Source organism: Kitasatospora sp. NPDC005751, assembly GCF_040630835.1.
Taxonomy (GTDB): domain Bacteria; phylum Actinomycetota; class Actinomycetes; order Streptomycetales; family Streptomycetaceae; genus Kitasatospora.
In genome coordinates this window covers 1-47220 of the sequence record NZ_JBEXYC010000056.1, presented here as the reverse complement: position 1 = coordinate 47220, position 47220 = coordinate 1, and the positions used below count along the sequence as shown (strand labels likewise).

General features: G+C 74.4%; 47 protein-coding genes and 2 pseudogenes. 28 read left to right on the top strand and 21 right to left on the bottom strand.

The features are described from left to right. The 4 genes from ABZ497_RS30775 to ABZ497_RS30760 form a co-directional block, all read right to left on the bottom strand. A partial coding sequence (locus tag ABZ497_RS30775; protein ID WP_359809902.1) for a hypothetical protein occupies positions 1-888 on the bottom strand: 888 nt, incomplete at its 3' end. Positions 889-924: 36 nt separating this feature from the next. Further along, positions 925-1209, bottom strand: a complete 285-nt coding sequence (locus ABZ497_RS30770) for a DUF427 domain-containing protein (protein WP_359809900.1) — start codon at positions 1207-1209, stop codon at positions 925-927. A 103-nt stretch (positions 1210-1312) separates the two neighbouring features. Further along, complete coding sequence (locus tag ABZ497_RS30765; protein ID WP_329485972.1) at positions 1313-1549, bottom strand: DUF6296 family protein; 237 nt, start codon at positions 1547-1549, stop codon at positions 1313-1315. A gap of 98 nt (positions 1550-1647) precedes the next feature. Beyond that, positions 1648-1884, bottom strand: a complete 237-nt coding sequence (locus ABZ497_RS30760) for a DUF2277 domain-containing protein (RefSeq protein ID WP_329485973.1) — start codon at positions 1882-1884, stop codon at positions 1648-1650. Between the two features lie 263 nt (positions 1885-2147). On the opposite strand from ABZ497_RS30760, the gene ABZ497_RS30755 reads away from it, so the two are divergent. Further along, positions 2148-3368, top strand: a complete 1221-nt coding sequence (locus tag ABZ497_RS30755; protein ID WP_359809898.1) for an MFS transporter — start codon at positions 2148-2150, stop codon at positions 3366-3368. Positions 3369-3432: 64 nt separating this feature from the next. Here the strand turns inward: ABZ497_RS30755 and ABZ497_RS30750 are convergent, their stop codons facing one another. Continuing rightward, positions 3433-3975 (bottom strand): gamma carbonic anhydrase family protein, encoded by a 543-nt coding sequence (locus ABZ497_RS30750; RefSeq protein ID WP_359809896.1) that lies wholly within the window; start codon positions 3973-3975, stop codon positions 3433-3435. 98 nt (positions 3976-4073) lie between these two features. Continuing rightward, positions 4074-5408 (bottom strand): serine hydrolase domain-containing protein, encoded by a 1335-nt coding sequence (locus tag ABZ497_RS30745; RefSeq protein ID WP_359809894.1) that lies wholly within the window; start codon positions 5406-5408, stop codon positions 4074-4076. 519 nt (positions 5409-5927) lie between these two features. Here ABZ497_RS30745 and ABZ497_RS30740 point away from each other — a divergent pair. The 5 genes from ABZ497_RS30740 to ABZ497_RS30720 all read left to right on the top strand — a co-directional run bounded on the left by ABZ497_RS30740 (position 5928) and on the right by ABZ497_RS30720 (position 9994). Continuing rightward, on the top strand, positions 5928-7187 hold the full coding sequence (locus tag ABZ497_RS30740) for a helix-turn-helix transcriptional regulator (RefSeq protein WP_359809893.1): 1260 nt from the start codon (positions 5928-5930) through the stop codon (positions 7185-7187). Positions 7188-7384: 197 nt separating this feature from the next. Then, positions 7385-7639, top strand: a complete 255-nt coding sequence (tgmA, locus tag ABZ497_RS30735; protein ID WP_359809891.1) for a putative ATP-grasp-modified RiPP — start codon at positions 7385-7387, stop codon at positions 7637-7639. A 3-nt stretch (positions 7640-7642) separates the two neighbouring features. Continuing rightward, positions 7643-8620, top strand: a complete 978-nt coding sequence (gene tgmB, locus ABZ497_RS30730) for an ATP-grasp ribosomal peptide maturase (protein WP_359809890.1) — start codon at positions 7643-7645, stop codon at positions 8618-8620. Continuing rightward, positions 8617-9708 (top strand): methyltransferase domain-containing protein, encoded by a 1092-nt coding sequence (locus ABZ497_RS30725; RefSeq protein WP_359809888.1) that lies wholly within the window; start codon positions 8617-8619, stop codon positions 9706-9708. Before tgmB ends, ABZ497_RS30725 begins: the two co-directional genes overlap by 4 nt. 49 nt (positions 9709-9757) lie before the next feature. Then, complete coding sequence (locus ABZ497_RS30720; RefSeq protein WP_359809887.1) at positions 9758-9994, top strand: DUF6087 family protein; 237 nt, start codon at positions 9758-9760, stop codon at positions 9992-9994. A gap of 86 nt (positions 9995-10080) precedes the next feature. Here the strand turns inward: ABZ497_RS30720 and ABZ497_RS30715 are convergent, their stop codons facing one another. Then, complete coding sequence (locus tag ABZ497_RS30715; protein ID WP_359809885.1) at positions 10081-10647, bottom strand: DJ-1/PfpI family protein; 567 nt, start codon at positions 10645-10647, stop codon at positions 10081-10083. Positions 10648-10904: 257 nt separating this feature from the next. Here ABZ497_RS30715 and ABZ497_RS30710 point away from each other — a divergent pair, with 257 nt between their 5' ends. From ABZ497_RS30710 to ABZ497_RS30700, 3 genes are all read left to right on the top strand, one after another. Beyond that, a complete protein-coding gene (locus ABZ497_RS30710; protein WP_359809883.1) occupies positions 10905-11453 on the top strand; it encodes an alpha/beta hydrolase in 549 nt (182 codons plus the stop codon). Between the two features lie 127 nt (positions 11454-11580). Then, the gene (locus ABZ497_RS30705; RefSeq protein ID WP_352295360.1) at positions 11581-11856 is read left to right on the top strand and encodes a hypothetical protein; all 276 of its coding nucleotides are present in this window, start codon (positions 11581-11583) and stop codon (positions 11854-11856) included. A gap of 185 nt (positions 11857-12041) precedes the next feature. Beyond that, a complete protein-coding gene (locus ABZ497_RS30700; protein WP_359809881.1) occupies positions 12042-13313 on the top strand; it encodes a glycerophosphodiester phosphodiesterase in 1272 nt (423 codons plus the stop codon). Between the two features lie 71 nt (positions 13314-13384). Here ABZ497_RS30700 and ABZ497_RS30695 read toward each other — a convergent pair whose 3' ends face one another. Further along, positions 13385-15769, bottom strand: a complete 2385-nt coding sequence (locus tag ABZ497_RS30695) for a transglycosylase domain-containing protein (protein ID WP_359809879.1) — start codon at positions 15767-15769, stop codon at positions 13385-13387. Between the two features lie 216 nt (positions 15770-15985). Next, positions 15986-16981: a hypothetical protein gene (locus tag ABZ497_RS30690; RefSeq protein WP_359809907.1), complete on the bottom strand. Its 996-nt coding sequence runs from the start codon at positions 16979-16981 to the stop codon at positions 15986-15988. A gap of 226 nt (positions 16982-17207) precedes the next feature. Here ABZ497_RS30690 and ABZ497_RS30685 point away from each other — a divergent pair, with 226 nt between their 5' ends. Further along, on the top strand, positions 17208-18215 hold the full coding sequence (locus ABZ497_RS30685) for an SPFH domain-containing protein (RefSeq protein ID WP_329485983.1): 1008 nt from the start codon (positions 17208-17210) through the stop codon (positions 18213-18215). Further along, positions 18212-19228, top strand: a complete 1017-nt coding sequence (locus ABZ497_RS30680) for a hypothetical protein (RefSeq protein WP_359809877.1) — start codon at positions 18212-18214, stop codon at positions 19226-19228. The genes ABZ497_RS30685 and ABZ497_RS30680 overlap by 4 nt, the downstream gene beginning before the upstream one ends. Positions 19229-19261: 33 nt before the next feature. On the opposite strand, the gene map is transcribed toward ABZ497_RS30680, so the two are convergent. Continuing rightward, positions 19262-20029 carry a type I methionyl aminopeptidase gene (map, locus tag ABZ497_RS30675; protein WP_359809906.1) on the bottom strand — a complete coding sequence of 256 codons (768 nt, stop codon included), beginning with the start codon at positions 20027-20029 and terminating at the stop codon, positions 19262-19264. A 78-nt stretch (positions 20030-20107) separates the two neighbouring features. Here map and ABZ497_RS30670 point away from each other — a divergent pair, with 78 nt between their 5' ends. Beyond that, complete coding sequence (locus ABZ497_RS30670) at positions 20108-20377, top strand: helix-turn-helix transcriptional regulator (protein ID WP_352295350.1); 270 nt, start codon at positions 20108-20110, stop codon at positions 20375-20377. A gap of 93 nt (positions 20378-20470) precedes the next feature. Here the strand turns inward: ABZ497_RS30670 and ABZ497_RS30665 are convergent, their stop codons facing one another. Next, on the bottom strand, positions 20471-21232 hold the full coding sequence (locus ABZ497_RS30665; protein WP_352295348.1) for a glucose 1-dehydrogenase: 762 nt from the start codon (positions 21230-21232) through the stop codon (positions 20471-20473). Continuing rightward, positions 21229-22554 (bottom strand): MFS transporter, encoded by a 1326-nt coding sequence (locus ABZ497_RS30660; protein WP_359809875.1) that lies wholly within the window; start codon positions 22552-22554, stop codon positions 21229-21231. The genes ABZ497_RS30665 and ABZ497_RS30660 overlap by 4 nt, the downstream gene beginning before the upstream one ends. Here ABZ497_RS30660 and ABZ497_RS30655 point away from each other — a divergent pair. After that, positions 22553-22744, top strand: a complete 192-nt coding sequence (locus tag ABZ497_RS30655; RefSeq protein WP_359809873.1) for a hypothetical protein — start codon at positions 22553-22555, stop codon at positions 22742-22744. The two genes, ABZ497_RS30660 and ABZ497_RS30655, sit on opposite strands and share 2 nt — an antisense overlap. Before the next feature lie 104 nt (positions 22745-22848). Here the strand turns inward: ABZ497_RS30655 and ABZ497_RS30650 are convergent, their stop codons facing one another. Then, positions 22849-23439, bottom strand: coding sequence for a helix-turn-helix domain-containing protein (locus ABZ497_RS30650; RefSeq protein ID WP_359809871.1), 591 nt, complete (start codon positions 23437-23439; stop codon positions 22849-22851). 242 nt (positions 23440-23681) lie between these two features. Between ABZ497_RS30650 and ABZ497_RS30645 the strand changes: the two genes are divergently transcribed. After that, a complete protein-coding gene (locus tag ABZ497_RS30645; protein WP_359809869.1) occupies positions 23682-24158 on the top strand; it encodes a DoxX family protein in 477 nt (158 codons plus the stop codon). Between the two features lie 66 nt (positions 24159-24224). Here ABZ497_RS30645 and ABZ497_RS30640 read toward each other — a convergent pair whose 3' ends face one another. Continuing rightward, positions 24225-24521: an MTH1187 family thiamine-binding protein gene (locus ABZ497_RS30640; protein WP_329485991.1), complete on the bottom strand. Its 297-nt coding sequence runs from the start codon at positions 24519-24521 to the stop codon at positions 24225-24227. A gap of 168 nt (positions 24522-24689) precedes the next feature. Then, positions 24690-26312: a SulP family inorganic anion transporter gene (locus ABZ497_RS30635; protein ID WP_359809867.1), complete on the bottom strand. Its 1623-nt coding sequence runs from the start codon at positions 26310-26312 to the stop codon at positions 24690-24692. Between the two features lie 1020 nt (positions 26313-27332). On the opposite strand from ABZ497_RS30635, the gene gcl reads away from it, so the two are divergent. The 3 genes from gcl (at position 27333) to ABZ497_RS30620 (ending at position 30460) form a co-directional block, all read left to right on the top strand. Then, positions 27333-29111 (top strand): glyoxylate carboligase, encoded by a 1779-nt coding sequence (gene gcl / locus ABZ497_RS30630; protein ID WP_359809904.1) that lies wholly within the window; start codon positions 27333-27335, stop codon positions 29109-29111. Between the two features lie 221 nt (positions 29112-29332). Beyond that, the gene (locus ABZ497_RS30625) at positions 29333-29902 is read left to right on the top strand and encodes a pyridoxamine 5'-phosphate oxidase family protein (protein ID WP_359809865.1); all 570 of its coding nucleotides are present in this window, start codon (positions 29333-29335) and stop codon (positions 29900-29902) included. 69 nt (positions 29903-29971) lie between these two features. Next, positions 29972-30460 (top strand): glutathione peroxidase, encoded by a 489-nt coding sequence (locus ABZ497_RS30620; protein ID WP_329485994.1) that lies wholly within the window; start codon positions 29972-29974, stop codon positions 30458-30460. Positions 30461-30525: 65 nt separating this feature from the next. Here ABZ497_RS30620 and sigJ read toward each other — a convergent pair whose 3' ends face one another. Continuing rightward, on the bottom strand, positions 30526-31461 hold the full coding sequence (gene sigJ, locus ABZ497_RS30615; protein ID WP_359809863.1) for an RNA polymerase sigma factor SigJ: 936 nt from the start codon (positions 31459-31461) through the stop codon (positions 30526-30528). Between the two features lie 187 nt (positions 31462-31648). Here sigJ and ABZ497_RS30610 point away from each other — a divergent pair. Beyond that, positions 31649-32005 (top strand): annotated as a pseudogene (locus ABZ497_RS30610) (hypothetical protein); the annotation flags it as partial. On the opposite strand, the gene ABZ497_RS30605 reads toward ABZ497_RS30610, so the two are convergent. Then, positions 32005-32811 (bottom strand): DUF4386 domain-containing protein, encoded by an 807-nt coding sequence (locus ABZ497_RS30605; RefSeq protein WP_359809862.1) that lies wholly within the window; start codon positions 32809-32811, stop codon positions 32005-32007. The pseudogene ABZ497_RS30610 and the gene ABZ497_RS30605 overlap by 1 nt on opposite strands. A gap of 81 nt (positions 32812-32892) precedes the next feature. Between ABZ497_RS30605 and ABZ497_RS30600 the strand changes: the two genes are divergently transcribed. Then, the gene (locus ABZ497_RS30600) at positions 32893-33570 is read left to right on the top strand and encodes a TetR/AcrR family transcriptional regulator C-terminal domain-containing protein (RefSeq protein WP_359809860.1); all 678 of its coding nucleotides are present in this window, start codon (positions 32893-32895) and stop codon (positions 33568-33570) included. 21 nt (positions 33571-33591) lie between these two features. Here ABZ497_RS30600 and ABZ497_RS30595 read toward each other — a convergent pair whose 3' ends face one another. From ABZ497_RS30595 to ABZ497_RS30585, 3 genes are all read right to left on the bottom strand, one after another. Then, a complete protein-coding gene (locus tag ABZ497_RS30595) occupies positions 33592-34605 on the bottom strand; it encodes a hypothetical protein (protein WP_359809858.1) in 1014 nt (337 codons plus the stop codon). Positions 34606-34700: 95 nt separating this feature from the next. Beyond that, positions 34701-36530 carry a protein kinase gene (locus tag ABZ497_RS30590; RefSeq protein WP_359809857.1) on the bottom strand — a complete coding sequence of 610 codons (1830 nt, stop codon included), beginning with the start codon at positions 36528-36530 and terminating at the stop codon, positions 34701-34703. 306 nt (positions 36531-36836) lie between these two features. Then, entirely contained in the window at positions 36837-37769 is a 933-nt protein-coding gene (locus ABZ497_RS30585) for a LysR substrate-binding domain-containing protein (RefSeq protein ID WP_359809855.1), read from the bottom strand. 107 nt (positions 37770-37876) lie between these two features. On the opposite strand from ABZ497_RS30585, the gene ABZ497_RS30580 reads away from it, so the two are divergent. The 5 genes from ABZ497_RS30580 (at position 37877) to ABZ497_RS30560 (ending at position 41884) form a co-directional block, all read left to right on the top strand. Beyond that, positions 37877-38581: a succinate dehydrogenase cytochrome b subunit gene (locus ABZ497_RS30580; protein ID WP_359809853.1), complete on the top strand. Its 705-nt coding sequence runs from the start codon at positions 37877-37879 to the stop codon at positions 38579-38581. Continuing rightward, a complete protein-coding gene (locus ABZ497_RS30575) occupies positions 38578-40524 on the top strand; it encodes a fumarate reductase/succinate dehydrogenase flavoprotein subunit (protein WP_359809851.1) in 1947 nt (648 codons plus the stop codon). The genes ABZ497_RS30580 and ABZ497_RS30575 overlap by 4 nt, the downstream gene beginning before the upstream one ends. Beyond that, positions 40521-41258, top strand: a complete 738-nt coding sequence (locus tag ABZ497_RS30570) for a succinate dehydrogenase/fumarate reductase iron-sulfur subunit (RefSeq protein WP_329486004.1) — start codon at positions 40521-40523, stop codon at positions 41256-41258. Before ABZ497_RS30575 ends, ABZ497_RS30570 begins: the two co-directional genes overlap by 4 nt. A 162-nt stretch (positions 41259-41420) precedes the next feature. Next, positions 41421-41585: a hypothetical protein gene (locus ABZ497_RS30565; protein WP_359809849.1), complete on the top strand. Its 165-nt coding sequence runs from the start codon at positions 41421-41423 to the stop codon at positions 41583-41585. After that, positions 41582-41884, top strand: a complete 303-nt coding sequence (locus ABZ497_RS30560; RefSeq protein WP_352295314.1) for a hypothetical protein — start codon at positions 41582-41584, stop codon at positions 41882-41884. Before ABZ497_RS30565 ends, ABZ497_RS30560 begins: the two co-directional genes overlap by 4 nt. Positions 41885-41977: 93 nt before the next feature. On the opposite strand, the gene ABZ497_RS30555 is transcribed toward ABZ497_RS30560, so the two are convergent. Then, entirely contained in the window at positions 41978-42904 is a 927-nt protein-coding gene (locus ABZ497_RS30555; RefSeq protein ID WP_359809847.1) for a DUF2797 domain-containing protein, read from the bottom strand. A gap of 225 nt (positions 42905-43129) precedes the next feature. On the opposite strand from ABZ497_RS30555, the gene ABZ497_RS30550 reads away from it, so the two are divergent. From ABZ497_RS30550 to ABZ497_RS30535, 4 genes and pseudogenes are all read left to right on the top strand, one after another. Then, a complete protein-coding gene (locus ABZ497_RS30550) occupies positions 43130-43381 on the top strand; it encodes a hypothetical protein (RefSeq protein WP_359809845.1) in 252 nt (83 codons plus the stop codon). A gap of 65 nt (positions 43382-43446) precedes the next feature. Next, positions 43447-44133 (top strand): maleylpyruvate isomerase N-terminal domain-containing protein, encoded by a 687-nt coding sequence (locus tag ABZ497_RS30545; RefSeq protein WP_359809843.1) that lies wholly within the window; start codon positions 43447-43449, stop codon positions 44131-44133. Between the two features lie 569 nt (positions 44134-44702). Further along, the gene (locus ABZ497_RS30540; protein ID WP_359809841.1) at positions 44703-46928 is read left to right on the top strand and encodes a restriction endonuclease; all 2226 of its coding nucleotides are present in this window, start codon (positions 44703-44705) and stop codon (positions 46926-46928) included. A gap of 187 nt (positions 46929-47115) precedes the next feature. Next, a pseudogene (locus tag ABZ497_RS30535) lies at positions 47116-47220 on the top strand (ABC transporter ATP-binding protein); the annotation flags it as partial.

Below are 47220 nucleotides of genomic sequence, written 5' to 3'. Positions count from 1 at the left end.
GAAGGTGGTGGCCTGGACGCCGGGCTGGAGGCTGCACGCGCTCGTGTAGGTGATCCGGTCGTAGGTGAACGCCGGGGTGCCCATACAGGCGGTGACCTCCTTGGCGAGCTTGCGGGTGTCACGCCGGTTGACGGTGGCGCCGATGCCTGCCCCCACCAGCAGGGGGATCAGCGAGGGCAGGCGGCGCAGCGTACTGCGGGTGAGCCGTTTGCGGACCTGCTGACGGACCTCGGACCCGAGCGCCATCGCGGCGAACCCGGCCGGCTTCACCAGCAGCGTCGCGTCGATGCCCCGGCGGTTGGCCCAGGCCGCCACGTAGGCGGAGGCCCGCTGGGTGGCCGTGCCCTGGGCCGCGAGGCCGTACACCTCGTGCAGTTCGGCGATCAGCTTGATCTCGACAGCCGCCACGGCGAGCGTCTCGGCGGCGATCTCCAGCGCCATCGCCGGTGGCACGGGCAGCATCGCCGCGGCCCCGACGCCCGCGCCGAGCGCGCCGGAGGCGCGGCTGGCGCCGCTGACCAGCAGGTCGGCCAGCCGCTCGGGGTCGGCCGCGTCCGGGTGCTGGGCGCGCAGGGTGGTCAGGCTCCGGACCGGGATGCGCGGCGCGGCCTGCATCAGCTGGTCGGCGAGGGCCCGGCCGCCGTAGGCGGCACCCTTCGCGGCGGCCAGGCCGCCGCTGCCGAGCCGCCGGGAGACGGACCCGAGCAGGGCCGTGGCCCGGCGCTTGTCGCGCTCCGCGCGGTACTCGGCGAGTTGCCCGGCGGGCCCGCCCTCGACGCCGGGGGCGGGCCGTTCCAGCTGTTCGACGAGGTCCGCCAGTTCCTCGGCGACCTGTTCGGGGGCGGGCTCCGGCTGCCGGGAGCGTCCCGGTCTCCTGAAGATTGCCATGCTCTGCGGTTACCCGGTGAACCGCGGAGGTACGCGCTATTCGGTGATCTCCACCCCGCGCCAGAAGGCCACCCGGCCGCGGACGTGCTCGGCGTCCGGCAGCGGGTCGCGGTAGTACCAGGCCGCGTCGGGATTGAGCTGGCCGCCGATGTCCAGCGTGTAGTACTCGGCGGTGCCCTTCCAGCCGCAGACGGTGGTGGTGTCGGACGGGCGCAGGTACTCCGCGCGCACGGATTCGGCCGGGAAGTAGTGGTTGCCCTCGACCACGGTGGTGTCGTCGCTCTCGGCGACGACCGTGCCCTGCCAACTCGCTGTAGTCATGAGCCGATTCTGCCCGAGGCCGCGAGGGGACAACCGGCCGGGCGTGACCCGGCCCGCCGCCGGCGCGGTCCGGTGGGCCGCGCCGGCGGCGGAGGGCTGCCCGCTACGGCAGTGGTTCGGCGTGCACCGGGAAGTGCGGGGACTGGTGCCCCCCGCTGGCGAGCATCCGGACCTCGCCCGAGTCGCTGATCTCGGCCCGGACGATGCCGGTGGCGTCCTCGTAGACGGGGTGGCCGCCGGGACCGGTCGTACTGGTGCGGGAGACCACGACGACGTCCTGCGGGGCCTGGGTGCCGGGCGTGCCCGGGAAGGTCAGTACGTAACGGTTCGCGGGGTTCATCGCCGATCTCCTCGGTCCACCTGGTCCCAGCTGTCCCTGGTGCCCATGCTGCCCCTACAGGTCTGCGCCGGGCCGGCCGGCGGCTTTCCGCCGTCGGATCAGGCGGCGGCCCCCGTGGTCCGGGCGGGAGCGCCGCGGACCTCCAACTCGTCGAGCAATCGGGCGGTGGCCTCGGCGACGGCTTCCACGGCGCGGTCGAAGGCCTCCTGGTTGTGCGCCGCCGGGGCGCGGAACCCCGACACCTTCCGCACGTACTGGAGGGCGGCCGCGTGGAAGTCCTCATCGGAGGCGTCCGGCGTCACGGGCGGTCTCAACGTCTTGATACTGCGGCACATGACCCCAGTCTCGCGCGCGGGGGCGCCGCTGGCGACCCCCATGTGTCACCGTCCGGCCATGGGCGGCACCTGGTGGGGTCATCCGATCGGATTAGGATTTCGCCCAGACGAATTGCCCGTCATCCCCGCGCCGCCCCGCTCCCCCACCCCGCTCCCCCGCTCCCCCACCGGGTCGCCCCGCCCGGTCACCTGTCTGCACCGGCCCGACGACCGTGCCGGACCCCCTGCCCGGCTCCCGCCCGGGCGTCACCCCGGAGTCCCCCTTGCCACTCGCGCTGGTCGCCCTGGCCGTCACCGCGTTCGCCATCGGCACCACCGAATTCGCCGCCATGGGGTTGCTGCCCCAGGTCGCCGAGAACCTCCACGTCTCCATCCCCCAGGCGGGGTGGCTGATCTCCGCCTACGCCATCGGCGTGGTGATCGGCGCACCGCTGCTCACCGCGCTCGCCGCCGGACGGCCTCGCAAGCCCGTGCTGGTCGCGCTGGCCGGCCTCTTCGCGACCGGCAACCTGCTCTGCGCGATCGCGCCGGACTTCTGGTCGCTGGCGGCGGCCCGGTTGATCACCGGGCTGCCGCACGGGGCGTTCTTCGGCGCCGGGGCGGTCGCGGCCGCCGAACTGGTCGCCCCGCACCGGCGGGCCCGGGCGGTCGCCGTGATGTTCTCGGGCCTGACCGTCGCCAACATCATCGGGGTCCCGGCCGCGACCCTGCTCGGCCAGCACCTCGGCTGGCGGGCCACCATGCTGGTGGTGGTCGCGATCGGCGCGCTCGGCACCGTCGCCATCGCGCGGCTGGTGCCCCAGCTGCCCACGCCCGCGCAGTCCGGCCTCCGGCACGAGCTGGGGGCGTTCCGCAGCGGACAGCTCTGGCTGGCCCTCGGCACGGTGGTGTTCGGCTGCGGGGGCTTCTTCGCCTGCTACAGCTACATCACCCCCCTGCTCACCGAGGTCTCCGGCTACGCCACCGGATCGGTGACGCTGGTGCTGGCGCTGTTCGGGGTGGGCATGACGATCGGCAACGTGCTGGGCGGCATCGCCGCCGACCGCGCGCTGCGGCCGACCGTCTGCGCCGCCTTCCTGCTGCTCGCCGCCACCCTGGCGCTCTTCGGGGTGACCGCCCGCACCGAGTGGTCGGCCGCCGTCACGGTGGTGCTGGTCGGGCTCTTCGGCTTCGCGATCGTCCCGGCCGTGCAGACCCTGGTGCTGCAGAAGGCCCGCAACGCCCCGACCCTCGCCTCGGCGACCGTGCAGGGCGCGTTCAACCTGGCCAACGCCCAGGGCGCGTACTTCGGCGGCCTGGCCCTGGACGCCGGGCTCGGCTGGACGTCGCCGACCCTGGTCGGCTCGGGCCTCGCCGCCTCGGGTGCGGTGATCGCGGTGATCGCCTGGGCCACCGACCGCCGTCGCCCCGGGACGGCCGCCCCGGTACCGGTCCCGGCCCTCGGTCACCCCCTGCCCACCGCCGAGGCAGGCGCCCGCACCTGACCGGCCGGGCGGGGGCGCGCCGGGCGGGGCGCCCCCGCCCGATGGCCTCGCCCCGTTCGACCGCCTACGCCGTCCGACGCTCCACCGGCTCGATCTTCCGGTGGGCGTCGGCCAGGAGGCGGTAGCCCTCGCCGTTGAAGGTGACGCCCGCCCGCTCCTCCTCGGTCAGCTCGCGCCGGATCCTGGCCGGCACCCCGGCGACCAGGGAGCCCGCCGGCACCTCCATGCCCTGCGGGACCACGGCCCCGGCCGCGACCAGCGAACCGGCCCCGATCCGGGCGCCGTTCAGCACCGTGGAGTTCATCCCGACCAGCACGTCGTCCTCGATCACGCAGCCGTGCAGGACGGCGTTGTGGCCGACCGAGATCCGCTCGCCGATCACCAGCGGGAAGCCCAGGTCCGCGTGCAGCGTGCAGTTGTCCTGGATGTTGCTGCCCGCGCCGACCGTGATCGCCTCGGCGTCGCCGCGGATCACCGCGCCGTACCAGACGCTCGCCCCGGCGCCGACCGTGACCGACCCGACCACGACCGCGTTGGGTGCGACGAAGGCGGTCGGGTCGATGTCGGGCACCCGGCCCCCGACTGCGGCGATCAGCGGCTCTGCCATGTCTCGTCCTCCTGGCGACAATCGACCGTCATGTGCCGGTCATGATGGCACCCCGGTCGTGGACCGCCCCCAGCACCCCGGTGATCGCGCCGGGGAGGTCACCGGACCACGCCGGTGGCCGCGAGGGTGCCGGTCGCCGTGGGCGGGGTGGCCGCGGTGGCCGGGTGGGTGTCGCAGAGGGCGGTGGCGACCAGGGCTTCGACGGTGGCGTTGGCCGCCGGGAGGTCGGAGAGGTCGTACGGGTTGACGGAGGCCGTGAACTGTCGCCGGCCGTCCGAGGCCCCGTACATCAGGGTGGTGTAGCCCGGGATTCCGCCGCTGTGGCCCCAGTACTCGCCGCAGGCCGTCGACGTCCGCTGGAGGCCGAGGCCGTACTCGGCGGGACCGCTCTGCGGGGTGGTCCGCTTCATCTCGGCGAGCTGGGCCGGGGCGAGCAGCCGCCCGCCGAGCAGGGCGGAGACGAACCGGGCGAGGTCGGTGGTGGTGGAGATCCCGGCCCCCGACGCACCGGCCATGCTCGGGTCGAGCAGGGTGACGTCCGCCGGTCCGGAGGCGAGCTTGTAGTAGCCCTGGGCGTGCGGGCCGGGGACGAAGGGCGAGTTGAGCGGCATCGAGGTACCGATCAGGCCGAGCGGGCGGATGATCCGGCGCTGGACCTCGTCGGCCCAGCCGCGGCCGGTGAGGCGCTCGATCAGCATCCCGATCACCACGTAGTTGGTGTTGGAGTAGTGCCAGCCCTGCCCGGGGGCGAAGTACGGGGGGTGCTGGGCGGCGAGGCCGACGAGCTCCCCCGGCGCGTACGGGCGCCAGCGGCCGACGTCGAGCCACTGCTGCAGGGCGGCGGGGTCCTCGTCGAAGGAGAAGGACGGGTCCTCGGTGTAGTTGAACAGGCCGCTGGTGTGGTTCAGCAGTTGGCGGACGGTGATCTGCCCGCCGTTCGGCACCACGCCGGGCAGGCGGCTCTCCACCGGGTCGTCCAGGCCGACCCGGTGCTCCGCCACGAGCTGCAGGACCACCGTCGCCACGAAGGTCTTGGTGACGCTGCCGATCCGGAACCGGCCGTCGGCGGTGGCCGGGGCGCCGGTGGCGAAGTCGGCCGTCCCGGCCGCGCCCTTCCAGACCGTGCGCCCGCGCTCGGCGACCAGCCCCAGTGCGGCGGAGGCGCCGCCCTGGGCCACCGGCCCGCGCACGGCCGCGTCCAGCGCCGCCCGGTCGACCCGGTCGGCGCCGCCGTCGGCCACCGGCCGGCCGGACCCGGGCGCGGCGCCCTGGGCACCCGCGACGGGGGCGAGGGCACCCACCAGACCGGCGCCGGCCAGCGCGACCGCCACCGCCCGTACGGCCAGCCCCCGCCGTCGCCGCCCCCGGTCCCGCCCGCCTTCCGGGCCCGTCCACTCCGCCCGGCCCGCCCGATCCCTCGTCGTTCCCGTCATGCCGCCGCCCTCCGGTGTCCGAACGGGCGGACTTTCCACAACGTCCGCCCCGGTCCTGTCGACTGACACTCTGACAGCGGGGGGCGACGTACACGTCCGACCCAGGTCCCGAGCCTCTCCACCGCTGGTCCGATCTTCCGTCGGCGTGTCGCTCCACCCACCGGCGGAACCGGACCCTGACAGGCTCGGGGGCACCCCTCCGCCCCAGGGCGGAGGGGTGCCCCCGGGTCCGTCAGGGTCCGGCCAGCGGGGCCTTGACCCTGAGGACCTCGATGAAGGCGCGGTCAGGCGCGGGAGTGCCCGCGGCACTGCGAGAGCAGCGAGGTCAGGAGGGGGCACCGTGCGACTGCGGTGACCGACACAAGGGCCCTCTGCCGCGACCGTCGGCTCACTCCGGCCACCTGACGCACAGACAACAACTTCTTCCTTGAAGCTCGATGGGGACGGGCCGTCGACGTTCCGGCCGACCGGGGCCCGGCGTACCGTCGGTGTGGCTCAGCATCGAACGGAGGCACCAGCATGGCACCCACCGACCACACCGGACGCCCCGAACCGACGATAGGAGAGAACCTGTCCCGGCTGCGCTCCCAAGCCGGGCTGACCCGCGCGGAGCTGTCCGCGAAGTCCGGCGTAGCGGTGCCCACGATCAAGGGCCTGGAACAGAACGTACGCACCACGGCCCTGATGGGCACCGTGTCCAAGCTGTCCCGCGCCCTGGACGTGAAGCCGTCCGTTCTGCTGGGTCAGCGCCAGACCCTGCACCGCGACGACGGAGCCAGAGAAGAGAGCGTGGCCATGCTGCGCCGGGCGATCCACCCTGTGGGCGGCCTGCCGGGCGTGCGACTGTCCGGAGAGGACGCCGAACCACCTGATGCGGCCGCCCTGGACACCTCCGTGGAGCAGGCTTGGCAGCAGTACCACCGGGGAGACTTCGCCCACCTGATCGCCTCCCTGCCACTTCTGCTGGCCTCCGCGCGGGCAGCCGTCCGCGACAGCCGCGGGGCCGGACTGCGTCACTCCCAGGCGGCGCTCTCGCGCTGCTACTCGGTCGCGGCGCAGGCGGCCGCACACGTCGGCCAGGACGACCTGGCCCGCACGGCCGTTGAGCGGTCCATGGTGGCCGCCGACCAGGCACAGGACCCGGTGCTGGTCGCGTCCGGCTGCAACGCCCTGTCCTGGGTACTGCTTCGCCAGAACGAACACCACCTGGCCGGGCAGATCGCGTGGGACGCCGCCGACATGCTGAACCCCCGGTTCTCCCGGGACAACTACCAGGCGGTGCGGATGTGGGGGCGACTACGACTGTCCTCGGCCACGGCGTTCTCCCGGCAGGACGACTACCAGGGAGCGCGGGAGATGCTGGACGATGCACAGCGCTGCACCCTGGTAGTGGACCTGGACGCCGTCGACTACGTCAACGGCGGGCACAATGCCGCGTTCGGACCGTCCAAGGTAGCCATGGTGCGTACGGAGGTGGCCATGGCGCAGCACCGGCCCGCGGAGGCACTGCGGGCGGCCGGCACGGTGTCCCCGACCACGCGCATCCCGCCGATGACGCGAAGCCGCCACCTGCTGGACGTGGCGCACGCACAGACCTGGGAAGGGCAGTACGCGGACGCCGTGGGCACGTTGACCCGTGTACATGGGATGGCCCCGGAATGGATGCGATACCAGGTCCTGGCCCGGGAGGTGGTGCGCCTGGTTCAGGACTCCAAGGGCCGTCGGCGGATCGACGGCCTGGCGCCGCTGCTGCGCCACATGAACCTGATCGGGACGTAGAACCGAAGGGATGCACAGTGCATCCCTTCACTTGGAGCGATGACGGCAGCACCCTCCGGAGTCGTTCCCTGGCTGGCCGTCATCGGGTTTTCTCGGTACACCGTCCGGTGCAGACCCGTCCCCGTGAAACACGGTGCGCAACGGACGGCCCCACGCACCGCGCAGGCCGTACGGCCACGACCGAGGGAGTACCGCCCATGCTTACCGTAACGACCGAGCGCGGGAGCATGCCGTTCGGCGCGCGCGCCGCCCAACCGCCCTACACCGTCCGCATCGACCCGGCGGAGTTCGCCTATGACCCCGACCGCCAGGTCAACGTGGTGAACACTGACGGCTCCCTGTGGGCGAAGACCCCGGTGGCGGCGTCCAGCACGGGTACCAACAACGACTCCACCGGACCGGTCGACGAGACATCCGATCCCTACGCCTTCCCCGGCGATGAGGTGGCGTAGCCGATGACCAGCGCACCGCGCGGGCACGTCCTCGTCGTCGCCGAGGACCTGGACCCGTCTGCCGATCTCGTGGTGCACGCCCTGGCGGAGCGGGACGTACCAGTCATGCGGTTCGACCTGGCCCGCTTTCCCCAACATCTGGTGCTGGCCGCCGAGCACGACGGGCGGCTGCCGGGCTGGACGGGCGAACTGGCGGCCGGTGCCCGCACGGTGCGTTTGGAGGAGGTCCGGGCGGTCTACTACAGGCGGCCCGGCCTGCCGCGGACCGCCCCGGGCATCGCGCCGGAGTACCGGGAATGGGCCCAGGGCCAGGCCCTGGTCGGCATGGTCCAGGTGCTGGGTTCCCTGCCGGTGGCGTGGATGCACCACCCCGACGTCTACCGAGCCTCCGCGCACAAGCCCGGACAGCTCACGGCCGCCACCGCATGCGGCCTGCGCGTGCCCCGAACGATCATCACGAACAACCTCCGGCGTGCCCGGCACTGGGCCGAGTCGATCGCGGGAGACCTGATCGTCAAGCCTGTGACTTCCGGGGCCATCACCCTGTCGGGGCGTTCGATGATGCTCCCCACCCGCCGGTTCGACCCGACTGACCTTGACGGGTCGCTGGAACTGACCGCGCACATGCTGCAGGAATGGGTCCCGAAGGCCTTCGAGGTGCGATTGACCGTCGTCGGCAACCGCATGTTTCCGGTGGCCATCCATGCGGGTAGCGCCGCCGCACAGGTCGACTGGCGCGCCGACTACGACGCCCTCCAGTACGAGCCGGTGCCCATTCCCGGTGAGGTCGCCGAAGCCGTCCGCAGGTTCATGAGCCGATACCGACTCAACTACGGCTCCTTCGACTTCGCGGTGACGCCGTCGGGCGGCTGGGTCTTCTTCGAGTGCAACCCGGCCGGGCAGTGGCAGTTCATCGCAGCCGCCACGGGGCTGCCCATCGCCGAAGCCCATGCCGCACTGCTCGGAGGAGTGGACACGTGACCTTGACCACCGATACCGACGCCGGCGCACTGCGCGATGTGCTCGCCGACCAACTGGCCGCCGCCGGATACGGCCCTGAGTGGGTTCGGGCAGTGCGCGCCGTGCCCCGGCACCTGTTCGTTCCCGTCTTCCACGACCAGGACCCGGCTGGTGGTTGGCGGACCGTCCACGCCGGTGACCCCGGCTACCTGGACGCCGTCTACCAGGACCGGGCGTTGACAACCCAGGTCACCGACGGTGTGCCTACGTCGTCGTCCAGCGAACCGGCCCTGATGCTCGCCATGCTGGACGCCCTGGACGTGGAGGCCGGGAACCGCGTCCTGGAGTACGGGACCGGCACCGGGTGGAATGCTGCCCTGTTGGCTCACCGGCTCGGCGACGCCAACGTGACCACGGTGGACGTGGATCCGGAGCTGACCGCCGGAGCCGCCCGTCACCTCGCCCGGGCCGGGTACCGACCGACGGTGCACAGCGGTGACGGGGCAGCCGGCTCGCCGGACCATGCCCCGTTCGACCGGTTCATCGCCACCTGCGGTCTGCAGTCGGTCCCGTGGCCGTGGGTGGAGCAGGCCGCCGGGAGCGCCGTGATGATCGTCCCGATCGGCTGGGGCCTGGCCCGGATCGATGTGCGGAAAGGTGAGGCGCACGGCCGGTTCCTGCCGCAGGACGCGTACTTCATGGCCCGTCGGACCCACGCGTTCGGGCCCCGGTTCGGTGCCCTGGAGGGGGCAGTGCCCAACCGGACCGGCGTCGGCCTCGACGACCTGATGGACCGGCTGCAGTTCCCCCTGTCGCTCGCGCTGCCGGGCTACCGCTGGTGCACCTGGCCCGGAGACGGGAAAGCGACGGGGTCGGTGGGGATCTGGACCCCGGACGGGTCGACGGTGACCGCCACCGCGGACGGCACCGTGCGCCAGACCGGCCCCCGCCGGCTGTGGGACGTGGTGGAAGACCTGGACCAGGACTTCAGGTCAGCGCCGGACCGAACGGACTTCGGCCTGACTCTGACGTCCAGCAGGCAGCGGGCCTGGTGGAGACACCCGGACGGTCCGGGCTGGGACCTGCCCGCCACAGTGGTCGCGGGATGATCACGCCCCGCAACCGGTAGCCTCGGGCGGAAGACGGCGAGGAGGGCACGTGGACGAGCCGCTGGAGGACTGGTACGCCCGCAGGCAGCAGCGTCGGCGCCGGCCCGGAACACTGCGGGTCGTCCCGCTGGCACCGGGCGCAGGCGCGGCGCACGTCGTCCCGGACGCCCCACGGCTGATCCTGGAGTGGGACGGATTCGCGTGGGTACCCGCCGCCGTCGCTGCGGACCGGCAGTCCGCCGGACAGCTCCTGGGGCCACCGACCGGACGGCACCGCAAGCCCTGAAGCGCCCTACCGTCCGGCGCTGTTCACCGACGCGGGGGGGCACCCCTCCACCCCAGGGCGGAGGGGTGCTCCCGGGTCCGTCAGGGTCAGGCCAGCGGGGCCTTGACCCGGAGGACCTCGATGAAGGCGCGGATCCAGGCGGGGTGGTCGGGCCAGGCGCGGGCCGAGACGACCACGCCGTCGACGACCGCCTCGCCGTCGACGTACTCGGCGCCCGCGGCGGCCACGTCGGGCTCCAGGGCCGGGTAGGCGGCGCTGCGGCGGCCGGAGAGCACGCCGGCGGCCGCCGTGATCAGCGGGCCGTGGCAGATCTGCGCCACCGGCTTGTCCGCGTCGAAGAAGTGCCGGACGATCCGCTGCACGTCGGCGTTGTTCCGCAGGTACTCGGGGGCACGGCCACCGGGGATGACCAGGGCGACGTACTCGGCCGGGTCCACGTCCGCGACGGCGAGGTCGGCGGGCCAGGTGTAGCCGGGCTTCTCCGTGTAGGTGTCGTAGCCGTCGACGAAGTCGTGGACCACGAACTGGAGCCGCTTCGTCGTCGGCGCCGCGATGTCGACCTCGTAGCCCTCCTCCAGCAGCCGCTGGTAGGGGTAGAACACCTCCAGCGACTCCGCGGCATCACCGGTGACGAGCAGGACCTTCGATGTCATCGCCGACATCCCTCCATGTGATCGGTCGTCAGACATGCTGCTGGCCCGCGCCGGTGGCGGTCGGGGCGGGCCGGGAACAACCTCCCGCACCCGGCCGCGCCGACGCAACGGGGCACACCGCTCGCACACCCGGCGCGTGATGCGTGGCACGCGCCATGGGCGAGCCGTGTGCGCCGTCGCCAGGGCCTACGCGCCCCTTCCCGGGCGGCCCCTAGACTCCCTGGTGCCCAGGTCAGCCCTCGAAGGGAGTCCGCACGATGTCGGACCGCACCAGCTACCTCGTCCTGCCCGGCTACCAGGGTTCCGGGCCCGCCCACTGGCAGACCCGGTGGGAGGAGGCCGACCCGGCGGCCTTCCGGCGCGTCCAGCAGGAGGACTGGGACTTCCCGGAGCCGGACGCCTGGGTGGCCGCCCTCGATGCCGCGATCGCCACCGCGGCGGCCGACGGGCCGGTCGTCCTGGTGGCACACAGCCTCGGGTGCGTCGCGGTGGCCCGCTGGGCGGCCTCGGCCGCCGCCGGACGGACCGCCGCCGTCCGGGGTGCGTTGCTGGTCGCACCCGCCGACATCGACAACGCCGACGTACCGGCGCTCGCGGGCTTCCGCCCGGTGACCCTGGAGCGCCTGCCCTTCCCCTCACTGGTGGTCTCCAGCACCGACGACCCCTGGGTCACGCCGGAGCGTGGTCGCGCCTTCGCCGAGGCGTGGGGCGCCCGGTACGTGGAGCCCGGCGCCCACGGACATCTCAACGCCGACTCCGGGCTCGGTGACTGGCCGGACGGCCGGAAGCTGCTCGCCGAGCTCTGAACAAGGACTGAGGGGCGGGAGGTGGGGGGAGCCGGGCGCTCCCCCCCACCGTTCTGGGATAGGACCGTGATCACCCTCCGGAGCAGAATCGGGGGCACACCGACTCCTCTGGAAGGACACTCAGTTGATGAACCGCCTGTCCCGCCCGCTCGCAGTCGCCGCGCTCGCCGTCGCCGCCGTTCTGGCCGGCGGGGCCGGGGCCGCCCAGGCCGCCGGCGTCGACCTCTCGGCCCACGGTCCGCTGACGGTGGCCGACCAGCCCGACAGCCAGCTGTCCGCCGCCAACCGGTGTGACGTCGAGTACACCGTCGCGTACTACAGCTACCGCACCCAGGGCTACCCGGAACTGGAGTCGATGCTGCACGCGGAGAAGTCCTACGCCCTCTGCCAGGTCAACGGCTGACCGGCCCCCGCTCCGTCCGAGGCGCACCCGGCCCGCACCGGGTGCGCCTCGGGTGCGGTCCTGACGGGTGCACGGCGGATCTTCGCCCGCAGTTCGTCCGAACGCCACCCGGCCGGGCGCCGCTGCTCCTAGTCTGCGGGCGACGACCATCAGCGTCCCGCCCCCAGTGCGAGCCAGGAGCCTCCATGACGAACCGTCCGCTCGACGGCAGCAGCTCGACAGATTCCTCCGCACCCGGCACGGCCTCCTCGCGCCGCCGGTTCCTGCGTGCGACCGGCGCCGCCGGCCTCGGTGCGGCCGCGTTCGCGGCGACCGCGGGCGAGGCGTTCGCGGCCCCGGCCGACGAGCAGCCGGACGCCGCCGAGGGGCGCGCGGACGCCGGGGCGGCGGCCGGCACCCGCTCCCCGGTCCGCACCGGTACCGGCCTGGACCGGCTGCCGCACCCGCTGGTCATCGGCCACCGCGGCGCGCCCGGCTACCGCCCCGAGGAGACCCTCGGCTCCTACGAGCTCGCCCTGGAGCTCGGTGCGGACGTCATCGAGCCCGACCTCGTCCCCACCAAGGACGGCCACCTGGTGATCCGGCACGAGAACAACATCGTGGAGACGACGGACGTCGCCGACCACCCCGAGTTCGCGGGCCGGAAGACCACCAAGACCATCGACGGCCTGCCGCAGACCGGCTGGTTCACCGAGGACTTCACGCTCGCCGAGCTGCGCACCCTGCGCGCCAAGGAGCGCCTCCCGCAGCAGCGCCAGCGCAACACCCTGTACGACGGCCGGTGGCCGGTGCTCACCTTCCGCGAGCTGGCGGACTTCGCCAGGAAGCGCGGACGCGAGCTCGGCCGCGAGGTCTGGCTCTACCCGGAGACCAAGCACCCGAGCTACTTCCGCTCGATCGGTCTGCCCCTGGAGGAGCGGCTCGCCGACGAGTTGCGCCGCGCGGGCCTGGCCGGCCGGCGCGGGCGGGCGATCCTGCAGTCCTTCGAGCCGAGCAGCCTTCAGCGGCTGGCCAAGCTGGTCGACAACCCGCGGATCCAGCTGCTGGGCGCCGCGGCCACCCAGCCGTACGACTTCGTGCTGTCCGGGGACCGGCGCACGGTGGCCGACCTGGTGACCCCGGCGGGGCTGCGCTGGATGGCCGGCTTCGCCCACGGCATCGGCCCGACCACCCAGCTGATCGCACCGGTGGACGAGAGCGGCAAGCTCCTGCCGCCGACCACGCTGGTCCGCGACGCGCACGCGGCCAACCTGCTGCTGCACCCGTACACCGTCCGCAACGAGAACGCCTTCCTCCCGCTGGACTACCGCCGCGGCACCGACCCGAACGCCTACGGCGACGCCATCGGGTGGGCGCGCCACCTCTACGAGCTGGGCGTGGACGGCTTCTTCACCGACCAGACCGACACCAGCGTGCTGGCCCGGCAGGACTTCTGGGCCGCGAACGGCGTCCACTGACCGACCGCCCCCGAACCCGGCGGTGCCCCGGACCGTAGGGCGGTCCGGGGCACCGCCGTCGGCCGGTCCGGTCAGCCGTCGTTCTGCGAGCCGTCCGGCCGGTCGGCGTCGCCCCGGCCGGTCTGCTCGGTGTGCTGCTCGGTCTGCTGGTCGGTGTGCTGCTCGGCGGGCTGGGTCGGCTGGGTCGAGCGCGGCCGCCCCGGGTCCGCCGTCCGCCCCGGGTCCGCCGTCCGGCCGCCGGGCGCGCCCGCACCGGTCGGGGCGGTGCCCGGCGAGGCCGTGCCGGAGCCGCTCGGGCTCCCGCTCGGGTTCGGATCACGCTTGGGCGGGTCCGGGATGTACACGGTGTCGAAGGTGTCCCGCGGCATGCCCTTCAGCGCCTGGTTCATCGCCAGCTGCCAGATCGGGCCCGGGCCGGTGGCTCCGAAGATCTCCTGGTAGTACTTGCCCCCGATCCGGATGTTCTTCATCGGCACGCCCTTGGCCGGGCCGCCGAGCCAGACCGAGGCCGCCAGGTTGGCGGTGTAGCCGCTGAACCAGGCCGACTTCTTCTCGTCGGTGGTACCGGTCTTGCCCGCGATCTGCCGGTCGCCGTCCAGCCCGAGCTCGCGCGCGGTGCCCTTCTCCGTCACCCCGAGCAGCACGGTGTTGATGACGTCGGCGGTGTCCTCGGACATCACCCGCTCGCACTTGGCGGGGACGACCGGGACGTCCTTGCCGTCCACCGTGGTGATCCGGTTGATCGCGAGCGGCGCGCAGTAGGTGCCCTCGGCGGCGAAGGTCGCGTAGACGTTGGCCATCACCAGCGGGCTCACCTCCTGGGTGCCGAGCCCCAGCGCGGGCAGTTCCTGGAGCGGATCGCCGCTGGCCTTGGTCGCCACGCCCAGCTTGTTGGCCATCTGCTTGACCGCGCAGAGGCCGATCTCCTGCTCCATCTGGACGAAGTAGGTGTTGACCGAGAGCGCCATCGCCTGCTTCAGGTCGTACGGGCCGGACTCCTTCTCGGACTCGTTGGGGATCGATCCGCCCTTCTTGCCCTTCTCCAGGTTCTTCCAGGTGCCGTCGCAGGTCTTCATCGTCGGCCAGTCCATCCGGTTCGGCGCCGGGTAGATCTGGGTGGCCGGCAGGCCGGCCTCCAGCGCCGCGGCGGCGACGATCGGCTTGAAGTTGGAGCCCGGCTGGAAGCCGTTGCCGCCGCCCATCCCCGCGTCCGCGTTGTAGTTGACGACGGTCTGGTTCTTGTCCGGGTCCAGGCCGTAGGGGCGGGTCTGGGCCATCGCCAGGATCTTGCCGCTGCCCGGTTCGACCATGGTGATCGCCGCCGAGACCGGGTCCGTCACGTAGACCTTCTTGGTGACGGCGTTCTGGGCGGCGGCCTGCTTGTCCGGGTCGAGGGTGGTGAAGATGTTCAGGCCGCCCTGGTCCCACAGCTTCTTGCGCTCGGCGGCGCTCTTGCCGAACACCGGGTCCTGCTTGACCACGTGCCGGACGTAGTCGCAGAAGAAGCCCATCCCGGCGTTGGCGGTGATGCAGCCGTTCTGCGGGTCCTTGTACTTCAGCCCCAGCGGGGTCGCCTTGGCGTCCCGGGCCTGCGCGGCGGTGAGGTGCTTGTTCTCCACCATCTTGTCGATGACGGTGTCGCGGCGCTTCTGGGCGGCGACGGGGTGCAGCTTGGGGTCGTACTGGGACGGGTTCTGCACCAGACCCGCGAGCATCGCGGCCTCGGGGACGGTGAGGTCCTTGGCGTCCTTGCTGAAGTACCGCTGCGAGGCCGCCTGGATGCCGTACGCCTGGTGGCCGTAGAAGGTGATGTTCAGGTAGTTGGTGAGGATCTGGTCCTTGGTCAGGTCCTCCTCCAGCTTGATGGCGTACTTGAGTTCCTGGATCTTGCGGCCGAGGGTCTTGCGCTGGGCCTCCAGGACGGCGGCCTGGTCGTCGCCGGCCTTCTCGACGTTGACGTTCTTCACGTACTGCTGGGTCAGCGTCGAGGCGCCCTGGACGGTGGTGCCGCTCTCGGCGTTCTTGGTGGCGGCCCGGAGCACACCCTTGAGGTCGACCGCGCCGTGCTCGTAGAAGCGCGCGTCCTCGATGTCCACCTGGGCCTGCCGTATCAGCGGTGACATCTGGTCGGCGGGTATGACGGTGCGGTCGCGCTCGTACACCTTGGCGATCAGGCCGCCCTTCGCGTCGAAGATCTGCGAAGCCTGGCTGAGCGGCGGGGTCTTGAAGTCGTCCGGGATGCTGTCGAAGTTGTCCGCGGTGTTCTTGGCGGTCAGCCCGAGCGCGCCGGCCGCCGGCAGGGCCACGCCCGCCAGCAGGACGCCGGCCAGCGTGCTGTAGCCGAGGAACTTCACCGCGTGACCCGCCATGGCGAGCGGACTCTCGCGGCGCCGGGTGCGCGGGACCCAGGTGTCGCCCGGGTCGGGGGAGGAGATACGGCGACTCTTCCGTGACATAGGCGGAACACTACGTCCACGAAAACCCTGCATGGGACGGGTGTTGGCCAAGCTTTGTCACAAATCGGCGACAGATTCACCCCGTCGGGGCCGGTCGGCCACCCGGCCCCGCCGGCGCCCCGAAGTCCGAAGGGCCGTTCGTCCACGGTGATTCCGTCTCGCCGGCCGCACCCGGGGCCCGGACCCGGACCGGGACACACCCGCCGGCTCCGCCCGTCAGTCGCCGCGGCGCTTCTTCCGCAGGCCCAACACGGCCCCCACCACGGCGAGGAGGAACAGGACGCCGAGCGTCCGGTCCGACGGCCCCTCGGACGGGGACGACGAGGACGACGAGGACGACGACCCGTCGGCCCCGCCCGCGGCCGCCGACCCGGACGGCGGCGCGGCCGCACCGGAGGAGGGCGCGGCCGAGGGCAGCGGCTGGACGGTGTCCGGGAGTTGGTCGTCGTCGAGCGGCGAGCGCCAGACCGGACTGTCCTTGCCCTCGGTGCCGTAGAGCAGCGCCCGGCCGTCCGCCGTGAAGGTGACCGACTCGCCCTGGCGCTGGAAGGGCGTGGAGAGCGGGCCGAGCTTGACGGGCGCGCCGTCCTTCCAGCGGTAGAGGGTGGCGTCGAAGTAGCCGCGCAGGACGAGCCGGGTGCCGTCCGGGGAGAACGCCCCGTCGGTGATCCAGGGGACGTCGACCATTTTCCGGAAGGTGTTCACCCCGGCGGTGGAGAGCTTCTCGGGCCCCTGGTAGAGGCCGCCGCCGCCCTGCTTCTTGCTGGCGATGTAGGCCCGGCCGGTGACCGGATGGACCATCAGCGCCTCGGCGTCGCGCGGGCCGTCCTCGTAGCGCACCCGGTAGCGGACCGTCTCCACGGTCTGGTCGCGCAGTTCGGCGGGCTCGGCGAAGGCGTAGATCCAGACCTCGGGCCACTTGCCGCCGAGGTTGTCGCCGATGTCCCCGACGTAGATCCGGCCGTCCGGGCCGATCGAGATCGCCTCCACGTCACGCGGCTCGATGCCGCGCAGCGTGACGGTGGCGACGGTGCGCCCCTGCGAGTCCACCGCGTAGACGTAGGGGCCGTCGTCGCTGTCGTTGTGCGTCCAGTAGACGCCGGGGTGGGCGTGGCTGGCGGCGAGGCCGCTGGACTCGGTGATGCGCGGGTCGGAGATGGTGAACGCCTGCCCGGGCCGGTCGGCCGCGCGGGCGGGCGGTGCGGCGACCACGGCGGTCCCGAGGGCGGCGGCGGTCGCCAGGGCGGTCGCGAGCAGCGCCGCCGCGGCGCGGGCCGCCCCCCGGCCCGGACCCCGCCGCGTTTTCGTTCGCGTCCTCAGCACCCGGCGATCCTCCCACGACAGTCGGGCCAGGCGCCTTCCCTTCTTTTCGTCATCTTGACGAGATTAGCCGCCGCCGAATATCGTCGGAATGACGAAAAGGGGAAAGGAACCTCCCATGGCCGACATCACCAAGCGCTTCGGACTGCGCCACCTGCGCGCCGTCCCCACCGCCCACATCCGGCACCTGAACCGCGGCAAGGTCGTCCACGACGGCCCGGGCCTGGCGTTCTGGTTCCGGCCGCTCACCGCCGCCCTCTCCGAGGTGCCGGTGGACGACCGCGAGCTGGCCATGCTGTTCCACGCCCGGACCTCCGACTTCCAGGACGTCACCGTCCAGGCCACCCTCACCTACCGGATCACCGAACCCGCCGTCGCCGCCGCCCGCGTCGACTTCGGCCTCGACCCCGACAGCGGCGCCTGGCGCGCCGCCCCGCTCGACCAGCTCGCCACCCTGCTCACCGAGACCGCCCAGCAGCACGCGCTCGGCCTGCTCGCCCGCACCCCGCTCGCGGCCGCGCTGGCCGACGGCGTCAGCGCCGTCCGCGACCGGATGGCCGAGGGGCTCGCCGCCGAACCGCGGATCACCGAGACCGGGCTCGCCGTGATCGCCGTCCGGGTGGTCGCGCTGCGCCCCGAGCCCGAGGTGGAGCGCGCGCTGCGCACCCCCGCCCGTGAACTCGTCCAGCAGGAGGCCGACCGGGCCACCTTCGAACGGCGCGCGGTCGCCGTCGAGCACGAGCGCGGCATCGCCGAGAACGAGCTGGCCAACCGAATCGAACTGGCCCGGCGGGAGAAGCAGTTGCTGACCCAGCAGGGCGCGAACCGGCGCCTCCAGGCCGAGGACGAGGCGGTCGCCGACCGGGTCCGCGCCGAGGCCGAGGCGGAGCGCCGGACCAGGCTCGCCACCGCCGAGGCGGACGCCGCCCGGGCGCTGGGCGAGGCCCGGGCCGCCGCCGAGGCCGCCTGGCTCACCGCCCACCAGCAGGCCGACCCGGCCGTGCTGCGGGCACTCGCCCTGATGCGGCTGGCCGAGCACCTGCCCCGGATCGAGAACATGACCGTCACACCGGACCTGCTCACCGGGCTGCTCAGCCGGCTCTCCCAGAGCGCGGGCGACCAGTGACCCTCGCCCCCCGGGCCGTCCTGGTGCACCGCCGCACCGAGTACGAGGAGCTCCTGGCCCACCACGGCACACCCGGCCAGGCCTCGTTCTTCCTGGCCGCCCGCGGCCGGTCGATGGCCGAGGCCGAGGAGCGCCACCGCCGGCAGGCCGACGCGCTCGCACGGGCGGCGGCCGCGGTGCCGCTGGAGTGGCGGCGCAGCCGGGTCGAGCGGGCGGACCTGCCGCGCTTCCTGTTCGAGCCCGAGGACGTGGTGGTCGTGGTCGGCCAGGACGGGCTGGTCGCCAACGTCGCCAAGTACCTGGACGGCCAGCCGGTGATCGGCGTGGACGCCGACCCCGGCCGCAACCCCGGCGTCCTGGTCCGCCACCGCGCCGACGCGCTGCCCGCCCTGCTGCCGGCCGCCGTCGCCCGCTCGGGCGCCCGGCACCTGGAGGAGCGCACCATGGTCGAGGCGGTCGCGGACGACACCCAGCGGCTGCTGGCCCTCAACGAGGTGTACGTCGGACAGCCCGGGCACCAGACGGCGCGGTACCGGCTGGCGGTCGAGGGCGAGCCGGGCGGGGGTGGGCCGGGCGAGGGCCAGCCGGGCGGAGGCGGGGGCCGGGATACGACCGGCCGGAGTTCGAGCCGGTCCGTCCCGTCGAGCACGGCCGACCGCCCGCGGTCCGCCCCGCCCGAGCCGCAGGCCTCCTCGGGCGTGCTGGTCGGCACCGGTACGGGCGCCACCGGCTGGTGCCGCTCCGCCTGGCTGGAGCGCGGCGGCCCGCTGACCCTGCCGGAGGCCGCCGCGCCCGCGCTGGCCTGGTTCGTCCGGGAGGCCTGGCCCTCCCCCGCCACCGGCACCAGCCGGGTGCACGGGGTGCTCGACGGCGGCCGGCAGCTGGTGCTGACCGTCGAGTCGGACCGGCTGGTCGCCTTCGGCGACGGCATCGAGACGGACGCGCTGGAGCTGACCTGGGGGCAGAGCATCCGGCTCGGTGTGGCCGCGACCCGCCTACGGCTGCTCGGCTGAGCGGGGCGTGGCGACGACGGCCCCGGGAGGGTGCTACGGCAGGGTCAGGATGCGCGGTCCCTCCTCGGTGATCGCCACGGTGTGCTCGAAGTGCGCGGCCCGGCTGCCGTCGGTGGTCCGCAGGGTCCAGCCGTCCTCGTCGGTCAGGTAGTCGGACCGGCCGCCGCCGGTCAGCATCGGTTCGATGGCGAGCACCAGCCCCGGCTTGAGCGGGTAACCCCGGCCCTGGCGGCCCTCGTTGGGCACCGACGGCTCCTCGTGCATCCGGCGCCCGATGCCGTGCCCGCCGAACCCCTCCGGCACCCCCCGGCGGGCCCGCCGCGCGACCGCGGCGATCGCGTGCCCGATGTCACCGGTCCGGTTGCCGACCACGGCAGCGGCGATCCCGGCTTCGAGCGCCCGCCGGGTGGCGTCGATCAGCGCGGCGTCCTCCGTGCGGGGCGTCCCGACGACGAAGCTGACGGCGGCGTCGCCCGCCCAGCCGTCCAGCACCGCCCCACAGTCGATGCTGACCAGGTCACCGTCGCGCAGCCGGTAGCCGTCCGGGATGCCGTGCACCACGGCGTCGTTGACGGAGGCGCAGATCACCGCCGGGAACGGCACCGGCGCGAAGGACGGCCGGTACCCGAGGAACGGCGACACCGCGCCCGCCCCGCTCAGCACCCCGCGGGCCACCTCGTCCAGCTCCAGCAGGCTCACCCCCACCGCGGCCGCCCGCTCGACGGCGGCCAGCGCCTCGCCGACCACCCGCCCGGCCTCCCGCATCGCCGCCAGCGCCGTGTCGTTCTTGAGTTCCACCATGGCCGTGCCCTCCCGCATCTCTACCCAATTCTTATACCGGTATATCTATCACGGTCCAGTCGGGTCTAGGATCGGCGCATGGTGAGGACTCCGCTGACCCCCTGGGAACGCGAACGCGGCGAGCGCTTCGGCGCCCTGCTGCGCGCGGCCCGCGGCACGCGCAGCATGGTCGAGATCGCGGCGGTGGCGGGGATCTCCTCGGAGACCCTCCGCAAGATCGAGACCGGCCGTGCCCCCACGCCGGCCTTCTTCACGGTCGTGGCACTGGCCTACGCGCTCGACCTCTCCCTCGACGACCTGGCCGCCGCCTGCGCCCTCCCGCACGACGGCGAAGCCCTGTCCGCCTAGGACGGCACACCGGGCGGGGCCGGACGGACGTGAACGGCCGACCGGTAACCGGTCGGCCGTTCACGGGGGGCGAGCAACAGGGCGGGGCGGGTGTCAGGCGGTGATGCCACCGTCGAGGACGAGGTCGGCGCCGACGGTGTAGGCGGACTCGGGCGAGGCGAGGTGGAGGACGGCGGCGGCGATCTCCTCGACGGCGCCCGCCCGGCCGACCGGGACGTCCGACTTCATCCGGTCCGCCTTGTCGGCGGCGCTCTCGCCCGGGCGGCTGGACATCGGGGTCTCCACCGGCCCGGGGCTGACCGAGTTGATCCGCACGCCCTCGGCTATGTGGTCGCGGGCCGCGCTGCGGGTCAGGGCGCTGACGGCGGCCTTGGTGACCGCGTAGGCGCCGAGGCCCGGGAGCCGCATGTGGACGCCGAGGTTGGAGGCGATGTTGACGATGGCCCCGCCGCCCTGGGTCCGCATGTGGGCGATCTCGTGCTTCATGGCGAGCCAGGTGCCGGTCAGGTTGGTGTCGACGACCCGCTGCCAGTCCTCCTCGGCGAGGTCCGCGATCGGTGCCACCGCACCCAGGATGCCGGCGTTGTTGACGGCGATGTCCAGGGCGCCGAGCCGGGCGACGGTCTCCCGGACGAGCCGGGCGGCGTCGGCGGCGTCCGCGACGTCGCCGACGAGGGCGACGGCCTTGCCGCCCTCCTCCTCGATCAGCCGGACGGTCTCGGCCAGCGGGCCCTCGGTGCGGCCGGCGACCGCGACGCGGGCCCCCTCCCGGGCGAACGCGAGGGCGATGCCCCGGCCGATGCCGGTGCCGCCGCCGGTGACCAGGACGGACTTGTCGGCGAAGCGCGTGGTCATGCTGAGTACTCCTCGGTGTGGGTGAACGGGGGTCGTGCGGGTCGGGAGCGGGCCAGCAGGGTGACCGCCGCGGCGGTCAGCGCGAGGCCCGCGGCGGCCGCCGCGAAGGCGGCGGCGTAGCCGCCGACGGCGGTGGGACGGGTGGCGGCGAGCGCCATCAGGGCGGCGACGCCGGCGGTGGGGCCCAGCTCCATCGCGGTGTTCAGGACGCCCGCGGCGAGACCGGCGCGCCCGGGCCGGACGCCCCCGGTGGCGAGGACGGCCGAGCCGGCGAAGGCGGGGCCGGCCCCGGCGGGCAGCAGGAGCAGACCGGGCAGCAGTCCGGTGGCGAAGGGAGTGGCGGGGCCGACGCCGGCCAGCAGCGCCAGGCCTCCGGCGGCCACCGCCAGGCCCCCGGCGGTGACGGCGGCCGGTCCGTGGCGGGCGATCAGCGGCCCGGCCAGCCGGCCGGCGGCCAGCAGGACCGCCGCGTACGGGAGGAAGGCCGCCGAGGTGGCCAGCACGCCCCAGCCGCGGACCTGTTGGAGGTAGAGCGGGAGGATCAGGAAGACCAGCGCGGTGCCCGCGGCGGTCGCCATGACGGCGACCAGGGCGGCGGCCCGGCGGCGGTCGGCGAGGAAGCCGGGCGGCAGCAGCGGGTCGGCGGTGCGCCGTTCGGCGGCGGCGAAGGCGAGCAGCAGGGCGGCGCCGAGCACCAGCGGAAGGAGCACCACGGGTTCGCCCCAAGTGTGCTCCCCGGACCCGACCAGGCCGTAACTGACCGCGGAGACACCGGCGGTGGCGAGCGCCGCACCCCGCAGGTCGAGCGCCGGGGGTGCGCCGGGGGCCGGCTCGGCAGCAGGGAGCAGGCGACCGGAGAGGACGAGCCCGGCCACCGCCACCAGGACCGGCACGGCGAACATCCAGCGCCAGGAGACCCAGGCGGCGACCACCCCGGAGAGCAGGCTGCCACCGGTGGCACCGAGCGCCGAGAGGCCGCCCCAGGTGGCCATCGCCCGGCCGTAGTCGGCGGACCGGGGGAAGAGCGACCGCACCACCGCGACCGCCGCCGGAGCGGCGAGTGCGGCGCCGACGCCCTGGGCGAAGCGCGTCACCAGCAGGACGGCGAAGGTGGGGGCGAGCGCGCCGGCCACCGAGGCGACGGCCAGCAGGACGAGGCTGAACCGCAGCATCCGGCGGCCGCCGTGCCGGTCGGCGAGCCTGCCGCCGAGCAGCAGCAGGGAGCTGAAGGAGAGTCCGTACGCGGCGCTGAGCAGCAGGATGCCGGACGGGCCGAGGCCGAACTCCCGGCCCACCAGGGGCAGCGGGACGGAGAGGATCATGATCGTGAAGATCAGCGTCGCCTGCACGGCACCGAGCAGGGCGAACCCCGACCGCGGTGACGCCGGCGACGGGGCCGACGGAGCCGGCCGCGAAGGCGCCCGCGCGGTGGTGCGGGCGGGCGCGGGCCGAGAAACCGGCGAGTCCACCCGTGCGGGTGTCGAAACCCCCTGTGCCATCGAATCCCCCTAGTTGATAATGACCGTTCGGTCCAGAATTTGGACAGCACAGTGCGCCGGTCGCGAGGCCGTCGGAAGCCCCCGGGCCGGGCCGTGGCGCCGGCCCGGGCGGCGCGCTCAGTCCAGCAGGCCGAGCGCCTGCTCGGCGGCGGCCCGCAGACGGGCCTCGCCGTCACCGGCCTTGCCGATCACCCGCATGCCCTGCATCAGTACCAGCAGCATCCGCGCCAGCGCCACGGGGTCGCGCCCCTCGGGCAGTTCCCGCTGCGCCCCGGCCCGGACCAGCGCGGCCGTGAGCACCGTCTCCAGGTGGTCGAGGCTGGCGGACACCCGCCGGGCCGCGTCCGGGTCGTGCGGAGCGAGCTCGACGGCGGTGTTGGTGACGAAACAGCCGCGCCTGGGGCCGCCCGCGCCGTCCTCGCCGGCCTCCCGCGCGAAGCGCCGGACCAGGCCGCGGACGGCCGGCAGCACCGGACCGGGCTGCGAGAGCTCGGCCAGCAGCACCGGATTGTGCTGCTCGCCGTAGCGCTCCAGCGCCCGCAGGTAGAGCTCGTGCTTACTGCCGAAGGTGGCGTAGATGCTGGCACGGGCGATCCCGAGCTCCTCGACCAGCTCCGCCATCGAGGTGGCCTCGTAGCCGCGCCGCCAGAACAGCTCCAGAGCCGCCTGGAGCGCCGCGTCGGGGTCGAATTCCTTGGTCCGTGCCATGCCTGAACCCTAGTCATATTCAGACCGATCGGTCAAGAAAGAGGAGGGCGACCGCCACGGCGAGTACCGGATACCGGGCACACCGAGCCCAAGGGCGGGCCGACAGCGGACGGTTGACATGCGAACCACGGACGGTGAACAAATTCGAACACGGTGGACTTGACAGAGTGTTGTCAGGCGATTCCAGATAAGGGTACCCTTACCGCCGCCCGTCCCCCACCCCCTCCCCCCAGGAGACGTCCATGCCGGCTACTCCCCAGCAAGCGGTCGACACCGTCCGCCCCCTCGTCCTGACGGTCTTTCGCATCGTCGTCGGGCTGCTCTTCGCCTGCCACGGCGCCGCCTCGCTGTTCGGCGTCTTCGGCGGCGCCAAGGGCGGCGGCTCCGTCCCGGTCGGCCAGTGGCCCGGCTGGTGGGCCGCACTGATCCAGCTCGTCGGCGGTGTCCTGGTCCTGGCCGGACTCGGCACCCGGACCGCCGCCCTGCTCTGCTCCGGCTCGATGGCCTACGCGTACTTCACCGTCCACCAGGAGCACGCCCTGCTGCCGCTGCAGAACGGCGGCGAGGCCTCGGTGCTGTTCTGCTGGGCGTTCCTCGCGATAGCCGCGCTCGGCTCCGGACCGTTCGCGGTGGACCGGCTGCTCCCCCGGTGGACGGCCGATCGGGCCTACGGCTCCGCGCCGGCGGAGCAGAGCACCCAGCCCACCGCGGCACGCTGACCGAAGCCCGGCCCGCCGGCCCGCTCGGGTCGGCGGGCCGGGCCTCACCGCAGGGCCGGCCGGGGCTCACCCCTCGGCGAGGTGGCGTTCCACCGAGGCCACCTTGGCGGTGAGCCCGTCCGTGACCCCGGCCCGGTCATCGATCTTGATGACGGTGCTGACCCGTCCGCTGTAGGCCTTCACGGCCTCGATCGCCGCCCGGATCACCGGCATCACCTCGTCCCACTCCCCCTCGACGCTGGTGAACATCGCGTCCGTGCGGTTCGGCAGCCCGCTCGCGCGGACCACCCGGACGGCGGCGGCGACCGCCTCCCCCACCTCCTCGCCGACCCCCAGCGGGGTGACCGAAAACGCTGCGATCACGGCTCTGCTCCTCCTCCGGCTCGGCGCTGTCCCGGTGCCCGGTCCGTCGGGCGCCCCGGCGCCGCGACCAGGCTAGCCGCCCGGCCCGGCCGGACCGGCCGACGACCCGGCACCCTGCCGAGCCGGTCTGCCCGGCGGGTCGGACGTCCCGTCAGGCCGGACGCCCCGTCAGGCCACCGTCGGCAGCGGCGGTTCGACCGCCAGCGGCGCGGAGCTGCGGGCCCGGTGCTGCTCGGCCCAGGTGCTGAGCGCCACCGTGCAGGCGTGGTCCAGGTGGCGCAGCCCCGACCAGTCCAGCTCGACCGGGCGGTCCGCCGGCAGCCGCTCCAGGGCGTCCAGCAGCCGGGGCAGCCGCAGGAAGGTCGCGTTGCCGCTCAGGCGGACCCGCAGCGGTGCCCGGGTGAGCGCCGGGCCGGCGGCCCCGCCGGCGGCGGCAACGGGCTCCGGGGCCTCCGGGGGCGGCAGTTCCTCCACCGCGATCTGCAGGTGCGAGGTCTGCCAGGCCGACTTGACCACGGCCAGGCCGATCCCGATCAGCACGCCCTCGAACAGGTCGGTGGTGATGATCGAGACCGCCGTCACCGCGAGCACCACCGCCTCGCCGCGGTGTTCGCGGCAGAGCCCGACGATCCGCCGGACCGGGACGAGCTTGGCGCCCGCGTGCACCAGCACGGCGGCCAGCGCGGTGAGCGGGACCAGGCCGAGCACCCCCGGCAGCAGCGCGGTGAACAGCAGCAGCCAGAGCCCGTGCAGGACGCGGGAGGCCTTGGTGCGGGCGCCGGCCTGGACGTTCGTCGCGCTGCGGACGATCACTGCCGTCATCGGAAGCGCCCCGAGCAGGCCGCAGAGCGTGTTGCCGACGCCCTGCGCGGTCAGCTCACGGTCGTAGTCGGTCCGCGGGCCGTGGTGCATCCGGTCCACCGCGGCGGCGCTGAACAGCGTCTCGGCCGAGGCGATCAGGGTGAAGGCGAGGACGGTACCGACGCCCGCCGTGCTCGCCAGCCCGCCCAGCGCGTCGCGCTCCGGCAGCCGGACCACGTCCAGCAAGCCGGAGACCCGGATCCGGGCGACCGGCAGGTCGGCGGAGGCCGTGACGGCGGCCGCGAGGCCGACGGCGGCGAGCGGCGCGGGCACCGTCCGGGCCACCCGGGCGGGCAGGTACTTCCAGAAGGCCAGCACCAGCAGGGTGGCGACGCCGAGGGCGACCGCGGCCGGCGTCGCCGCACCGGTGACGGCGTCGCGCAGCAGCGCCGGCAGGCCGGCGATCTTCTCGGGCCCGGTCGAGGGCGCCCTGCGGTCGGCGAGCGCGTAGAGCTGGCCGAACAGCAGGGTCAGGCCGATGCCCGCCAGCATGCCGTGGACCACGGACGCGGACATCGCACGGAACCAGCGGCCCAGCCGCAGGGCGCCCATGGCCAGTTGGAGCAGGCCGGTGGCGAGCACCAGGAGGCCCAGCGCGCCGGCGCCGTACTCCTGGACGGCCTCGTAGACCAGGACGGTGAGCCCGGCGGCCGGGCCGCTGACCTGGAGGCTGCTGCCCGGCAGCGCACCGACCACCAGGCCGCCGACGATCCCGGTGACCAGGCCGAGCTCGGCGGGCACCCCGGAGGCGACGGCCACGCCGACGCAGAGCGGCAGGGCGACCAGGAAGACCACCAGGGAGGCCGGCAGGTCGAAGCGCCAGGGCACGGCGCGCACGGCACGGACGGGACCGCGCCGGGCCCGGCCCGGCGGGGCGCCCTCGCCGGAACGGCCCGGCGGACTCCCGGACCGACCGGACGGGGCGCTCATCGGGTCACCGCCGCAGCGGTGCCGGGGCGGACGGGGGGACAGCAGGCGGGTCGGAGCACGGGTACGTTCCTTCCGCGCACCCGCCGACGGGCGGACGCGCTGCTGGGTGCGTCCGGACGGGCGGACGCCGGGGCGGGCGGGCCGGGCGGGCGGGCGGTCGGACGCCGGAGCGGGCGGACCTGGCGGGCGAACGGGTCGCGCGCCGGTGGACGCACACCGCGTCGGCGCACCGGGCGCGACCTCGGCGGGGCACCCGGCGGCCTCCACGGCGCGTACGGCGCGGGCGGCGTCGGTACGGGCGGCCGTCCGGGCGGGCCGGGCGGCCGTGGCGGGCGGCGGCGATGGGTGTCGGGGCGGAGCGGGTGCGGTCGGGGGGCGGCGCCTCGGTCGGCTGCGCGCGGACCGGGCGGGCCCGGTCCGGGAACGGGACCCGCCGGCCGGAGCTCCCCCCGCTCCCCGGTCGATCCCAAATCCCCCTGCCGCGGCCCGAGTTGAACATGGCAACCATGACGGGTCCGGCGTGCCACCGACGGTACCCAGAGCCCCGCGCGGGGCCGACCTCGCCCACCGAATCTTCACACGAGCCGCACACCGGCGCCGCTTTCCGTGCCGACTCGGAGCTCCGGCCGGGTACGCGCATTCGACCCGTGGACTGGCACACGAACGAGACCGGTGCCGGAAGCGCGCGCTTTGCACGAAGGGACGACCTCCGGGCCCGCCCGGGCCCGGCGGACTGGAGGAACGGGCGATGGTCCGGCCGCGCCCGCCGTGACAGCCTGGCCGGACGGCCGGCCCACCCCCTCCCCGCGCCCACCCCCTCCCCGCGCCCGCCACCTGCGGTTTCCCGCCATCCCCGCGGCGCGACCCACTTCCACATTCTGTTGAAAGCCCCTTGACGCCCCGACGAGCCCCGCCTTACTTTGTTTCCGCATACAGAAACCGTTCTTCCGTATGGTGGAATTCTGGAGATGAGCCCTCCGACCCACTGCGGGCCGATGCAGGAGATACCCGATGCCACGTATGACAGCCGCCCGCGCGGCAGTGGAGATCCTCAAGCTCGAAGGCGTGGAGGTCGCGTTCGGCGTGCCGGGCGCAGCGATCAACCCGTTCTACCGGGCCCTCAAGGAGGGCGGCGGCATCCGGCACACGCTGGCCCGGCACGTCGAGGGCGCCTCCCACATGGCGGAGGGCTACACGCGCGCCAAGGCCGGCAACATCGGTGTCTGCATCGGCACCTCCGGCCCGGCCGGCACCGACATGATCACCGGCCTCTACTCGGCGATCGCCGACTCGATCCCGATCCTGTGCATCACCGGCCAGGCGCCGGTCTCCAAGCTGCACAAGGAGGACTTCCAGGCCGTCGACATCTCCTCGATCGCCAAGCCGGTCACCAAGAAGGCCACCACCGTGCTGGAGGCCGCCCAGGTCCCGGGCGTCTTCCAGGAGGCCTTCCACCTGATGCGCTCCGGCCGTCCGGGCCCGGTCCTCATCGACCTGCCGATCGACGTCCAGCTGACCGAGATCGAGTTCGACCCCGAGACCTACCAGCCGCTGCCGGTCTACCAGCCGCGGGCCAGCCGCGCCCAGGCCGAGAAGGCGATCCGCTTCCTGCTGGAGTCCGAGCGCCCGCTGATCGTCGCCGGCGGCGGCATCATCAACGCCGACGCCTGCGACCTGCTGGTCGAGTTCGCCGAGCTGACCGGCGTCCCGGTCATCTCCACCCTGATGGGCTGGGGCACCATCCCCGACGACCACCCGCTGAGCGCCGGCATGGTCGGCGTCCAGACCTCGCACCGCTACGGGAACGCGACCTTCCTGGAGTCGGACTTCGTCCTCGGCATCGGCAACCGCTGGGCCAACCGCCACACCGGGTACAACCTGGAGGCGTACACCAAGGGCCGCACGTTCGTGCACGTCGACATCGAGCCCACCCAGATCGGCAAGATCTTCGCCCCGGACTACGGCATCGCCTCCGACGCCAAGGCCGCGCTGGAGCTCTTCGTCGAGGTCGCCAAGGAGCTCAAGGCCGAGGGCCGGCTGCCCGACTTCACCGCGTGGGCCGGGTCCGCCCAGGAGCGCAAGGCCACCCTCCAGCGCCGCACCCACTTCGACGACATCCCGATGAAGCCGCAGCGCGTCTACGAGGAGATGAACAAGGCCTTCGGCCCGGAGACCCGCTACGTCACCACGATCGGCCTCTCGCAGATCGCCGGCGCGCAGATGCTGCACGTCTACCGGCCGCGGCACTGGATCAACTGCGGCCAGGCCGGCCCGCTCGGCTGGACCATCCCGGCCGCGATCGGCGCCGCCACCGCCGACCCGGGCACACCGATCGTCGCGCTCTCGGGCGACTACGACTTCCAGTTCATGATCGAGGAGCTGGCGGTCGCCGCCCAGCACAAGGTCCCCTACATCCACGTCCTGGTGAACAACGCCTATCTGGGCCTGATCCGCCAGGCGCAGATCGGACTGGACATCAACTTCCAGGTCAACCTGGAGTTCGAGAACATCAACACCCCGGAGCTCGGCGTCTACGGCGTCGACCACGTCAAGGTCGCCGAGGGCCTCGGGGTCAAGGCCATCCGCGTCACCGACCCCGACCAGCTGGGCGCCGCCTTCGAGGAGGCCAAGAAGCTCGCCGCCGAGCACAGCGTCCCGGTCGTGGTCGAGGCCATCCTGGAGCGCATCACCAACATCTCGATGAGCCGGACCGTCGACATGAGCGACGTGACCGAGTTCGAGGAGCTCGCCACCCTGCCCGAGCACGCCCCCACGGCCATCAAGCCGCTGGCGCTCTGAGCCGTGCGAGCCCGGCGCCCCCACCGGCGCCGGGCCTGCGCCCCCCGGGCGCGCGGGCCGGCATCCCCGGGCCGCGCCGGGCGCACCACGGCGCCCGCCCGGCGGCGAGCTGCCCCGTCCGGCGCGGCCGCGTTCGGCACACCGGTCGTCCGGGTACGTACCGGTGTACCGCCCGTACGCGACCGCAGCGCGCGGGCTTCCGTAGCCCGGGAGGCCACTCCGTGCCCTTCACCATGAGCTTGTCCGAGCGCGAGGCCTTCCTGGCGGGCCCGCACGTCGGCGTCCTGGCCGTCGGCGACGACGGCGCCCAACCGGCCGGGCGCCTGCTGGCCGTCCCGATCTGGTACTCCTACCGGCCGGGCGGCGTCCTCACCATCCTGACCGGCCGGGACTCCGCCAAGGCCCGCCGGATCCGCGCCAGCGGGCGGTTCGCGCTCTGTGCCCAGCAGGAGGAGCCGCCCTGCCGCTACGTGAGCGTGGAGGGCCCGGTGGTCGCGATCGAGGACGGGATCGACCCGGCCGAGCGCGCCGCGATGGCCCACCGCTACATGCCGCCCGCCACCGCCCGCGCCTACCTCGCGGCCACCACCGAGCAGCTGACCGCCGACATCGCCATCCGGATGCGCCCCGAGCGCTGGCTCAGCGCCGACTTCGCCGCCGTCGCCGCCCGCTTCGACGCGCGGACCGAGGCCCGGACCGACGGCCGGCCCGAGGAGGCCCGCTCCGACGCCCGGCCCGGCCGGACGGGAGCGGAACAGGGGGCGGAACACCCGGAGCCCGGTCATGGTTGACCGGGGCGGGGCGGCTACCGTTCCGTGACGAGTGCTGCACCGATATCCGACCATCCGAAGGGGACTTCCGTGAGCCTGTACGACATCCCGCTGCGCACCCTGTCCGGCGAGACCGCCTCGCTGGCCGACTACAAGGGCAAGGCACTGCTGATCGTCAACGTCGCCTCCAAGTGCGGCCTGACGCCCCAGTACGCCGGCCTGGAGCGGCTCCAGGCGCGCTACGCCGAGCGCGGCTTCACCGTGCTGGGCTTCCCGTCGAACCAGTTCGCCGGTCAGGAGCCGGGCAGCGCCGAGGAGATCCAGACCTTCTGCTCCACCACCTACGGCGTCTCCTTCCCGCTGTTCGAGAAGACGGACGTCAACGGCGCCGACCAGCACCCGCTGTACGCGGCGCTGACCCGGACCGCCGACGCCGAGGGCCAGGCCGGTGACGTGTCCTGGAACTTCGAGAAGTTCCTGGTCTCGCCGGACGGCACCGTGGCTGCCCGGATCCGGCCCCGCACCGAGCCGGAGTCGGCCGAGGTGATCACCGCGATCGAGGCCGTCCTGCCGGCCTGATCCGCACCACCGCCGGAGGAGCCCCGGGGCAGCCGCCCCGGGGCTCCTCCGCGCCCGCCCCGGCATCACCCGCCCCAGCGCCCGAGCTTCTCCGGGTTGCGCACCGCCCAGATCTGCGCGATCCGCTCGCCGGCGAGGCCGAACGCGGCCACCGTCACGGTGACTCCGCCCCGCCGGGCCGCCAGGCCGGGGCGGCCGTTGACCGAGCGCTCCAGCAGCTCCATGCCCGGCGCCAGGTCGCCGATCCCGACGATGTAGCGGGCGATCCGCTCGGCGCCCGTGACCGGGCGCAGCGCGGCGCCGGCCAGCCCGCCGCCGTCGGCGGTCATCGTGGCGTCGGGGTCGAGCAGGCCGACCAGGGCGGCGATGTCCTTGGCCTCCCAGGCCTGCTTGAACTCCCTGATGATGCGGGCTTCTTCTTCCCGCACGCGCGGTGCGACCGGCGGCCGGGCCGCGCGGATCCGGCGGCGGCCCGAGGAGGCCAGCTGCCGGCAGGCCGCCGGCGTCCGCCCGACGATCGCGGCCACGTCGGCGAAGGGGTACTGGAAGACGTCGTGCAGGACGAAGGCGACCCGTTCGGCCGGGGTCATCGATTCGAGCACGACGAGGAACGCCATGTCGACGGACTCGTCCAGGGTGACCAGGTCCGCCGGGTCGCCGCCGGCGCCCGGCCGGCCGTGCAGCCACTGCGTGCCGTCCGGCAGCGGCTCCGGGATCCACTCGCCCACGTAACGCTCACGCCGCGCCCGCGCCGAGCCGAGCACGTCGAGACAGATCCGACTGGCCACCGTCGTCAGCCACGCCCCGGGGGACTCGACGGCCTCCCGCTGCTGCCGGGACATCGCGTACCAGCGGGTGCAGGCCTCCTGGACGGCGTCCTCGGCCTCGGCCAGCGAGCCGAGCAGCCGGTAGGCGATGTCGATCAGCTGCCGGCGCTCGCCCACGAGCACGCTCAGGCCCGGGTCGGGCCGGTCCGGTCCGGGCTCGGTTCGACTGGTCATGGTCGTGACGACTCCCTCGTTCGGGCCTGACCGCACCATGATCCACAGGTCGTCCCGGTGGGCCCGGGCCGGGGTGGCGCCTGACGTTTCCGGTGGCTGTGTCGTCGGACCGATGAGCGGCCGGTTCGCCGGCCCTCGGACACGGTCGAGAAGAAGCAGAGTCGAGCAACAGAAGGAAGGGGCCCTCATGCCCACCCGTACGACGGCACCGCAGCACAGTCCCAGGCTCTCCGCGTTCCTGCGGGTCGCGATCGCCCTGCAGACCGCGGCCATCTTCTTCCAGGCGGTCACCGCCGGGCTGTTGCTGTCCACGTCCTACGGAGAACCGCTGCACAGCGGCGGGGCCCGCGGGATGTACGCCACGACGATGCTGTACGTCCTCGCCTCGGTCCTGAGGTGGCGGCCGGGCGGCGGTTCGCCCCGGCCCGTCCTCCACTCGACCGGATTCCTCGTCCTCGCGTCGGCGCAGGTGGTCCTGGGCGTCCAGCACGTGGCGAGCCTGCACGTCCCGCTGGGTGTCCTGATGTTCGGGCTGAGCCTGCTTCAGCTGGGCCGGGCGACGGCGGGCCACCTTCGGCCGGCGGCGCCGGTTTCGGGTCCGGCTTCGGCGTCGAGCGCCACTGCGGCGGTTTCGCCGGCTCCGACGGACGCTCCGCGGAAGCCGCGGAGCACGAGCCAGCCGGCGAGGGAGAGCTCCCACGCGAAGACCGGGACGGCCGCGGCCGTGCCGGGCCCGGAGAGCTGAGCGTAGCGGCCGAACAGCACGGCCACCGCGGAGGCGCAGATCAGCGGCCCGCCCACCAGGCCCAGCACGGTGATCACCCGCGGCACGGCCCCGGTCCGGTGCAGGAGCACGGCCAGCATCAGGGTGTTGACGCCGAGGATCAGATTGGGCCCGAGCAGGAAGGTCCAGTCGTGGACGGCGATGAGCGCCTTGGCCGCCACGGCGAAGGAGGAGGCACCGGCGTCGGAGGCCGCGGCGAAGGAGGAGGCACCGGCGTCGGAGGCCGCCGGTGCCTCCCGACGCAGCGTCACCACCGCGAGCACGCTGACCAGCCCGAGGACGATGACGACCGCCTCCAGCAGCCGGACGCACACATAGCCGAGCGCGAGCCCTTCGTGCCGGCGCCGGAGGACCGGAAAGAGCGTCACCCCGGTGCCCACCACCGCCAGGGCCAGGACCACCTCGCACAGCGCCCCGAGCAGGACCCTGTTGTCGGCACCCGCGCCCAGCACGTAGTCCGTGCCGTCCAGCAGCGGTCGGTACAGCGTCAGCCCGGCCACGGCGGCGACCTCGGTCACCAGGAACAGCACGCCCGCCGCGATGCCCTTGCGTCTGTCTGTGTCCATTGCGGAACTCCCCACCCAGTAGCAGAGGTGTACGGCGTACACCTGTCGATGACGATAGGCGTACGCCGTACACTCGTCAAGATGAAGCAGTCAGCGGACGGAACGCGGCGGGCGCCGCTCAGCCGGGAACGGGTCCTGCGAGCGGCGGTGGCGTTCGCCGACGGCGCCGGGACGGATGCGATCAGCATGCGCAAGCTCGCCCAGGAGCTGGGCGTGGTGCCGATGGCGCTCTACAAGCACGTGGCCAACAAGGACGAACTCCTCGACGGCATGGTGGACCTCGTCGTCGGCGAGATCGGCCCGCCCGGCGAGGGCGGCTGGCAGCCCACGGTGCGCGCACGCGTCCTCGCCGCACGCCGGGTCCTCCTGCGGCACCCCTGGGCCGCGGGCGTGATCCAGTCCCGCACCAGCCCCACCCCGGCGGTCCTCGGCTACCTCGACTCGATGGCCGGCCTGTTCCGGGCCGGCGGTTTCTCCGTCGGCCTCACGCACCACGCGATGCACGCCATGGGCAGCCGGCTGCTGGGCTTCAGCCAGGAACTGTTCGACGACACCGCCGCCACCCCCGACCCGGCGGTGCTGCGGCAACTGGCACGCGCCTACCCCCACATCGCGGAAATCGCCGGCGCCGCCGGACACGACGAGGCCTCGACGGTCGGCGGCTGCGACGACCAGGCCGAGTTCGAGTTCGCGCTGGACCTGCTGCTGGACGGGCTCGAACGGCTACGGGCCGCAGAGCAGTTGACCCAGGAGCCGTGACGGCTCAGAAGCGGTGACGACTCAGGGGCAGTGGTAGGGGAACGAGACGGAGACGCTCCGAGGGCCCGGAGAGAGCAGCTCCAGGGTGGCGGTGGACGGGAGCGAGCCCTGGCCCTCGAAGCTCCAGCGCAGCACCAGCTCGGTGCGGTGCGTGCCGGAGCCGACCTCCTGCGCCAGCTCGCCCGAGGTGGTGCCGTCGCTGCGCAGCCAGCGGTAGCGGAGGGTGCCCGCGGCGCCGTTGGTCTCCACCACGGCGGTGATCACCGCGGTGCCGCCGCAGCCGGGGCCCGCGGGGTCGGTGCTCGCACCGACCCCGGTGACCGCCAGGGCCGGCATGGTGAAGCGCCAGAACAGGAAGGCCAGGAGGGCCAGCAGCAGCACCGGGACCAGCACGCGCCACACCCGGCGCCGGCGGGGCGGCCGCTCCGCCTCCGGGAGGGCGGCACCGTGCCAGACGGCGGCGGCCTGCGGCGGGACACCGGGGCCGAACCGCCGCAACTCCCCCGGTGCGAGCGGCTGTTCCGCCGGCTCGCCGGACACCGGGACACCATGCGACGGGGTGCCGTGCGGCGGGGTGCCGGTCTCGCCGGGCTCCGGTGCGCCGGGGAGCGTGGCGGTCTCCCCCCGCGTGGGTGTGCCGACCAGCGTGGCGGTCTCCCCCGGCGCCGGTGCGCCACCCCAGACCCGGGGGTCCAGGAAGGTCGCGCTCGCGGCCCCGGTCTCGTCGAGCCGGACGGTGGCCTCGGGGTCGGGCCCGGCCGCGACCGTACGGTCGGCTGCGGTTGCGTCGAGCCGCACCGGCTGCTCCGCGTCGGGCCGCATCCGGACGGTGGCCTCGGCATCGGCCTTCGGCCCGAGCGTGACCGTCCGGTCCGCCCCGGTCTCGTCGAGCCGGACGGTGGCCTCGGGGTCGGGCCCGAGGCGGACCGCCCGGTCGGCGCTCCGCGCGCCCGCGGCGAGCGGAACGGTCCGGTCCGCGGCCGCGCCCGGTGCCGGGGCGGAGTCCGGGGTGGAGTCGGGGCGGGGCGTGGACATGGCTGCTCCAGGGGAACGCGACGGGAAGGGTGGTGCGGGGCCGGCGGCAGGGGTTCGGCCGCAGGGGCGCGGCGGTAGCGGTCAGCGGTGGCGGATCAGCGCGGCGGGTCGCACAGGTAGGCGGCCACCTCGGCCGAGGTCTTGCCCGGCTTCGCCGCCGCCGGGGTGGTGGAGACCCGGACGCCCCAGGTCGGGAAGGTGTCCGCCGAACCGAAGTCGTGCGGACGGGTGACGGTGGCTCGGCCGTCGCGGAGCACTACGGTGTCCGTCGCGACGGTGATCGACCGGCCGCCCGAGCTGTGGTACCAGCTCAGCGTCAGGGTGCCGGTTCCCGCGCCCTGGGCGACCACCGTGACCGTGGCGGTCAGGCTCCACCGGCCGCTGCAGGTCAGCGAGTCCAGGTTCACCGTGGTCACCGCGAGGGTCGCCGGGGCGACGGTGGCCGTCGGGCTCGGGGTGGGCGGCGCCGACGGCGGGGCGGTGGTGGCGGGCGGGGCCGACGGCGGCGCGGCGGTGGGAGTCGCGCCGCCGGGCGGTATCGACGGCGCACCGGGGGTGGGCGCGCCCGTCGCGGGCGGGGTCGCCTTGCCGGTCGGCGGCTTGCCGGTCGGCGTGGCCGCGGGCGAGGTGCTCGGAACGCCCGTGGTCGCCGACGGCGAGGGCGACGCGGCCGGGGTGGCCGCCGGATCGGACGGACCGGCGTCCGGGGTGCCGGTGGCACCGCCCGCGTCGGGCGACGGACCGGCCGCCGGGCCGGGCGCGCCGAGCGTGGTGGTGGCCTCCGGGGAGGCGCCGCCGACCACCGTACGGGCACCGCCGTCGGCCGCCCCGGCGATCGCCATACCGGCCAGCGTGGCCAGGGTCAGCGCGCCGGCCGCGACCCCGACGAGCGCCTTGCCGCGGCTGCCGAGCCGGGCCCCGCGCCGGACCGGGGAGAGCCGGGCCGGGGTCTGCCGCACCAGGGTGGCCGAGCCGCCGGCGGCGGGCAGGGCGGTGTGGGCCAGCGAGGTGCCGCCCGCCGCGCCGCCGGTGCCGGGCAGCAGCAGCAGCCCGAGCAGCGCCACCAGCGCCGTGAGGTCCAGCCGTCCCTTCTCCTCCCACCGCGGCCCGTACCCGGCCGCCGCGACGGCCTCCAGCTCCTCGACCAGCTCGGCCGCGCTCCCCGGGCGGGCCCGCGGGTCCTTGGCCAGGCCCGCCAGGATCAGCGGCCGGACCGGGTCGGGCGCCAGCTCGGCCGGGATCGGGGCCTCGGTGTGCTGGACGGCGAGTTCGGCGAACGTCACCCCGTCGTACGGGCGGCTGCCGGTGAGGCACTCGAAGAAGGTCACGGTGGCGGCGTAGACGTCACCGGCCGGGGAGGCGGGCCGCCCCGCCCACTGCTCGGGCGGCATGTAGGCGGGGGTGCCGGAGACGTCGCGGTCGTCGCCGCTCGGCACGGCGATGCCGAAGTCGACCAGCTTGGAGGTGCCGGCGACGTCGACCAGCACGTTGCCCGGCTTGTAGTCGCGGTGCACCACACCGGCCTCGTGGGCGGCCGCCAGTCCCAGCAGCGAACCCTTCAGCACGACCAGGGCCGCCTGCGGGGTGGTGGCGCCCTCCGCGCGGAGCAGGTCGCGCAGCGCGATCCCGTCCACCAGCTCCATCACGATGGCGGCGCCCCGCTCGCCCTCCACGTACTCGTAGAGGCGGGTGACGTGCGGGGAGTCGACGGCCGCGAGGACCAGCGCCTCCTCCCGAAGGGCGGGGGTGCCGAGGGAGTCGTGCAGGTACTTGATCGCGACGGGGGTGCCGGTCACCCGGTGGTGGGCGAGCACGACCCGGCCGCTCGCGCCGGCGCCGAGCTCCCGGTCGTGCAGGTAGTCGGGGAGCTCCCAGGGGCGCGCGTCCTCGATCCCCGGCACCCGGTCCCGCGGACCCTCCGGCACCCGGCCCTGGGAACCCGCCGGAGACCCGCCCCGCGGATCCCCCGGGGTCGGCTCCTGCGGACCCGCCGCCCCACCGGTGGGAGCGTCGCCGCTCCCGGTCGGTCTGCCGCCCTGCTGCTTCCCGCTGTCCATCGTGCGCTCTCTCCCCGTGACTGCCCGGCCGCTCCTGCGGCGTCGCACCCTACGACACCGCGGCTACCGCCTGGGACGCGGCCCGAGAACAGCGGGTTCCGGCGCCCCGGAGCCGCCGGGTCACGATTCGGGTGCTTCGCACACCGTGCCAACCACCGAGCCCGTCCGGCCCGGTCACGGCTCCAGCAGCAGCCGGGTGCCCGGCGGCAGCTCGCCCGCCCGGGCCGCGTCGCGCAGGTGCCGCAGCAGGGTCTCGCGCAGCGCGGCCGCCGCCCGGGTCAGCGGCACCTCGTGCCCGTGCGCGACGGCGATCGTCCGCCCCAGCCCCGGCCCGGCGAACGGGGTGACCGCCAGGCCCGAACGGGCCGCCACCATGCCCGGCACCACGGCCGGCCCGAGCCCGGCCCGGACGAAGCCCAGCACCGCGTCCATCTCCCCGCCCTCCACCGCGAACTCCGGCTCGAACCCGGCCTCCCGGCAGGCCGCCAGGGTCGCCTCCCGCACGTCGTAGCCCTCCCGGAACATCACCAGCGGCCGGCCGCGCAGCTCGGCCACCCGCACCCGCCGGCGCCGGGCGGCGGTGGCGGCCCGGGTCACCAGCACCAGCTCCTCGTGCAGCAGCTCGGTGACGGCGAGGGCCGGCGCCGCCTCCCCGCTCGGCGGGGTGATGATCAGCGCGACGTCCAGCTCCCCCGCCGCCAGCGTCCGGACCAGGTCGCGCGAGCCGCCCTCGCGGACCACCAGCGCCACTCCCGGGTAGCGGTCCCGGAAGACCCGCAGGACGTCCGGGACCAGGCTGGTGCACAGGCTCGGCGGCGCCCCCAGCCGGACCCGGCCGCGGCGCAGCTGCACCGTCTCCTGGACGGCCAGCCGGGCGCTCTCGGTGTCCGCGAGGATGCGCCGGGCCAGCGGCAGCAGGGCGTCCCCGGCGTCGGTGAGGGCGATGTTGCCGCGGGTGCGGTGGAACAGTTCGGCGCCCAACTCCCGCTCCAGGGCGCGGATCTGCTGGGAGAGGGACGGCTGTGCCACATGCGCCGCCTCGGCCGCCCGGGTGAAGTGGCGGGTCTCGGCGACGGCGAGGAAGTAGCGGAGTTGCTGCAGCTGCACCCGGCCAGGATAGGCCGCTCCCCAGCGCGGACCATAGCCTGTGGCTATCACGGTGAGCCGCGGCATGTCTTGGACGTACCGTCGGGCCCGTCCCTACCGTGGTCGCCATGACAACCGCGACTCGGACGGCCCGGCATCCGTCCACCCTGGTGACCCTGTGGCGGTCGACCGTCGGCAAGAAGGCGGTCATGGCCGTCAGCGGACTGGTCATGCTGCTGTACCTGGTCGCGCACATGCTGGGCAACCTGAAGGTCTTCTTCGGCCCGGACGACCTGAACGGCTACGCGCACTGGCTGCGCACCCTCGGCCAACCCGTCCTGCACTACGAGTGGTTCCTGTGGATCGCCCGGTTCGGCCTGCTGGCGGCCGTCGGGCTGCACGGCGTGGCCGCGTACCAGCTGAGCCGGCGCGACCTCAGGGCGCGCCCCAGCACGTACGTGCACCGGCGGCGGCGGGCCAGTTACGCGACCCGGACGATGCGCTGGGGCGGGGTGATCCTGGCCCTGTTCATCGTCTGGCACATCCTGGACCTGACCACGCTCACCGTGAACCCGGCCGCCGAGCACGGGCACCCGTACCAGAACATCGTGGCCTCCTTCTCGAACTGGTACAGCTGCGTGATCTACATCGTCGCGATGCTGGCCGTCGGCCTGCACATCCGGCACGGCTTCTGGAGCGCCGCGCAGACCCTCGGCGCCAACAACGCCCGCCGTGACCGCGCGTTGAAGCTGACCGCCAACGGTCTGGCGCTGGTGCTGACCGTCGGCTTCCTGTCCGTCCCCGTGGCCGTGATGACCGGAGTGGTGAGTTGATCCCCTACAGCGAGTACAGCGTCGGCGATCCGGTCGCCGACACCCGGGCCCCCGGCGGGCCGATCGAACAGCGCTGGGACCAGCGGCGGTTCGAGGCCAAGCTGGTCAACCCGGCGAACCGGCGCAAGCACACCGTGATCGTGGTCGGCACCGGCCTGGCCGGCGGTGCGGCCGGCGCCACACTGGCCGAACAGGGCTACCACGTCGTCCAGTTCTGCTTCCAGGACTCCCCGCGCCGGGCCCACTCGATCGCCGCCCAGGGCGGCATCAACGCCGCCAAGAACTACCGCAACGACGGCGACTCCGTGCGCCGGCTGTTCTACGACACCGTCAAGGGCGGCGACTTCCGCGCCCGCGAGTCCAACGTCCACCGGCTGGCCCAGGTCTCGGTGGAGATCATCGACCAGTGCGTGGCCCAGGGCGTCCCGTTCGCCCGCGAGTACGGCGGCCTGCTGGACACCCGCTCCTTCGGCGGCGTGCAGGTCTCCCGCACCTTCTACGCCCGCGGCCAGACCGGCCAGCAGCTGCTGCTCGGCGCGTACCAGGCGCTGTCGCGCCAGATCGCGGCCGGCAACGTGGAGATGCACGCCCGCACCGAGATGCTCGACCTGCTGGTGATCGACGGGCGGGCCCGCGGCATCGTCGCCCGCGACCTGGTGACCGGTGAGATCAGCACCCACACCGCCGACGCCGTGGTGCTCGCCACCGGCGGCTACGGCAACGTCTTCTACCTCTCCACCAACGCCAAGAACTCCAACGCGACGGCGATCTGGCGCGCCCACCGGCGCGGTGCCTGGTTCGCCAACCCGTGCTTCACCCAGATCCACCCGACCTGCATCCCGCGCTCCGGCGAGCACCAGTCCAAGCTCACCCTGATGAGCGAGTCGCTGCGCAACGACGGCCGGATCTGGGTGCCGAAGGCCAAGGGCGACACCCGGGCGCCGGGCGAGATCCCCGAGGACGAGCGGGACTACTACCTGGAGCGGATCTACCCCTCCTTCGGCAACCTGGTGCCGCGCGACATCGCCTCCCGGGCCGCCAAGAACGTCTGTGACGAGGGGCGCGGCGTCGGCCCCGGCGGCCAGGGCGTCTACCTGGACTTCGCTGACGCCATCCGACGGCTGGGCCGCGACGCGGTGGCCGCCAAGTACGGCAACCTGTTCGAGATGTACGAGCGGATCACCGCCGAGGACCCGTACCGGGTGCCGATGCGGATCTACCCGGCGATCCACTACACGATGGGCGGACTCTGGGTCGACTACGACCTGCAGACCACCGTCCCGGGCCTGTTCGCGGTCGGCGAGGCCAACTTCTCCGACCACGGCGCCAACCGGCTCGGTGCCAGCGCCCTGATGCAGGGCCTCGCCGACGGCTACTTCGTCCTCCCGCCGACCCTCAACGACTACCTGGCCCGCAACCCGCTGCCCGCCGTCCCGGCCAACCACGCCGAGATCGCCTCGGTGGAGGCCGAGGTGACCGACCGGCTGAACCTGATCCTGGCGGTCGGCGGCGACCGGACGCCGGACTCCTTCCACCGCGAACTCGGCGAACTCCTCTGGGACGAGTGCGGGATGGCCCGCGACGAGGCCGGACTGCGCCGCGCCCTGACCCGGATCCCGCAGCTGCGCGAGGAGTTCTGGCGCCGGATCCGGGTGCCCGGCACCGGGCAGGAGCTCAACCAGTCGCTGGAGAAGGCCAACCGGCTGGTCGACTACTTCGAACTGGCCGAGCTCATGTGCCTGGACGCGCTGCACCGCGCCGAGTCCTGCGGCGGCCACTTCCGGACCGAGAGCCAGACCGAGGACGGCGAGGCGGCCCGCCGCGACGACGCCTTCTCCTACGCCGCCGCCTGGGAGTTCACCGACACCGGCAGCGCCCCCGTCCTGCACCGCGAGCACCTCGACTTCGAGCACGTCCACCCCACCCAGCGGAGCTACGCGTGAACCTCACCCTTCGGATCTGGCGCCAGGCGGGCCCGGACACCCCCGGCTCGATGACCACCTACCAGGTCACCGGGATCAGCCCGGACATGTCCTTCCTGGAGATGCTCGACACCCTCAACGAGGAACTGATCACCCGCGGCGACACGCCGGTGGCCTTCGACCACGACTGCCGCGAGGGCATCTGCGGCGCCTGCGGCATGGTCATCAACGGCCAGGCCCACGGCCCCGAGCGGACCACCACCTGCCAGCTGCACATGCGGCACTTCGCCGACGGCGACACGATCGACGTCGAGCCCTGGCGGGCCGCCGCCTTCCCGGTCGTCAAGGACCTGGTGGTGGACCGCTCCGCGTTCGACCGGATCATCGGCTCCGGCGGCTACATCACCGCCCCCACCGGCAGCGCGCCCGACGCCCACGCCACCCCGGTACCCAAGGAGGCCGCCGACACCGCCTTCGAGCACGCGGAGTGCATCGGCTGCGGCGCCTGCGTCGCCGCCTGCCCCAACGGCTCGGCGATGCTCTTCACCTCCGCCAAGGTCGTCCACCTCAACGTGCTGCCGCAGGGCGCGCCCGAACGCCGCTCCCGGGTGCGCGACATGGTCGCCACGATGGACGCCGAGGGCTTCGGCGGCTGCACCAACACCGGCGAGTGCGCCACCGCCTGCCCCAAGGGCATCCCGCTGCCCAGCATCGCCGCGATGAACCGGGAGTTCCTGCGCAGCGCGGCGGGCTGAGCACCCCGCCGGCCGTCCCGCCGCCGCTCCCCGCCGGTGCCGCCGGGACGGCCGGGGCGCGCGGGGCGGGCGCACGCGCCCCGTGCGGGTGGTGGTTCGTCAGGACCGCTGCTGTACTCCGGGAATTCGCGCTACGGTGGTCCCCGCGCCAAGGAGGGTCATATGCCCGAGGTTCAGTCCTGCGCCGGGTGCGGCGGGTCCGGGGGCACCGAGAAGACCGAGGCCACGGTGGAACTGGACGAGGAAGGGGGCATGGTGCCGAAGCTCAACACCTTCTGGTCGCCGTGCAGTCGATGCCACGGATCCGGGACGGTGATCGTCGGATGAGGCTGGTCTTCGAGTGCGTCGAATGCGGCGGCCACTACCTGCCGCCGGAGACCATGGCGTACCCCGACGGGCCCGCCTCGGCGCTCTGGTGCGCGCACTGCCAGGCCGCGAAGCGGGCGGCGGGCCTGCGTGAGGACCCGCTGCTGGCGCGGATGGCGCTGGCCGGCGCCCGGGCCGCACTGGCCCACCGCGCCGCCGAGGACACCGGGGCGACGCGCGCCGACATCCGGCCGTCCAGGCCGCCGCTGTCGCGCCGGGCCCGGTCCGGGCCGGGCGGGGTGCGCGGCAAGCTGGCCTGAACCGGCCCCTCCTCGGCCGCGGTCGGAACGGGCCGCGGGTCAGCACAGGCCACGGGTCAGCACAGGCGGCGGTCGGAACAGGCCGCGGTCGGATCAGAACAGCGCCTCCTGGGTGTCCGGCTCCTCGGGGCGCGTCCGGGGGCTCACCACCAGGCCCGACACCGGGCGGCCCGCCGCCGGGGCGAGCGTCCACCCGGTGAGTCTGCGGGTGTCGAGCAGCAGCGGTTCGGCGCCGCCCGGCTGGTCCAGCAGCAGATGGCGCCCGATCGGCGGGCGGAGCGTACCGGCCACCACCGCGCCGGGGGCGAGGGCGTCGATGTGCCGATAGGACACCGGCGCGCCGTCGGCCAGCCCGAAGATCCCGACGTGGTCCACGACCGGGTGGTCGGGCAGCAACTCCACCGCGTGCCCGTCCAGCAGCCGGTGGGCCGCGGCGCGGGCCCCGGTCAGCAGCGCGCGGCGGTACTCCGCGTCGCCGTGCCGCCACCAGTGCGCCGTCTTCACCCGGCCCGTGAAGCGTTCCCGGGCCATCCCCGAGGCGGCGACGGTCAGCTCGGCCCGGCGGACGGCGGGCAGCGCGCCGCGGGCGGCGAACGTCCAGGCGAGCGCACCCTGTTCGAGCAGCCGGGCGGTGCCGCGCGACTCCCCGGTCAGGCCCACCTTCAGCAGCCCCTCGCCGAACCAGGCGAGGTAGAGGCGGTAGGCGCGCCCGTCGTCGAGGATCTGGTCCCGGGCGAGCGCCAGTCCGCGGTCGACGCTCTGGCAGGCGGCGCACTGGACGGCGCCGCCGTCCGGGTCGATGACGGCGTGGTGCGGGCACGGCGTGCGCTCGGTGGCCCCCACCAGGAGGGCGCCGGTGCAGCGGCGCGGCCCGCCGATCAGCCAGCCGATCTCCGCCCCGGGCACCACCACCCGCTCGTGCACCCGGTGCCCGTGGACCGCGCGGAGCACCGGCTGCCCGTCGCGCCAGTGCAGGCCGGTGGAGACCCACCCGCCGCCCGCCTGCTGCGGCACCTTCACGCTCACCCTCCCGTCACCGGCTCACCCGTCCGTCCATCCGTCCGAACCAGCGAGGCTACCCGCTCCCTCCGACAGTCCGCCCGTGCGCGCCGACGACGGCCCCCCTCGGGGCGGCCCGCCCCGGCGCCCGGCGCGGTGATCACCCGTACGCGTGGCATCCGGCCGGGCCCCGCCGTCGTTGCTCCGGGCATGAGCCATACGAACCCGCCCCGTGCCCTGCACGTCGTGTCCACTCCCCCCGAAGGCACCCCGCGGGCCGTGGAACTGACGCAGTCGTGGGACAGCAGCGCGGCGGAGCGGGCCGCCGACGCGCTGGACGCGCTGCGCACCGTCGAGGTCCCCGTCGGCGCCGTGCGGGCCGCTCTGCTGATCCTGGCCGACCTCGTGCGGCGGCCCGGCGAGAGCGAGGAGATGCGGGCCGCCGCCCGGGACGTGTGCGCCGTCCTGGTCGGGCTCACCGACGCCCTCACGGCCTGACGGGGCTCCCCGCGGCTACCCGGGCACGGGCGACCGGGACCGCGCCACGGGGTACGGTCGGCGCCATGATCGACAGCGCCCACGGGCCGAATCCCGCCCCCGACCCGGCCCCCGGCCCGGTCACCGCCGACGACCTCGCGCTCGTCCTCCGGCTCGCCGCCGCCACCCTGCGCGGCGCGCCGGAGGACGCCGACTGGTCCCGGCCCGCCGGAACGCTCAGCTGGGACTGCTGGGCCACCGTCGAGCACCTGGCCGACGACCTGCTGGCCTACGCGGCCCAGCTAGGCCCCCAGGACCCGCCGCGCGACCGCTACGTGCCGTTCCGGTCGGTCCGGCTGTCCCCGGGCGCGCCGAACAGCTTCGTCTACGCGCAGCCCGAGAGCGGCCCGGACGGGCTGGTCCAGGTCCTGGAGGCGAGCGGCACGCTGATGGTCGCGATGGCGCGCACCGCCCCGCCGGACACCCGCGCCTACCACCCGTGGGGCCTCGCCGACCCGGCCGGGTTCACCGCGATGAGCCTGGTGGAGACGCTGGTCCACCTGCACGACGTCGCCGAGGGGCTCGGCCTCGCCTGGGAGCCTCCGGCGGACGTCTGCCGGCGCACCCTCGCCCGGCTCTTCCCCGACGTGCCGGCCGACGACGCCGCCGGACCGTGGCCGACCCTGCTCTGGGCCACCGGGCGCGGCGAGCTCCCCGGCCGCCCCCGGCGCACCGACTGGCGCTGGGACGCGGCGGTCCGCCCGGGCGGGTAGCCCCCACCACGTCACTCCCCGCCGGGGGTCGGCGCCGCGCACGGCGCCGGCACCTGACCGGGGGCGCCGGCGCCGACCTCGTGGTCGAGGCCCACGGTCCGGCCACCGTCGACCGATCGGTCCGCCCCGGCCCGCCGCACAGGGGGATCGTGCCGCTCCGGATCGTCCCCGAGCAGCCCGCCGAGCCGCGGAGCGCCGGCGAGGCGTACCCGGCGTCGCCGACGACGTGGAAGCGGGGTCACCGGCGGCCATCCGCCGGGGCTTCGTCGGCAGCCGCACCGGCCCGGAGGCGATGCTGTGCCCGGTCGGACCACGGGCTGCGCCCGGCGGCCGGGCGGGAGTTCGGCTTCGGCGAGTACCGGACGCCCACCGGCACTTCCTCGCCCGCGACGCCGTCGCAAGGGCCGTCGTCCGGGTGGCCGGACGACGCCGGGCCCGGCCGGACGCCGTCGCAGGTCATGGGCGCTTGGCCGGTTCACCCGTCCACGTTCTATTGTGGCGGGCGCGGCGACGACGCGGCCGGGAGGCGGCGCGCGGGCGCGGCCGGGCGTGAAGCGAAGGGGTGGACGGTGGCGGGGCGGCGGAACGACGGGGTACTGGCGGTCTGGGCGGAGACGCAGCGACAGGAACAGCGCCGGGAGGAAGCCCGGTGGCGCGCCCAGACGGCCGAGCAGCGGCGGCGCGAACGCGAGGAGCGCGAGACCCAGCGGGCGGCCGCCCGGGGCGAGCGCGAGGCGGTGCGGGCGTACCAGCAGTCGCGGGAGGCGGAGGCGGCCCGGCGGACGGCGGAACTCGACGACCGGGTAGAGGAGTTGAAGGGACTGCTGGCGGCGGGCGTGGGGCGGCCGGCGTTCAGCCCGCAGGCCCTGCTGGCACCCGCCGCGCTGCCGCCCTTCGAACCGGGCCGGCTCGGCGAGCCGGTGCCGATGCCCGATCAGGCGGACTACCAGGTGCCGCCGCCGACCCCCGCCCAGGCCCGCAACCCGGGGGTCCGCCAGCAGTACGAGCAGTACGTGGCGCAGGCCCGGACCCGGTTCGAGCAGGACTGGTACGCGGCGCAGGCGGCCGAGGCGGACCGGCAGCGCCGGCTCGCCGAGTACCACCGGCAGTACCTCGACTGGGCGGCCCAGCACCGCCGCCAGGACGAGGACCGGGCTTCCCGGACGCAGGAGTTGCTGCGCCGGCTGCGCGACGGCGAACCGGACGCGGTGCAGGAGTACTTCACCGCCGTGCTGTACGCCTCGGCGGGCTGGCCGGAGGGGTTCCCGCACCGGCTGGTCGCGGCCTGGGAGGCGTCGACCCGCCAACTGGTCGTCAACTGGGAGCTGCCCGGCCCGGACGTCGTCCCGGCCGCCGGCCGGGTGCGGTACGTGAAGTCGGACGACCGGGAGGCCGAGGTGGCCCGGCCGGCCACCGAGCGCAAGGCGCTCTACCGCGAGGTGCTGGCGCAGAGCGCGCTGCGGGTGGTGGCCGAGCTGTTCCGGGCGGACGCGGACGGCACGTTGGCGTCGGTGGTGCTGAACGGCTTCGTGCGCGGCATCGACCCGGCGACCGGCCGGGAGGCCGAGCGCTTCCTGTCGACGGTGACCGTGGACCGGTCCGAGTTCGCGGGTCTGGCGCTGGACCGGGTGGCCGCCGTGGAGTGCTTCCAGGGGCTCGGCGGCGTGCTGTCCGCCCGGCCGGAGCGGCTGGACGAGGTCCGGCCGGACCGGCTGCCGGAGACGGTCGGCGGCAACGTCGCCGGTCAGGGCGGCGAGGACGAGCCGGACCTCTTCGAGATGGACCCGATCGAGTTCGAGGAGCTGATCGCCGAGCTGTTCCGGCTGCGCGGCTTCCGGGTGATGACCACGGCACGCAGCGGGGACGCCGGGGTGGACGTGGTCGCCGAGGACCTCGACCCGGTGACCGGCGGACGGATCGTCATCCAGGCCAAGCGCTACCGCTCGACGGTCTCCCCCACCGCCGTCCGGGACCTCGACTCCACCGTGCGCCACCACGGTGCGATCAAGGGGATCCTGGTGACCACGGCCGGTTTCGGCCCCGGCTCCTACGAGTACATCCGCAACAAGCCGCTGACGCTGGTGAGCGGGCCGGAGCTGGTCGAGCTGCTGGCCGAGCAGGGCCTGCGCGGCCGGCTCGGCGGCGGCGCGAACGGCGAGGGCAACGGCGGCAACGGCAGCGGCGGTGGCGCGAACGGCGGCGGCGCGAACGGCGGCCGGCCCGGGGCCGGTCGGGCAGCCGGCTCACCCGCCCCGGCCGACGGCGCCGAGCCGGACGAGCGTCCGACCCTCCTGCGGCTCTCCTGGCAGAGCCGCACGGCCGGCGGGGACGCCGTGGAGCTCGACGTCTCCGCCTTCCTCTGCGCCGACGGACGGGTGCTCGACGACGAGCACTTCGTCTTCTTCAACAACCCGCAGGACCCGGACGGCGCGGTCCGTCTGCACCCCACCCGCTCGGTCCCCGGCGAGCCCGCCCGGGAGGCCGAACTCAGCCTGCACCTGGGCCGGGTGGCGGCGGGGGTGGACGAAGTGGTGGTCGCGGTCTCCACCGAGGAGGAGGAGTCGCCCGCGCTGCCGCTCGGCTACGTGCACGGGCTGGCCCTGACCGCCTCGTTCGGTCCCGGTGCCGAGGGCCCGGCGCACTGGGCGGCCGTCACCGGCGGGGTGTCGGACAGCGCCCTGGTGATCGGCTCGTTCCACCGCAAGGGCGGCGACTGGCAGTTCGCCCCGGCCGGGACCGCGGTGGCGGGCGGCCTGGCCGGGCTCGCCCGGCGCTGGGGCGTCGCGGTCGAGTGATCCGCCGGACGGCGGGGCGCCCGGGCGCCTCAGGGACCGAGGTCATACCTGAGGAGGAGCGGGCCCCCCGCCGGACCGTCGGGACGGCGGGGGGCGGCCGTACCCGCGGGCGACACTTCGGACCGGAACGGATTGGGAGGATTGAACGGAACCCGATCATCCCGTTCCGTCCCCGCAGGAGTTCCCCGTGACGATGTCCGCAACCGCCGTCCGTACCGGCCGGGCGGCCGCCCGCGCCACCGGCCTCAACAAGGTCTACGGGGACGGGGAGACCCGCGTCGTCGCGCTCGAC

Coding starts and splice junctions, on each gene's coding strand:
- tgmA (WP_359809891.1), top strand. CDS start 7,385: ATGCTTACCGTAACGACCGAGCGCGGGAGCATGCCGTTCGGCGCGCGC.
- ABZ497_RS30740 (WP_359809893.1), top strand. CDS start 5,928: ATGGCACCCACCGACCACACCGGACGCCCCGAACCGACGATAGGAGAG.
- tgmB (WP_359809890.1), top strand. CDS start 7,643: ATGACCAGCGCACCGCGCGGGCACGTCCTCGTCGTCGCCGAGGACCTG.
- ABZ497_RS30760 (WP_329485973.1), bottom strand. CDS start 1,884: ATGTGCCGCAGTATCAAGACGTTGAGACCGCCCGTGACGCCGGACGCC.
- ABZ497_RS30580 (WP_359809853.1), top strand. CDS start 37,877: ATGACAACCGCGACTCGGACGGCCCGGCATCCGTCCACCCTGGTGACC.
- ABZ497_RS30670 (WP_352295350.1), top strand. CDS start 20,108: ATGGTGAGGACTCCGCTGACCCCCTGGGAACGCGAACGCGGCGAGCGC.
- ABZ497_RS30650 (WP_359809871.1), bottom strand. CDS start 23,439: ATGGCACGGACCAAGGAATTCGACCCCGACGCGGCGCTCCAGGCGGCT.
- ABZ497_RS30560 (WP_352295314.1), top strand. CDS start 41,582: ATGAGGCTGGTCTTCGAGTGCGTCGAATGCGGCGGCCACTACCTGCCG.
- gcl (WP_359809904.1), top strand. CDS start 27,333: ATGACAGCCGCCCGCGCGGCAGTGGAGATCCTCAAGCTCGAAGGCGTG.
- ABZ497_RS30595 (WP_359809858.1), bottom strand. CDS start 34,605: ATGTCCACGCCCCGCCCCGACTCCACCCCGGACTCCGCCCCGGCACCG.
- ABZ497_RS30605 (WP_359809862.1), bottom strand. CDS start 32,811: ATGGACACAGACAGACGCAAGGGCATCGCGGCGGGCGTGCTGTTCCTG.
- ABZ497_RS30705 (WP_352295360.1), top strand. CDS start 11,581: ATGAACCGCCTGTCCCGCCCGCTCGCAGTCGCCGCGCTCGCCGTCGCC.
- ABZ497_RS30710 (WP_359809883.1), top strand. CDS start 10,905: ATGTCGGACCGCACCAGCTACCTCGTCCTGCCCGGCTACCAGGGTTCC.
- ABZ497_RS30665 (WP_352295348.1), bottom strand. CDS start 21,232: ATGACCACGCGCTTCGCCGACAAGTCCGTCCTGGTCACCGGCGGCGGC.
- ABZ497_RS30685 (WP_329485983.1), top strand. CDS start 17,208: ATGGCCGACATCACCAAGCGCTTCGGACTGCGCCACCTGCGCGCCGTC.
- ABZ497_RS30745 (WP_359809894.1), bottom strand. CDS start 5,408: ATGACGGGAACGACGAGGGATCGGGCGGGCCGGGCGGAGTGGACGGGC.
- ABZ497_RS30660 (WP_359809875.1), bottom strand. CDS start 22,554: ATGATCCTCTCCGTCCCGCTGCCCCTGGTGGGCCGGGAGTTCGGCCTC.
- ABZ497_RS30715 (WP_359809885.1), bottom strand. CDS start 10,647: ATGACATCGAAGGTCCTGCTCGTCACCGGTGATGCCGCGGAGTCGCTG.
- ABZ497_RS30655 (WP_359809873.1), top strand. CDS start 22,553: ATGATCGTGAAGATCAGCGTCGCCTGCACGGCACCGAGCAGGGCGAAC.
- ABZ497_RS30765 (WP_329485972.1), bottom strand. CDS start 1,549: ATGAACCCCGCGAACCGTTACGTACTGACCTTCCCGGGCACGCCCGGC.
- ABZ497_RS30635 (WP_359809867.1), bottom strand. CDS start 26,312: ATGAGCGCCCCGTCCGGTCGGTCCGGGAGTCCGCCGGGCCGTTCCGGC.
- map (WP_359809906.1), bottom strand. CDS start 20,029: ATGGTGGAACTCAAGAACGACACGGCGCTGGCGGCGATGCGGGAGGCC.
- ABZ497_RS30545 (WP_359809843.1), top strand. CDS start 43,447: ATGATCGACAGCGCCCACGGGCCGAATCCCGCCCCCGACCCGGCCCCC.
- ABZ497_RS30750 (WP_359809896.1), bottom strand. CDS start 3,975: ATGGCAGAGCCGCTGATCGCCGCAGTCGGGGGCCGGGTGCCCGACATC.
- ABZ497_RS30645 (WP_359809869.1), top strand. CDS start 23,682: ATGCCGGCTACTCCCCAGCAAGCGGTCGACACCGTCCGCCCCCTCGTC.
- sigJ (WP_359809863.1), bottom strand. CDS start 31,461: ATGACCAGTCGAACCGAGCCCGGACCGGACCGGCCCGACCCGGGCCTG.
- ABZ497_RS30770 (WP_359809900.1), bottom strand. CDS start 1,209: ATGACTACAGCGAGTTGGCAGGGCACGGTCGTCGCCGAGAGCGACGAC.
- ABZ497_RS30695 (WP_359809879.1), bottom strand. CDS start 15,769: ATGTCACGGAAGAGTCGCCGTATCTCCTCCCCCGACCCGGGCGACACC.
- ABZ497_RS30565 (WP_359809849.1), top strand. CDS start 41,421: ATGCCCGAGGTTCAGTCCTGCGCCGGGTGCGGCGGGTCCGGGGGCACC.
- ABZ497_RS30700 (WP_359809881.1), top strand. CDS start 12,042: ATGACGAACCGTCCGCTCGACGGCAGCAGCTCGACAGATTCCTCCGCA.
- ABZ497_RS30600 (WP_359809860.1), top strand. CDS start 32,893: ATGAAGCAGTCAGCGGACGGAACGCGGCGGGCGCCGCTCAGCCGGGAA.